This is a genomic window from Paraburkholderia sp. Ac-20342 (assembly GCF_017104985.1).
In the GTDB taxonomy this organism is placed as follows: Bacteria; Pseudomonadota; Gammaproteobacteria; order Burkholderiales; family Burkholderiaceae; genus Paraburkholderia.
In genome coordinates, this window is sequence record NZ_JAAGPQ010000056.1 from 1 (window position 1) to 57625 (window position 57625).

28 protein-coding genes and 1 pseudogene are annotated in these 57625 nt (G+C 63.8%); 16 read left to right on the forward strand and 13 right to left on the reverse strand.

The genetic code is table 11. The features are described from left to right. From G3N58_RS21810 to G3N58_RS21825, 4 genes are all read left to right on the forward strand, one after another. Positions 1 to 201 (forward strand): hypothetical protein (locus G3N58_RS21810; RefSeq protein WP_206000182.1); only part of this gene is annotated, 201 nt, incomplete at its 5' end. A 540-nt stretch (positions 202 to 741) separates the two neighbouring features. Then, on the forward strand, positions 742 to 1011 hold the full coding sequence (locus tag G3N58_RS21815) for a hypothetical protein (protein ID WP_206000183.1): 270 nt from the start codon (positions 742 to 744) through the stop codon (positions 1009 to 1011). After that, positions 1008 to 1418, forward strand: a complete 411-nt coding sequence (locus G3N58_RS21820; protein ID WP_206000184.1) for a type II toxin-antitoxin system VapC family toxin — start codon at positions 1008 to 1010, stop codon at positions 1416 to 1418. Before G3N58_RS21815 ends, G3N58_RS21820 begins: the two co-directional genes overlap by 4 nt. 65 nt (positions 1419 to 1483) lie before the next feature. After that, on the forward strand, positions 1484 to 1906 hold the full coding sequence (locus G3N58_RS21825) for a DUF3742 family protein (RefSeq protein WP_206000185.1): 423 nt from the start codon (positions 1484 to 1486) through the stop codon (positions 1904 to 1906). An 8-nt stretch (positions 1907 to 1914) separates the two neighbouring features. Here the strand turns inward: G3N58_RS21825 and G3N58_RS21830 are convergent, their stop codons facing one another. From G3N58_RS21830 to G3N58_RS21860, 7 genes are all read right to left on the reverse strand, one after another. Next, positions 1915 to 3501, reverse strand: coding sequence for a conjugal transfer protein TraG N-terminal domain-containing protein (locus G3N58_RS21830; RefSeq protein WP_206000186.1), 1587 nt, complete (start codon positions 3499 to 3501; stop codon positions 1915 to 1917). Between the two features lie 12 nt (positions 3502 to 3513). Next, positions 3514 to 3858: a hypothetical protein gene (locus tag G3N58_RS21835; protein ID WP_206000187.1), complete on the reverse strand. Its 345-nt coding sequence runs from the start codon at positions 3856 to 3858 to the stop codon at positions 3514 to 3516. A gap of 226 nt (positions 3859 to 4084) precedes the next feature. Beyond that, positions 4085 to 5437, reverse strand: a complete 1353-nt coding sequence (locus G3N58_RS21840) for an integrating conjugative element protein (RefSeq protein WP_241017199.1) — start codon at positions 5435 to 5437, stop codon at positions 4085 to 4087. A 59-nt stretch (positions 5438 to 5496) separates the two neighbouring features. Further along, the gene (locus G3N58_RS21845; protein WP_206000189.1) at positions 5497 to 6432 is read right to left on the reverse strand and encodes a TIGR03756 family integrating conjugative element protein; all 936 of its coding nucleotides are present in this window, start codon (positions 6430 to 6432) and stop codon (positions 5497 to 5499) included. After that, entirely contained in the window at positions 6429 to 6839 is a 411-nt protein-coding gene (locus tag G3N58_RS21850) for a TIGR03757 family integrating conjugative element protein (protein WP_206000190.1), read from the reverse strand. Before G3N58_RS21850 ends, G3N58_RS21845 begins: the two co-directional genes overlap by 4 nt. 338 nt (positions 6840 to 7177) lie before the next feature. Beyond that, positions 7178 to 7912: a thioredoxin domain-containing protein gene (locus tag G3N58_RS21855; RefSeq protein WP_206000191.1), complete on the reverse strand. Its 735-nt coding sequence runs from the start codon at positions 7910 to 7912 to the stop codon at positions 7178 to 7180. A gap of 15 nt (positions 7913 to 7927) precedes the next feature. Next, the gene (locus tag G3N58_RS21860; protein WP_206000192.1) at positions 7928 to 10798 is read right to left on the reverse strand and encodes a conjugative transfer ATPase; all 2871 of its coding nucleotides are present in this window, start codon (positions 10796 to 10798) and stop codon (positions 7928 to 7930) included. Between the two features lie 357 nt (positions 10799 to 11155). Here G3N58_RS21860 and G3N58_RS21865 point away from each other — a divergent pair, with 357 nt between their 5' ends. After that, positions 11156 to 11467, forward strand: a complete 312-nt coding sequence (locus G3N58_RS21865) for a helix-turn-helix transcriptional regulator (protein ID WP_346778287.1) — start codon at positions 11156 to 11158, stop codon at positions 11465 to 11467. Then, the gene (locus G3N58_RS21870; protein WP_206000194.1) at positions 11464 to 12723 is read left to right on the forward strand and encodes a type II toxin-antitoxin system HipA family toxin; all 1260 of its coding nucleotides are present in this window, start codon (positions 11464 to 11466) and stop codon (positions 12721 to 12723) included. The genes G3N58_RS21865 and G3N58_RS21870 overlap by 4 nt, the downstream gene beginning before the upstream one ends. A gap of 257 nt (positions 12724 to 12980) precedes the next feature. Here the strand turns inward: G3N58_RS21870 and G3N58_RS21875 are convergent, their stop codons facing one another. From G3N58_RS21875 to G3N58_RS21885, 3 genes are all read right to left on the reverse strand, one after another. Next, positions 12981 to 14831, reverse strand: coding sequence for a 7TM diverse intracellular signaling domain-containing protein (locus tag G3N58_RS21875; RefSeq protein WP_346778286.1), 1851 nt, complete (start codon positions 14829 to 14831; stop codon positions 12981 to 12983). A 5-nt stretch (positions 14832 to 14836) separates the two neighbouring features. After that, positions 14837 to 15532 (reverse strand): response regulator transcription factor, encoded by a 696-nt coding sequence (locus G3N58_RS21880; RefSeq protein ID WP_277396979.1) that lies wholly within the window; start codon positions 15530 to 15532, stop codon positions 14837 to 14839. Between the two features lie 499 nt (positions 15533 to 16031). Then, positions 16032 to 16442, reverse strand: a complete 411-nt coding sequence (locus G3N58_RS21885; RefSeq protein ID WP_206000197.1) for a hypothetical protein — start codon at positions 16440 to 16442, stop codon at positions 16032 to 16034. On the opposite strand from G3N58_RS21885, the gene G3N58_RS21890 reads away from it, so the two are divergent. After that, positions 16425 to 16667 (forward strand): DUF1778 domain-containing protein, encoded by a 243-nt coding sequence (locus G3N58_RS21890; protein ID WP_206000207.1) that lies wholly within the window; start codon positions 16425 to 16427, stop codon positions 16665 to 16667. The genes G3N58_RS21885 and G3N58_RS21890 overlap by 18 nt on opposite strands. 247 nt (positions 16668 to 16914) lie before the next feature. Here the strand turns inward: G3N58_RS21890 and G3N58_RS21895 are convergent, their stop codons facing one another. The 3 genes from G3N58_RS21895 to G3N58_RS21905 form a co-directional block, all read right to left on the reverse strand. Next, on the reverse strand, positions 16915 to 18564 hold the full coding sequence (locus G3N58_RS21895; RefSeq protein WP_206000198.1) for a ShlB/FhaC/HecB family hemolysin secretion/activation protein: 1650 nt from the start codon (positions 18562 to 18564) through the stop codon (positions 16915 to 16917). A 59-nt stretch (positions 18565 to 18623) separates the two neighbouring features. Continuing rightward, positions 18624 to 43181: a leukotoxin LktA family filamentous adhesin gene (locus G3N58_RS21900; RefSeq protein WP_206000199.1), complete on the reverse strand. Its 24558-nt coding sequence runs from the start codon at positions 43179 to 43181 to the stop codon at positions 18624 to 18626. A gap of 243 nt (positions 43182 to 43424) precedes the next feature. Then, complete coding sequence (locus tag G3N58_RS21905) at positions 43425 to 44147, reverse strand: SapC family protein (protein ID WP_206000200.1); 723 nt, start codon at positions 44145 to 44147, stop codon at positions 43425 to 43427. Positions 44148 to 45479: 1332 nt separating this feature from the next. Between G3N58_RS21905 and G3N58_RS21910 the strand changes: the two genes are divergently transcribed. The 9 genes and pseudogenes from G3N58_RS21910 to G3N58_RS21950 form a co-directional block, all read left to right on the forward strand. Beyond that, positions 45480 to 46502: an EAL domain-containing protein gene (locus G3N58_RS21910; RefSeq protein ID WP_206000201.1), complete on the forward strand. Its 1023-nt coding sequence runs from the start codon at positions 45480 to 45482 to the stop codon at positions 46500 to 46502. A 171-nt stretch (positions 46503 to 46673) separates the two neighbouring features. Further along, on the forward strand, positions 46674 to 47936 hold the full coding sequence (locus G3N58_RS21915) for a nucleotide sugar dehydrogenase (protein WP_346778288.1): 1263 nt from the start codon (positions 46674 to 46676) through the stop codon (positions 47934 to 47936). A gap of 32 nt (positions 47937 to 47968) precedes the next feature. Continuing rightward, positions 47969 to 50452: a tetratricopeptide repeat protein gene (locus tag G3N58_RS21920; protein WP_206000203.1), complete on the forward strand. Its 2484-nt coding sequence runs from the start codon at positions 47969 to 47971 to the stop codon at positions 50450 to 50452. Positions 50453 to 50567: 115 nt separating this feature from the next. Next, the gene (locus G3N58_RS21925; RefSeq protein ID WP_241017197.1) at positions 50568 to 52766 is read left to right on the forward strand and encodes a glycosyltransferase; all 2199 of its coding nucleotides are present in this window, start codon (positions 50568 to 50570) and stop codon (positions 52764 to 52766) included. A 155-nt stretch (positions 52767 to 52921) separates the two neighbouring features. Further along, positions 52922 to 53884, forward strand: coding sequence for a polysaccharide biosynthesis/export family protein (locus G3N58_RS21930; protein WP_206000204.1), 963 nt, complete (start codon positions 52922 to 52924; stop codon positions 53882 to 53884). A gap of 9 nt (positions 53885 to 53893) precedes the next feature. After that, positions 53894 to 55255 (forward strand): ABC transporter permease, encoded by a 1362-nt coding sequence (locus G3N58_RS21935; protein WP_206000205.1) that lies wholly within the window; start codon positions 53894 to 53896, stop codon positions 55253 to 55255. A gap of 7 nt (positions 55256 to 55262) precedes the next feature. After that, the gene (locus G3N58_RS21940) at positions 55263 to 55982 is read left to right on the forward strand and encodes an ATPase (RefSeq protein WP_206000206.1); all 720 of its coding nucleotides are present in this window, start codon (positions 55263 to 55265) and stop codon (positions 55980 to 55982) included. Between the two features lie 103 nt (positions 55983 to 56085). Further along, positions 56086 to 57135, forward strand: coding sequence for a sugar ABC transporter (locus G3N58_RS21945; RefSeq protein ID WP_206000209.1), 1050 nt, complete (start codon positions 56086 to 56088; stop codon positions 57133 to 57135). Further along, positions 57128 to 57625: pseudogene (locus tag G3N58_RS21950) on the forward strand (hypothetical protein); the annotation flags it as partial. The gene G3N58_RS21945 and the pseudogene G3N58_RS21950, both read left to right, overlap by 8 nt.

Below are 57625 nucleotides of genomic sequence, written 5' to 3' on the forward strand. Positions count from 1 at the left end.
CATGATCCTCAGGAAGCTGCGGCTTCTTTGCGCCCTTGTTCTGTTCGCTTTGCTCAACCGCTCGACCACTGTCGTCTTCACGGCATGAGGGCTAACGCCGCGCAAAACGAATTATTCAGGCCGGACTTGGTAGGAGCATTCCAGAGCATTGCTCACGTGTTCATCTGCCCGCGTTCGCATCGCGGGAAGTGCGACAAGTAATCGTCGCCCATTTTGCCGGGCCGAAGGTACTCCGCAGTGCAGGATTGTTCTGAAATTTATCGCGAAACATCTGCCAACTGAAGCGACAGATACACGTGGGATAAGCGAGCAGTCCCACCCGCTCTATTGGCCGACAAGGGGGCCCAGGCCTGCCGGACTTTCTGCGTGAGATAGTGGTGCAACGCAGCTATATTTTGTGTATTGGATGAGGTGCGCGCTATCGAGATTTTAGGAGTGAAGCATACGGTCCAAAAGATGCCGTGATTGTGCACCCCGAACCTTGATGCTCCATGCCTTGAGCTTGCGTTGGAGCGCGGAAGATTTGAGTGACATGGCCTAGCATTGCTCGATACCTCAATGGTAGCAACCGCCCCACTTGACGGCAGCTAGTCTCTGAATCTAGGGCATGAACGGCCTCATCCTGAACGACAGCCCTCCTCTTGATAGAGCCGTTTGCGTGGCACAAGGTGCTGCCCCTTGATTTTCAGTACCGTTTTAAGTACTATTTTTATATATTTTGTACTTGAACCGAGGGCGGCTATGAACAATGTGTTGACTGTTGCTGAGCTCAAGCGGCGCGGCATGGCCGCCATTGAGGAAGGCCTACAGCATGGGCCAATCCATATTATGAAACGTAACCGGGCGGCCGCCGTTGTGCTGTCGGAAGAGGAGTATCAACGCCTCATCCATGGGCGCACACAACCAGCGCCGAGTATGACTGCGATGCAATGGCTGTTGCAGCAACCGAGCGCAGGCACACGCGAGAAAGCCGAGATTGACTCAAGCCTGGCAGAGGAGCGCAACTGGTGATCGTTTTTTTTGATGCCAATGCGCTGATCTATTTGCTGGAAGGTAAAGAGCCTTTCGCCAGCCGCGTCCGGGCAGAGCTGGAGGCGGTCTATCGAGCACATCCAGGTGTCGGCTCTGCTGTCAGTCGACTCTCATGGTTCGAGTGTCGTGTAGGCCCGATGAAGACCAACGACGTAACCACGCTGGCGTCGTTCGATGCGTTCTTTGCTCGACCGGATCTGATCTGGCAAGAACTGAATCGAGAAGTGGTGGAGCTGGCTGCCGCAATTCGCGTACGCCATGGATTGCGTACTTCTGATGCACTTCAGGCGGCCTGCTGCTTGCAGTTGGGTTCAGATCACATGTTTTTGACGGGTGACTCCGCATTCCAGAGAGTCCATGCTCTGAACGTGGCTCTACTGACCTGATTTACGGCCTTTGGCACCGAGGACGTGAGGAAAAGATCAGCGCCTGAGCGCGGGAGATGCTGGAGATGAACAATGTGAAAGGGATGACTCTTGCCGAGCGCGCAGGCCGCACGTTTAGTCGGTGGCTGAAGTCGGTCGTTCGTCTGGAAGCCGCTGTGCTGCGAAGCCTTGCGACTGCGGGTATCCCGCGAGCGCTCGTTCTAGCACTCAAGTGGGGCGTGCGCGTCGCGCTCGGGGTCGGGTTGTTGTACTTTGCGCTCGTACCGGCGCTCATCATCCTGTTTCTCGGCTTTTTCCTCGTACCTGGCGGCAATTCAGCACCCTTGGACGACGAAGAGTTTCGTGAGATGGCTGAATTCCATACATTTATAGAAAAGGAGCGCGAGGCGCGAAAGCCGCAACAGCGTGACGGACACTCTGGGTGGGGATGGTATTCCCACGATGATCACGCACTCGATATTGAACATCCCGATGACTTTCTACGTTAGATTCGGGATTAGCTCTTCTTATCTTTTCCTATCTCTTTGAGCTTTGCGTCGACTCGACGGCTAAACTGTTGTGTCCCAATGCTACTGGCTAACTGCCCCGCCATGCCGCCAGCGGACTTGGCTTCGTTTGTCGCGCTCGCTAATCCACCTACAAAACTCCCCGCGCGGATCCCCGCCCAGGAAAGTGCCATCACCCAGAAGCTCGGCAGTACCAGGAACATCGAGGCGCTCACAAAGTTCACCAGCATGTCGCCAAACGCGTTATCCAGCCCCAGGAGCGGATTGAAGTTGGTGTGGGGCCGATCGGCGCCAAATCCCCATCCGTAAAGCGCATTCAGAATTGTGCTGTCTACCCAGCGCGCCAGTTGGTACCAGAAGTCGACGAAGTAGAGCGAAAACTGGACCACACTCATTGTGACGACGGCTTTCAAGTCAAAAGCGCTGAACATCAGTACCAGCGGAATGCAGATCACGAGTGCGGCTTTCAAGAACGACAGTGCCATCGGCAAGGCCTGACGCATCACATCCATGGCAGGAAAGAACCCGAGCGAGCCTATCGCCAAACCTACATCGCCTGCCGCACGGCCCGCCCAGTTCGGCGCCGTCTTGCCGATCTGACCGCCGTAATCCGTGTAGACGCTGCCACTGTTGACGTTCTGCTTGTGAGGCGCCGCGATGGCGCGAATCACCGCATCGTCGGCTTCCTCCCTGGAAATGAAGCTTGCCCACTGGCTGACACGGGTCAGCAAATCTGGGCTGACCTGTTCCAGCAGGCGCGCCCGCAGCCCGTTGCCACCATCGCTCCACCATTGCTGGCAGGTCGGGTAGCCACCGCCGCTCGGAACCTGCGCCAACCCCGCATCCCGTGTGGAATTGTATGGCCAGGCCGTGCGCGGCGTGCGTGAGTGGTAGGTATCGTAGTATCCGGACGTGTTCAGGAATTGACGCGAACCGATCCAGGTGACGTCGTACATTTGCGCCCCATTGAGTGTGGGACGACTCATGAACAATTTGGCTCTTGCCGGACCGTAGCAGTCGTTTGAAAAATCTGCGACCTCTTGAGACAAGATCGGGTCGGCAATACGTGTGCTATCGATGTCCATGCGCATTTGCCGAAGGTCGGTACCACAGGGGATTGCCGCGACGGCGGCGCCGGTGACAGCCTTTGATACAGCGTGAACAAAGAACCACCAGACGGGGATCCGGGCGCTTTGGTGGTTCATGGTCGTAAAGGACTGGCTCCAACCTGTGTCCACGGGTTTCGCGACCATCACCTGGCACTGCTCGGAACGCGTTGTGTCGAACTTGATCGTATCCAGGTTGACTTCGATCATCGGAACGCCGGCGAAGAACATCACCAGAACAGCCACCCACGTCCGGTTCTCGATACGCGCCGCCGAGAGCATCCCTTTATTGCCTTCGTCAGCCCCCTCACCTCGAGCGCGCAACCATTCCTGAACCACGATGGTAACGAAGGGGATCGCGATAAGACTGGTGGCGACCAGGGTGTTCCATATTCCGTTGTGTACCAGCCAGCCAACGAGCGTCAGGTAGTACTCAAGGTAGTCATTGGTGTAAAGGGTGTAGTTCGCCATGGCGGGGACTCGTTACGCTTGACTCAGCCACTGGCTGATTTCCATCAACAACACCCACGGCAGCGCAATCCGCTCCATGAAGCGTACGAGCTCGCGACTCTCCGGATTGCGCTGCAGCAACCGACGGCGAGCCCATATCCAACCACCTGCAGTGACGGCATACACGCACAGACGCCACACGAGAAGATGCAGCCTGTGCTCTTCCAGCCATTGAAGCCAGGCGTCAGCGCTTCCGGCCAGATAGACGCCGATCACGTTGAACGTGAATGCCAGAATAAAGAGCAGCAATGCCCACAGGACGAGGCCGCCCAGCAAGCGTCGATACGGTATTACGGGACGGCGGGGGAGAATGGACATGGTGAACTCCGGGCCTTGTTTGATAGCCGGCCAGTCCGGCCGAGCAGACAACGACTGAGGGAGTTCATCGCATAAGGATTTAGCGAGCGAGCAACAATCCGGTTCCAGGTTCAACCGGATTGTTGTGTCAGGGCGGAGGTCCACCCTAAGCCGTGCTCGAACCCCTCAGCGCGACGAGGAGGTGGCCATCGGCGGGGCCGAGGGGCTGCGGATCAGCCATTTGGTATCACCGCGTTCCGGTCGATGGCTTTTGAATTTCCTGCACACGGTCGCGTACAGTATCGCCTTCATATACGCCCCGTGAGCCTGCGGCCCGGGTGCCGTGGCGCTCAATGATCGTCATCGGTGAATTTGCGGCCAGCGTCCGGCGCAACTCCAACTCAGTCTTGAGATTGTTGATCTCCTGGGCCAGGGCGGCGCTCTCCTGATCGACGGCCTGGGTTGCCAGGTCATTCGCGGCCACGTTCGGCTCTTTCTTCCCGGCCAGGAGCGTACGCTGCAGCAGAAGCGCTTTTTCCAGCACACTGGTCAGCGCAACTTCCGAGGCCAGGCGCTGCCCCAACAGGTCCTGATCCGGCTCGTCGCGCAGGGCTTCGATGACACCTCGGGTGATCGGCAGCGATGCGCTACCGGCCTCTTCTAGGTTTGCGGGCGTCGTCGGCTTCGAACCACTGACCAGAGCCTGCAGCGCCTTGACCTTGACCTCATACTCCTCCTGAATCATTGGCGTCAGGCCAACGCCAGGTGTCGTTTGAGTCTTAGTGCACTGCTCACAGGTACGCTGCTCACGCTCGCCGAGCACGCGGGTCGCCCAGGTCGCGGCGGCTTGAGGAGAGCTCCATGTCTGGCAGGTCAGCCTGTTACCGCACGCACCGTCGCTGACGGATGACGTGTCGGTTGCGCCGCGTCCACTGAGCAGGTTGTAGCCGGCTCGGGTTACGTCACTGACCACCTTGATTGAATTCTGTCCGCTCCCACCTGCGTTGTTCCCGCCAACCCACGGGACGCCGTTGTTACCGCGGCTCTTTTCTGCGTTTTCGACTGCCGCGACCGCGTCGGTGCTCGATACGGCCTGTTTCAGGGCCATGCCCTCGGCAAGCTGACTCCACCCGGTCTGGCCACCGGCCAGGTCGGCCATCCGTTCTGCCATGGAGCGGCACGTCAGCTTGGAACGATCGAAATCGAGCCGCGCCTGGAGCACGCCATTTGTAAGCAAGTTATACAACCCTGGATCCGCGCGTTGAATAATCAGCGCAGGCAAAGAAGCCACTGCGCTGGTGGCATTCTGGATCACGCTCGACATGATGTTCTGGAAGCCGTTGGTGATACCGTTGAGCTGGTTTTGCAGGGTCGTCGACAGACTCAAATCGCCACAGATCAGGTTGCTGTTCCAGCCAAGCCCCACACCGAGGCTCTGCATGTTGCCGGCGCCGCTCATTGACACCGCGCGACCTCCGCCGATGCTATACAGCACGTCGTCACCGATGACCTGGCCAGAGCTGCTGATCGTGCCGTCGCCGATTTGTGTCTGCGCCACTGCCGAGGTGCAAAGCAACGCCAGTGCACTCACCCATACCATCGGCCTGAAGCGCGGGAAGACTCGCGACGTGAAATTGTTACGGCTCATCACTTCATCTCCTACATGAAATCCGTGCTGCCCAGGAACTTCTGCCCCATGCGCTTGCAGCAACTGTAGGGACGCCACAGCGCCCAGGCGTAGTCGCCGCGTGTGGCCTGCGTCAGGGAGTTCGAGTCCGGGAACACCGCACAACTGTTTGACAGGCGCGGTGTCAGCTCCTGCCACTTGCCGGTCGAAATGTTGCCTTCCTCCAGCGCTCCGGCGGGCCAATAGCCTTCTTTTCTTGAAGCCAGAAGCGGTTGGTAGACGTGTGGTTGACCGTTGCGCGTAACGATGTCGCCAGCTCGTTGTGCGACCACGGCGCTTGCTTTATGGTCGTCGACCTGGTGCAGGATGCCGCCGCGCGGGTAGACATTGCCCCACAGGTTTGCAGTCAGCCGTCCCCCGATTTCGCGCATGCCGGGGATCAGCGCCTCGGGATAGGCCAACTCAGGCACGTTGTACCGCCAGGCCAACGTATCGAGGGTGCTCAGCAGGTACGGCATGAGCGGTGTTCCTGCTCCCTCACACGTGTATCCCGAGGCGGCTGCGAATTCGCTGAACACAACGCCCGCGGGGTGACCGATTACGTCTGCATTGCGAAACTTCGCGAGATTGTTCTCGGTGTCCTGGTTGGTTGTGCCATCACCGCCGCCTTGCGCGGTGGAATTCGCTGTGCTCAGCAACTGCAGCTCGAGCCAGGGGTTCTCTCCCGTATTGGCGTAGCTGGAGACAACTGCATCAGGGATGTAGTGGCGCACTTTCACAGAAGTGCGTACGCTGCATCCCCCAAGGCCGCACTGTAGCCAGTAGCAGATCCCGACCACACGATAGTCCAGGCAACTCGGAGACAGCGCCGAGGCGGTAATGGAGACCGTATCAAGGGCGAATGCACCGCCTGCTATGCCAAGGAACAGTGCACCGATAGCGGTGCGCAAAGGGCGAGAGTTGATCATGGAAGCTCCTTCCGGAATCGGGCAATTTTGCTCAGAGCACGCTGCACGTCCGGTTCGCCATAGATCACATAGCGGTGATCTACAACCACGGCGGGCACCTTGGTAATGCCCAAACCCCAGGCCTCGGTCACGCCCTGATAGGCGGAAGCGAAGCGCTGTTGCAAAGCCGTACCGCCCTGTTCCAAACGGCGCCGAACGAGTAGAGCCGCTTGCTCGGCATGGGCCGGCAGTCCCCGGGTCAGTTGGTCGTCCATTTGTTGCGCGGCATCGAGTTCGACTACCTGGACGCCCGCAGGGATGCTGTGGATCGGATGCGTCCGGTCCGAGAAAACGTGAATGTCAGCGGCCAGCACTGGCGATGAGTCGAAGGCCAGTAGAGCAAAGAACAAGAAAACGAATCGGTGCATGGTGGTAAGCCTGAAATCTCATCAGGCGTACAGTCCACCGCACAATGCCTCAGCTCACCACAATCAATCCGTCTCCGGGTCCTTCCGCATTCTGGAGAGCCGATCGGGTAGGAGGCCGGGAGGTCAGGGCCCGGTGCCTCGGCGCCTTCTCCAGGAGGGAGATCAGGCGGCCCCATTGACGAATCCGATTTATCGTACCGCCGTGCGCCAGGACCTTGATTCGCTTTGGTGTGGGTATCACCTGGGACGGTGGTGACCAGGCGCTCGGCATCGATTGGCAGTGCTACCGAACCGTTCGGGCAGACTGTCGGGGAAAGATGCTCCGGCTCAGCGCAGTGCTACCTCGGTATTTCGCCAGCATCGGCGGCTGGCGTTTTCGCCGAGCCAACTTCAGTGCCCTCTACGGTATCCGGCGGGAGGGATAGCCAATCCAGTGCGGAGAGCAGCACATCCTCATCCACGGCCCCCTCGAGCTTGAGTGAGCGACCGGTCTCGCGGTCAAGCAGTCGCAGCGTGGGAGTGGCAGTGATCCCTTCGTCGGTGGCTGCATCGGCCTGCGAGCGCACGACTTCCGCCGCGCGCCCACTGGCCAGACACGCTTGCATCCCGGCGCCCGAATTAGGGGGACTTTCGGCCGGTCCCTGGCCGTTTCCCCGCGTATGCGCATAGATCCATACGACGGTATCCCAGAAGGCGGCTGAGCCAGCGACCTGGCCCCGACATTCGGCCAGGCTTGCCTCTTGCGATGCCATCGGCTCGTGAGCGGGCAACGGCAGGTGATGCCATTGCAGAGCCACGTCCGGGTTTTCTTGCACCCAGCGCAGAAGCCGTGGGATCGTTGTCTGGCAATACGGGCACTCAAAATCGGCAAATGCCACCAGCGTAAAACGAGCCGAACTCTTACCGTAGATCCAGGGTGGTCCAGATGCAGCCACGGCAAGCGTAGCGGGGGAGTCGGCTTGTTGCTGACGGCTACTCAACAGGAGGGCGCCACCAGCGCCTACGAGGACGGCCAGGCTCAACATGGCCAGCAGACCCCGCCGCCTGCGACGTATGAACAGATATCTAGGCATGTGTTTGGCTCCCTGTCAGACCCAGGCGTCCAGTGCGAGAGGTTCAATGCCGCGCGCCCGGTCGATCGCCTCGGCGACCTTGAAGGCAGCATCCAGTTCGCTGATGCCGTGCTCCTGCATCAACCGATAGCGTTCAGCCTTCTCCTCCGGCTCAGTCATCGCCATGGCGAGATACAGACTGGGGGGCACCGCGCGGAACAGCACTTCCATGGACTTGGAGAGGATCACGCCCTCGGTGTACTTGCCCGACTCCTTCCTGGCCGAGAGCATGAGGGCTTTCTGCGCGGGTGTGAGTTCGCGGAACCTGGCAATCTTCTCGACCTCATCCGGTGGCATGTTCAGGCAGATCCACCATTCGATCATGTTGAGCATCGGTTCCGCAGCCTTGGGCAAGTCGTCCAGGTTCTGCGTAGCGAGCCAGAACCAGGCGCCTAATTTTCGCCACATCTTCGTTATTTTCACGATGTAGGGGGCGAGCAGAGGGTTCTTGGTGATGATGTGGCCCTCATCCGTCACGTTGATGATCGGTCGTCCGAGGAACTGGTCACGCTCGGCGATGTTGTTCACCGTGTTGATCAGCGAAATATAGGCAATCGACAGCTGTGCGTTGTACCCCTCCCGGGCGAAAGTAGCCAGGTCAACGATCGTGATGTCTGCTTCGGGCCAGGGGGTGCCTGGCCGGTCGAACATCTCCCCGTCAACGCCCTGGGTGAACATATCCATCGCGTCGGCCATCTCCAGCAATCGGATACGGCGGGATTCAGGCAAGGAGGTATCGTGCCCGCGCTGGCGTAGCGCGTCGCGTACGTCACGGGTGAGCACGGTGCGTTTTTCTGCCACGCAGCGCCCGGCCGCTTCGAGGATGCACTGGCGGATAAGGCTACGGTCGGCGCGGGTCATGCGCGCTTCTTCCCGTTCTTCGCCGCCGGTGATCATCAGGCGCGCGGTGATCTCCAGCTCGCCCAGCACATCGCGCTGTTCATCGCCCTCAGCCGCAGCGGCCGTATCGTTTTCTTCTTCGTCCAGAGCATCGGCGTCCAGCGTTTGCACATCGCTCGGGGTATCGACCAGGCGGCGAGCATCGGCGAACGGCGCAAGGCTGACGCCGGAGCCCGGAGACAACTTGACGCGATGCACGCTGAGACCAAGGCGAGCCGCAAAATCGCCGTACAAACCGAAAGAGTTGCCGGCCTCGACGATGAACAGCCGAGGCCGATACACAGCGGTGACCTGGTTGAGCAGGTTGTTGAGTGTGGCGCTCTTACCTGAACCTGTGGGACCGAACAAAAACAGGTGGGCGTTCATCTGCCGGTCAAGACGGTTCAGGGGATCGAACGTAATGGTCCCCCCGCCGCGGTTGAACACAGTGATCCCGGGATGTCCAGTCCCCTGGCTGCGTCCCCACGTCGGGGCAAGGTTGGCCGCGTGCTGTGCGAACATCAACTGGGTGTACCAGGCGCGGGTATCCTTCGCCGGATCGAACATGCAGGGAAGCCAGCGTAGATAGCTGTTCAAGGGAGCGACTTCGTCTTCTGCCCGCACAGGCTGCAGTCCAGCGTTGAGCATCACGTTCGCCAATTGCAGCCCGCGCATGTCGAGTTGATTCATATCGCGCCCGCGCAGGTAGAACGTCAACGCGCCACGGTACAACTTGTGTGAGCTACCGATGATGCTGCGCGCTTCGTGCACATCCTGGCGGGTTTGCTCCGAAGAGAGGGTATCGCCGACAGCTTTCTTGCTGAGGTGGTTCAGATGGGCTTCGAGCACGTCCTGAGGCGTGGCGACGAGCGTCAGGCACATCACCGTGTCTTCAGGCATCTGATCAAGCAACGCATTGACCGCATCACCACCTTTGCGCGTTTCGCCCGTAAGATGCCCTATAGCAGGAGGCATACGCAGACGGTCTACTGCGATGACTCTATGCGGCATGCCGTCGAAGCTCCAGACACCGCTCTCGACATTTGAGCGCGGCTGGCTGAAGAACAGACGTTGTGCGAAGTCCGTTCCACTCGCCAGCTCGAGCTCACCGGGTTCTACTTCATCTGGATAGGCTGTCAGCGCATAGAACCGCTCACGGTCGGCCGCATTCGGGCCCAGCTGCGTGGGATTGGGGTTGAACCAGCGCAGCAGCCAGTCGTGAATATCCGCGGCAGTCAGGCGACGCGCACGTACGCCAGCGTTGGACAGACCACCGACCAACCGATCGCAAATCACGGTCAACGCACTTTCCGGCGATTGACCGCGTCGTCCACCAGCGGTTGGCGCACGACGATACACGACCATGCGTACGCGGCGCTGCTGGCCGCGCCATGGCAAGCGGGTAACCGTCGTGTCCTCGAACAGGCCGCCAGGGGCAGCGATCGCGCGAAGGTGATGGGCAAAGAACCGCTCGTAGAAGTTGCTAAACGCTGAGCCTTGCGCGCGCGGCTGAATGTAGCCATGCAACGTATCCAGATAGCGCTCCCAATCCGTCTCGTCCTGCGCATAGAGCTGGATCACCCAGGGGTTGTCGTCGAGCTCATCGAAGCTGTCCTGTAACGCGTTCTCAAGGCTATCGCGCACCTCGGAAAGCCAATGCCGTTCGCGCCCCTCGGTGCCTACCGGGGTGAGCTCAAAGAAAGCTGCAACCGACATCCCGTCGTCCAGCAGCAGGCTCTGGGACTGTGGCTGGTATTCCACCCAAGGGAGCATGTCCACGAATGACGGGGCGACATCGTAGAGCTTGCGCTCGTCGTCCTGCGTGACGCGCGGGCTCCGACGATCAGCACCAGGCTCGGAGATACCGGCAGCCGCCAGCGTCCCAGTATGCCGGATCCAGGTGTCTGTCTGCTCAGGCTCGCGAGCATGCTCTGCTGGACGCCGAAAACGTGGGCGCCAGCTCGTCATTGGAACCTCCTGGCGATAGCTGTTTGTCCCTTGTCCCGCAGGAGAGTCGGAAGGCGTAGGGTCACGATGGCAATTCCGATGAAATTAGGGGTTACCCAGTCTCGCGGAGAGGCTGGCTCGCAGCTACCAACAATCCGATACGCGGCGCAACCGGATAGTCCAGGTGGCGCAAAGATGGGGCATCACGTGTATGGAAGTTCGCCCGATCCAGGAGGGATAATTCTTTTTTGTTGTGGCTAGATTCGCAATTTTCACCATAAAACACAGCAAACAAGAATTACGCGCCTTGAACAAGCTCGCGCTTAATTCTATAATGTTGTGAGTTATCTGGATAAATACGCAGGAAGGCACACTATGTTGGATTTAACCTTCAGCAAGCCCAGTGAAGTCGTCAAGCAGCTCTGTGAGCGGCTTCGCACCGAGCGGCTCGCGATGCAGATGACACAAGCCGAGGTGGCCGCGCGTGCCGGGGTTGGTGTCAATACCGTGTCCAACCTGGAGGCTGGGCGCAATGTGAGCCTCGAGACGGTGGTCCGCGTGGCCATGGTTCTTGGACGAAGCAAGGAACTCGAAGGTCTTTTCCAGCCGAAGCTGGACAGCCTCGAGGACATCCTCCGATACGATGCAAGCGCCAAACGTCAACGTTCGAAGAAAGGGAAACTGAAATGATTGAGCGGGTAGACGTCTACTACGAGGGTTGGGGCGAGCATTGGCTATGGGGATCGATGGTCTCCACGACCGCCATCACAGGCCGTCCGATGATCGTGTTCGAGTACAGCGATGAGGCAAGGAAGAGAGGTCTGGAGCTCTCGTCCTATACGCTCCCATTGGATGGGCCCAAACTACGCAGGGAATTCCCCTTGCATCAATTGGGACTACCCGGGCCGGTCTATGATTCGCTGCCCGACGGCTGGGGCATGTTGCTGATGGATCGCCTGTTCAAACGCCGGGGCTTCAACGCAGCACGCATCGGACCGCTGGAGCGCCTGGCTTATATTGGCAACAATGCGATGGGTGCCATGTCATTCGAGCCGGTGGCACCTGAGCTTCAGAAAGGGCAGATCGACATCCCCCTTGATCGGCTCGCGGCCGAGGTGCAGGAAGTCCTCCATGGCGAAGGCGAGGCTTTCATTCAGCAGTTGCTCCAGGTTGGTGGCTCTCCTCACGGCGCCCGGCCCAAAGCCCTCGTTTATCGCGATCCTCATTCCGGAGCCTTTACTACTGCCTCAGCACCCGGCCTCGAAGCCTGGCTCATCAAGTTCCCGGCGCGCCAGGAACATCCTGAGGTATGCGCCATTGAAATGGTATATGCGGAGTGCCTACGCATGTGCGGTATCCAGACTCCGGATACGATGCATTTCAACCTACCCAATGAGATGGCGGCGTTCGCCTCCAGGCGGTTTGATCGACAGGACGGTCAGCGCGTGCCAATGCAGAGCCTTGCCGCATTCACCGGGGCTGACTATAAAACACCGGGCGTCCTGGACTATATGAACTTCCTGCGCGCCACGCACATGTGCACCAACGATGTACGGGAAAAGCGGCTAGCGTTTGAACGAGCCGTCTTCAACGTCGTGTTCAACAATCGAGACGACCACCCCAAGAATTTCGCCTACATCATGCAGCCTTCCGGCGAGTGGAAGCTGGCGCCAGCCTATGACGTAACGTTTTGCGAGGGGCCGGGTGGCTACCACCAGATGGACGTAATGGGAGAGGCACTGGAGATCGACAGGACCGCATTGCTCGGTCTTGCGAAGGAGGCTGAGGTTAGTACTGCCGTAGCCGGCGACCTCATAGACCAGTTTTCCGGTGTGGCTGGGCAGTTTTCGGCCTGGGTTGAGAATATGTTCCCGCATCAGGTTACCCGTGAAACCTTGCGCACCATTCAAAAACGGATCGACGAAAACATCGCCCTGCTTCGTTAGTGTCACGGTTCCAGAAGATACTGGTGACTCTCGCCTGCGCCATACAGTCTTCCCCGGCTCTCTGTAAACGGGGAATGGGGCTGAGCGAGCACAATCAGCGGCCAGGTCCGACCGGTACGCACGGGCTCCGGCCTTGATACAAAATGTCGCCACGCCGGAAACCGCAGATGCCCAATCCTCGCATTCTGCGCTGCCCTCACCTTGCCAACACGGGTTCTGGTGATGGAGGGCGATCCATCAGTCTACTGGCACACGCCTCAAGGCGGGCTGAGCTTCATGCGAACCGTCAGGACAGTGCGCCTCGGCTCCGACTGCACGTCGAGCGTGCCGCCCACGGAGGCGATGCGCACCGACATGCTGCGTATGCCGGTGCTGATGTCGGCCTGGCGAACCGCCGCGACATCGAAGCCGACGCCGTCGTCCTCGATCTCGAGCGCCAGCGCATGCGGCTCGGATTGAGCGAGATGCAGCCGGACCCGGCGCGCGCGGCTGTGCTTGATCACATTGGTCAGCGCTTCCTCCACCAGGCGGGTGAGCGCCAGGTACTGGAGCGCGTTCGGCGGCGTGCGCCACGACGGCGGGACGTGCCATTCGGATGCGATACCCGGTTCGTCGAACAGGGTCGTGTAGCGGTGGCGCAGCGGGGCGATCCATTCCTGCGGTATAGCCGGCACCGAGACGTGCGCCGACGAATTGCTGTCAATGGTGTGGCGCAGGTCATCGCGGATGAATTTCAGCATCGACAGCACCTGCGGCCTCGGCAGCGGACCAGCGCCCTGTTCGACCGACGCCATCATGTGGAAGACCGCGCCGCCCAGGCCGTCGTGCAGATCATGGGCAATCTGCAGCCGGTCCTGCAGGCGCGTGTTGGCAAGGGTCAGCGCGTGGTCGCGCTCGAGACTCCTGGCGACCTCGCTGCGCGCCTGCTCAATGCCCTCGGCCAGTTCCTGGTTGAAGCGTTCGATGCGTCGCAGGTTGCGTGCATGGCGCAAGCCCAGGATCGCCGAAAGCGCGAGGGTGTTTACGATGTTCGCATAGGGGAACACCGGGCTTGCATGGACAAAGCCCGTAAGTACCAGCAGGTCGTGTAGGGCCGCGACGGGAAGCACGAGCAGGCACACAGCCAGCCAGCCATGCTCGCGGCGGCGGGTGCGCCAGGCGTGGAAGAGAAACTGCACGCAGTTGAGCAGAAAGATGGCCGATGCGGCGCTGAAGCCGATCCTCTGCGCGCAGCCTGTGTAGGCGTCGGGAACGCCTGCCAGCACGACCAGCAGCGCGGCCGTCACGGTCCACAGGGCGCGTTCGAGTCGCGGCAGGACCTGTTTCGCGAAACGCCAGGTGAACAGGCAAAAGCAGGTGGCCGACAGCAGCAGCGCCATGGTGTTGACCCGGGCGACCATCAGGGAACTCGATAGGGGCCACGGGCTGGTCGCGAGCACGTTGGCGATGAATACGACCCAGAACAGCGACGAGGCGGCGTACCAGCCGTAGAAGCGCTGGTCGCGGCGCACGATCCAGAGGCAGAAGAACAGGACGCCGATGACGGCAGAAACGATCGCACTGATAGCGAAGAGGGTCCGATAGCGCCACTGGTGGCGGTCGTGCTGGCGCTGGATGTCGCGCGGATCGCCCAGGATGACCGGGCCCAGCCCGAGGTCCTGTCCTGGCACGCTGACGGCGCGCACCCAGAGCGTGTTCATCCCGTCATGCAGCCATGCATCAGGCAGGACCCAGTTGCGGGGCATGTTCCAGCTACGCGACAGCGGCTCACTCAGGTGCTCGTCGCTGAAGAGATAGTGGTCGTTGACGTAGACCTCACCTGCCAGGACCACTGATGACAGCAGCAGGGCGACCGGCGGCGCGCCGGATCCGGAGCAGGCGCGCCGCCACTCGACCCGGTACCAGACGCTGCTGGCCGGGGCGTCCGGGTAACGCCGGTTCCATTCGTCGGGAAGGGTGACGGGACGCCAATCCGCAGCGGCGGGCCTGCCGCCATCGGCTGTCGCTTCGGCGGCATGGGCGGCGATGACCTCGACGGGGCAGCGCGCCGGGGCGGGCGCCTGAGCCCAGGCGGACAGGCCGCATGCCCACAGCAGCCAAAGGAGCAACCACCTCAATCCAGAAGACCCCATTGCCGTGCCGCGTGAGCCGCCTGTGTGCGCGAGGAAACGGCGAGCTTTCGATAGATCTGCTTGATGTGGGACTCGACGGTGAGGCGCGACAGGAACAGGCGCTCGGCGATGTCACGATTGCTCAGCCCCTCGGCCACCAGGCGAAGGATCTCGCTCTCGCGCCGGCTCAGGCCGGCGTCTCCCGGCTGTTCCGCGGACTGGGCGGGAATCTCCTCGATGATCTGCCGGGCCACGAACGGATCGATCGGCGCGCCGCCGCGCAGTACGCTGCGCAACGCCAGCACGACCTCCAGGTCGTCTCGCTCCTTGAGGACATAGCCGTCGGCACCGGCGCGCAGGGAGGCCAGGATTTCCTCGCGTGTGCTCCAGGCGGACACGACCATGATGCTCAGGCCCGGATCGCGTGCCCGCAGTTCGGCGATGAGGTCGATGCCGCTGCCGTCCGGCAGCCGCAGGTCGACCAGCGCGAGCGCGACCGGCTCTGCCATACGCGAGCGCGCCTGCGCCAGCGAATCGGCGGTCAGGAGGTCGGCGGCCACGTAGCCTAGCTGAAGTAGTAGCCCTTTGATGCGCCGCCGCATTAGCGGGTCGTCCTCAATCAGCAACACGGGGACCGGCAGTGTCGCTTCTACATCTCGCGCGGGACCGGACACGGGCGTGCTTCCTTTCTGATTCAAGAGATTCCTTCGCATTCGGAGGCGCAGGGCCGCTCCCGGTAGGGCTGCTCCCTTTCCTGCCAGCAGATCCAGCGTGATGGCCGCGGCTCGGGTCCAGAGAGTCCTCAGGGCCACGCGTCATAAGGGCCTGCAGATAAGACCAGAGTCCCTGGCCGACCGGTTTGCGTCGAACAGACCGGGATAGCCGTATGCCGCACGGATTTCGGTCGGCGGGTCCATGGTGCAGTCAATGCCGATCAGGTAGGCCTGGTGTCGACGGGCATAGGGGCGTTCTGGCGGTAAAAACAGCCGCAAGTTCTATCTGGATCACGAGGTTGCACTCATCAAGGAAGACCGTAAATATGGCATGTCGGTAAAGCTGGGGAAAACGGCTACACCCATTAAGTAAACATGCCAGGAACGCCCTGTAAATCAGATACATCTGTTTTTCTAAAGGAAGAATCGTAAGAGGTTGGTGTCGCCCGAAATTCACAAGGGCCGGCTAGATATTTGTAAGCGGTCATTTCTCCCGCGCCTGGCGCGGCGAGGTTAAGAAGGTCAAGCTGCTGTGGCAGACAACCACATTGCGGACGCAACCTATCATGCGCCGGTCATGTCCGCGGCCCCCGCCGGCGATTAACGAGATACGGGTAAAGCCCATGCGGTGCGCGCTCATCGCGTAGAGTGCAAACGTGACAGTGCCAAGACCTTCGAGCGCCTGATGGCGCTGATAGAAGTGATCCACATGCATGGCACGTGGCAGGCCGACTTCCGCCGACCGGTAGAGTGGCAGCAACGGATTCACTTTCGCAACGCTGGCAGTTAAATTTTGTTCTACGCTTGCCCCGGCTATTTTCCGTACAGTGTGGACAGGAGGTGACCTACCAAGACCACGACCCGATTTGAGGCCCGCATCGAGACCGACGTGCATGCCGCCATCCGACGCGCTGCGGAACTCCAGGGGCGCACGATGACCGATTTCATCGTTTCGGCTGCCCGCGAGGCGGCCCAGCGCGCCATCGCCGACGCCGAGGTGATCCGCCTGTCGCTGGCCGATTCGCAGCGCTTTGTCGACGCGATCCTGGCGCCGCCGCCGCCCGTCGAGGCGCTGCAGCGCGCGATGTCCCGTCACGACCGCCTGCTGCGTAACGAATGACGGCCAGCCCGCGGAGTGTGACCGCGCTGGGGTCCCATCATGACCGCTCCCCCTTCGAGTGCGGCTCGCAGGCGCTCGACCGCTACCTGCACTGGAGCCCTGCAATGCGCAACTCAAGACGTCGTCTACCTTGTCAAATCAGTGGGTGACGCGACGGCATTTGATGGAGGCAATGGCAAAGGTGCGCTCATAGGAAGTGAAACGGCGCGGAAACGGCTGAGTTCCAGGTTCGAACGAATTGAAACCCTCAAAATACTTGCCACGATAGCCGCGCCGTTACTTGCCAACGGTCCTGGTCCGCGGTGACTGTCTTCAGTGTGCGGGCTGCGACGACGTTCAGTTGGACATCCTTCAGCAGTGACACATCCAGGCCGAGTCCAACGGATGCCACCTGCTGGCTGGGAATATCCGGGGTGTGCACGCCGCCGGCATCGGCGAAAGCATAGCCGGTGACGCGGTTGAACAGGCGGTGGTGCCATTCGAGATTGGCCCAATAGCCGTCGTCGCCCGCAATCGCGCCGAGCGTATAGCCGCGCACGGTGGCAGCGCCGCCAATTTGCATGGCGAGGCTTGAGTTAAGCTGGCCGCTGTTGGTTTTCTGGGCGCCGACGCGCACCACGCTGTAATCCGAGTTCGTGATTTTCTGGGTCCAACTGCCGTTGAGGTTCCAGGTTTGGGCGTGCCGCGAGCTTTCGGTGTCGGAGCAGATCGAATGGTAGCTGTGGGTGAGCGCGAGGCTGAAGCTACGTGTGTCGTACAGGCCGAGGGCGGTCAGGCCGACGCTGGCGGTGCGCACCGTATTATTGCCCAGGTCGATGCCAAGGATGTCGTTGCTGGATCGGGTAATGCCGCCGCTTGCCATGCCGTCAAGCCACCACGCCCCCAGTCGCGCGACGGGTTGGCTGAACTGCAACCGGGCGCTGCGCGAACGTCCGTTCACGTCGAAATCCTGATAAGGACCGGAGGTGACATGGCTGGAAAGGCTGCCGAGCGACAAGCCCAGGCGGCCACCCGAGCGGTTGACGGGCAGGCTGTAGTTGAGCGCGCCGGAGTCGGACCCATGCGAATGCACATAGTACAGGCCGAGCAGGTCGCCGATGCCAAGAGGGTTGTCGATGGCGCCGCTCATGCCGACTTCGTTGCCGCCGACGCTGGGCGCGCCCATGTTGTCGGCAAAGAGTTGCAACTGGTAGCGCTGCGGCTCGGTCGCCTGGATGGCGAGGTCGGTGACGCCGAAGGATTGGCCGGGACGTAGACGGGCGTCGAGCTGCACGGTGTTGACGTGGTTGAACAACTCGATGCGGCGTTCGAGTTCGCCGGTGTCCAGCGGCTGTCCTGGAGGCATCTCCAGCCAGCCGTTGATCCATGAAGCTCGGGTGGCCTCGTTGCCCTGGATACTCGATTCGCCGAGGTTGCCTTCAACCAGCTCTATATGCACGATGCCGTTTGCGACGCGTTGTGGCGGCAGAATAGCGCGCGCGGTGAAGATTCTGTGCTGGCGGTACAGCGCATTGACCTCACTGAGTATCTCCTGAAGATCGTCATACGTGACTTGCTGCCTGACGTATTTCCGGGCGATAGCTTGCAGGTCGGCATCGCTTAGATAGTGGCTGGGCGTGAAGATGAGGTTTTCCAGGGTGAAGCGCACCGTCGATGCGGGGCTCAGGCCGTTGTCCTGCGGCGCCTGTTCATCGCTGATGACGGGTCGTACAGGTTGCGGCGGTTGCACAGGGGTGGTCAGGAATTCTTGCTGCTGCTGTTGGCTGCGTTGCAGGGCACCGGAGTCCGGAAGGGGCGGCAGGGCCTGGCCATGGGCCGTCGCACAGGCGCCGCCCAGCAGCGACGCAATCAACAGGCGGCGCATCGCGGCGCTCCCGGTTTCAGAAGAGGCTTGCACGTTCAGGAGGAGTCCTTGTGTTCGTGTCGTTGCTGGGGCGCGGGGTTCGATGAGTCTTGTCATAGCCGGGGCGCGAAACCGGGCAGATCCGCTACGCTGGCTGTCACATTCACGATACCGGCCGCATCGTCGGGTTCATTGCCGTTTTCATCGTGAATAACCTGAGCGGCGGGGCGGGGCGTCAGGTCTGCCGCAGGCGGCGCGGCACGGCCTTCCGCAGTGTCCCTGAGCAGGCCGGCCAGTCCGTCGGAGGCCTGCAGGGCTACCTGGATGGCTTGCGGACGTCCGGTATTTCCTGCGCCGCCTGTGTTGCCCGTATTTCCACCTGATCCGCTATTGCCGCCGTTGCCGCTATTGCCACTATCGCCGCCAGCGGGCTGTATCACCCGCGCGCTGGTATTCCAGCCTCCGGGCGACCAGTTGAAGGCGAAGGATGTGCCTGGCGCGTACAGCTGCAGGGGCACGCCGGGCCGTACGGCCGGGCTGCCGTTGTCCATGAGGGCAAGGCCATACGGCGTCGCCAGGTTCAGTGTGGATTGCACACGACCATCGACGATGCGCAAGTCCGGCGCATTGGTCTTGATGGCGGCGAGGTCTGCCCATAGGCGATTGAAGACGGCGCCCTTGGGCGCGTTCAGGTCCAGGTCGATACTGGCGGCATAGGTGCCCGGGCGGCCGGTGACGTCCAGCACCAGGGGCTGCGTGCCGGTATGGGTAATCTGTCCGGTCAGCGCGCCCACCTGGGCGGTGAAGGGGCCGGCCAGCGTGGCCAGGCCCAGGTCCACCGTGCCATCGACGCTCAGGTCAGCCGTGGACGCGGCGAGTTGATGCGTCGTCAGGCTGGTGCCCGAAGCAGTGAGCGTGCGGCCGGTTTGCAGCGTGTCGACCGAAATCTTGCCGAGCGCATTCAGTCCCGTGTCCCGGCCCGCGGAGACCGTCCTTCCCGAGATACCCTCGCCAGCCGCCAGCCGGGCGTCGCTCCCGGCGCTCAGTTGTTCGACGCCAATGGTGCCGGAGGCGTCGACGGTGACGTCGCCCTTAGCCGACAGCACGCCATCCGGGTTGGACAGCAGATCGCCCGCCACGGTGGCGCGGAGGTTGCCGTCGGACTGCAATCCGCCGTAGACCAGATTGCCCTGGCTTGTGGCGAGGATCATGTCGCCGGCGGAGGTCAGCTTGCCGGTAGTCAGCGTGCCGGCGGCGGCCAGGGTCACACTACCCCTGGCACTGAGGTCACCCAGCGTCAGATCGGCCTGGGTATCCAGCGCCAGGTTGCGGCCGACTTTGAGGTTGCTCAGCGACAGCGCTCCCCTGGAGGCCATCGTCAGGTCCAGGCCCGCCGTGATGGCGCTCGTACCGCTGATGTTGCCTGCCGCCGCCTTGACCGCGATGCTGCCAGTCCTGGACGTCAGGGTGCCGTAGCTGATGTTGCCGCTGTTCGCCTGCAGCGTCAGTCCGCCACCGCCGAGCACGAGGTTGAAGTCCTTGTCCAGCCCATAGCCGGCGGCCTGGATGTCGCTGGCGCGCGTATCGATATCGCCGCTACGGGACACCAACGACACGTTCTGATTCGCGGTGATGCCCTGTCCGCCGGTTTGCGCGGTAATGTCTCCCTGCGCGTTGGCGCTCAGGCTGCCCCAGGACGAGAGTGTGCCGTAGCGGATGCCGCCGCTTCCTGCGCTCAGCGCCAGGTCGCCTCCGTAGGTTTCGAGTCGATCCGCCGTCAGCGCGCCATCGGTCGTCAGTGCCATGCCGCCATAGGCCAGCAGGTCACCCACGGCCAAGTCGGCGTGGCTGTTGATCGTCAGATTGTTTCTGGCCAGGACGCTGCCCAGCGGGCCTACGCTGTTGGCGCTTAACGCCAGGTTGCCCGAGGCGTCGATACTTTGGCCGCTGATGCTGCCGGCGGCTGCGGTGACGGTGACATCTCCGGCGGTGGTGCTCAGCGAGCCATAGCCGATGTCGCCGCCTGTCGCGCTCAGCGTCACGTTGCCGCCCGCCAGGTCGTAGCCTGCTGCTTGCGCCACCGACGTGGCGAAGAGGGAGCCGGCCGTGCTTTGGGAAACCGTGCCCAGCGTCATGGAGGCCCCCGTGATGCTGATGGGGCCGCCGGCGCGGACCGCGCTGGCACGGATGTCGCCGTCGGCCGTCAGGGTCACGCTGCGGGTGGGAAGGAGCAGCGTTCCATTGTCCAGCGCCAGGCCGTCGAAACCGATGGCTTGCCCGCGGATGTCTCCGCCTGCGTGGGCCACGATATTTCCGTCACGCGACATCAGCGAACCATAGTCGATGTCGCCGGCCGCGTTCAGCGTAATGTCGCCTGTGGAGGACTCGAGGTTGCCGAGCGTCAGCGCGCCAGCAGCCGCGAGTGCCAGGTCTCCATTGAATCGCGTGTCGCCCAGCGCCAGGTCGCCGCCCGAAGCCAGTGTCGCCTGCCTGCCGCCCCAGTTCAGGTTGCCTGTCACCGTCAGCGCACCATCGGCGGCAGCTTCGATCGTATTGCCGGCGTGGATGGCGTTGTTGCTGGACCGGCCCGCGTAGGCGCTGGTGTCGACCGCGGCAACGTCGATACGGCCGCCAGCCCGCAGCGAGACGTTGCGCAGGGCGTTGATGGCGTTGGTGTCGAGGCCGCTGCTGGTATTGGTCGTGGCAACGAGGATATTGCTGCCGGCGGTGAGCGAGACATCTCCGGCCGCCGAGAGGGAACTGAGCGTGTTGCCGATCGCGCCATCGACCGGCCACAGGGGAGGATTTCCCAGCGCGAAGCGCGGGTTGGGCCCGGCATAGCTCGACGAGTCGGTTGTGTTGACGTTGATGCTGCCCGTGGCGCTGGCGGTGATGTTTCCGTGGTTCGAGTACAGCGAGCCGCCTGCGCCACGAGGCGCCGCCACGCCGGTGCCGATATCGATGTCGCCGGCGGTCGCGCTCAGCGTGATGTCGTCGTTGGCGATGGTGTCACCCAAGGCCAACGTGCCGCCCTGCGCGTTGAGCGCGCCACCGGCTATGACGAAACTGGCGCGGGTGTCGATGACGCCACCGCTGGCCAGCGCGACGTCGCCCGCCGCGTTGATGCCCTGGCCGCCCGTCAGCTTGAGGAGATTGTCGGCGGCGAAGTCGGTGACCTGCGGATCGGCTGAGGCCAGCGCGGTGATGTCGCCCGTGGCCCTGGCAATGACGCCGCCGTGGGTCGTGCCCAGCGCGCGGTAGCCGATGCCTCCGGCCGTGGCGCTCAGGGTGATGTCGTTGGCGGCGGCAATGCGGCCGGTGACCAGCGCGGCGCCCGTCAGGTCGACCGCGCCGCCCGCCGTGAGGGCGGGCGGCTCCGCTTGTCCCAGCGCGGCGCTTCCCGCCCCTGCAAGGGTGATGGTGCCGCCTGTCGACGTCAGCGAGACATTGCCGGCCGCAGCGATGCCGTTGCCGTAGGCGGCGCCAGTGATGTCGCCGGCGGCGCTGGCAATGATGCTGCCTTGCGTGGAGGTCAGTGCGTCATAGTCGATGCGGCCGTTACGGGCGCTTAGCGTCAGGTCGCCATCGGACTGAATGCTGGTGGCCGTCAGTGAGCCGCCGGCGCTCAGGCTCAGGGCTTCGTTGGCATGGCCCTGCAATACCCCCAGCGTCAGATCGCCAGCGGCGTCCAGCGCCAGCGAGCGGCCCCACTGCAGATCGGCCAGGCTCAGGTCGTTGCCCGTCATGGCGAGGGCGTCGCCGGCCGAGACCAGGCTGGCCTGGGTGTCGATGTGGCCGCCGCGGGACGTCAACGAGACATCTCCGGCCGAGGCGATGCCCTTGCCGCCCCAGAGCGCATCAATGTCGCCCGCCGCTTCGGCGGTCACATTGCCGCCCGTCGAGGTCAGGGAACGGTAGGCGATATCGCCGGTTTGCGCGGTCAATGTCAGGTCGCCGCCCGACTGGAGATCGCCCGCTGTCAGCGAGCCGCCGGCGCTCAGGTTCAGGGCGCTGTTCCCCTGGCCCGTCAGGTTGCCCACCGTCATGTCGCCGGCCGTCGTCAGCGCCAGCGCACCACCCCATTGCAGGCTGCCCAGCGCCAGATTAGCGCCGCTCAGGGTCACGGAGCTGGCGGCATTGATGGTGCTGGCCGTGGGCGTGGCCGTGGCGATGTCGCCGGCCGCGATGGCCAGGAGGTCACCGCCGCGCGACGTCAACGTGCCGTAGCGGATGTCGCCGTGGGTCGCCGTCAGCGCGATATCGCCGCCGGCATCGACGCTGGCGGACAGCGTACCGTTCGTCGTGGTGGCCGTCAGATTGCCCTGGGTGCTGGCGTTGACCGACAGGCCGGAGACGGCGTCAAGCTGGATATCACCCGCGCCCGTCGAGACATCCTGCAGCGCCATCGCGCCGCCCGCGCGAGCCGTCAGCGCACCGGCGCTCAGGCTTGCCACGGTGGTGTCGCCTCCCGAGGTCAGCCGGACATCGTTCGTGGCGCTGAGGGTATTGACGGAGAGATCGCCATCCGCGCTCAGGGTGAGCGTGCCGTTGACCGGACGCAGTTCCCCTTGCGGGGTGGACAGCGAGCGCACGTAAGCGCTGCCTGTCCTGCCGCTGATGTCGATGTTACCGCCCGCCATGGTGGCCAGCGCGATGTTGCCGCCCGCGAAGACGTCGCCCGCAGTGATGTCGCCCGCCGCGATGACGCTCAGGTCGCCGCCCGCGATCGGCGCGATCGTGCTTTGCAGGCCGTTGCTGATGGCGGCGTTGGCCGGAATGTGGATGCCGCCCGCCGTGGCGGTCAACGCCATGTCGCCGCCGGCGGTCACGGCGTTGAGGCCCAGCGTGCCGGCGTGTGCGGCGAGGTTGCTGCCGAAACGGGTATTGGCCAGCGCCATGGCGCCGTTCGCGCGCAGATCGCCGCTGCCGCGTACCGAGCTGTTCATGCCGGACAGTACCTGGTCTCCATCGGCGGACAGCGTCAGATCACCGTCGGCCTGCGCGGTCAGGTTTCCTCCGACCGAGATGTCGTACAGGTCGATATTGCCGCCCTGCGTGGTCACCAGCGTCACGTCGCCACCGGCCTGGATGCGTGGCGTGTTGACGGTCTGCGCCAGGCCTTGTTGCAGTCCGGACGCGATGTCGCCCGCCGCCTGGAGAACGATCGCGCCGTTGGACGACAGGGTGGTGTAGCGGATGCCGTCGACCAGCGCAGTCAGTCTGATATCGCCGAAGGCGACCAGATCGCCGCCGAGGTTCAGGCGCTGGCCGCTCAGGTCGATCGTGCCGGTATTGGGCGAGGGGGCAGCGCTCATCGTCAGCGTGCCGCCCGACGCCGCCGTCAGGTTGCCGCTGCTGACGAAATTCGCCAGGGTCATGTCGCCGCCGGATTGCAGGCGGCTGTCCCTGGCGGAACTGGTGCTGGAGTAGCCGGTCTGGGGGTTGATGATGTTGCTGCCCAGGGTCATGCCGCCTGCGGCCCTGGCGTCGAGCGTGCCCACGCTGAAGGTGCCGAAGGTGATGTCGCCCTGGGTGGCGTGCAGCGTCACGTCGTTCGGCCCGGAGAGTTCCCGGATGGCGATGCTGGGCGCGCTCAGGTCCAGCTTGCCGCCGGCATGTGTCAGCAGCCGGCCGTTGAAATTGAATTCCCCGGAATTCGACACCAGCGTGATATCGCCGCCGGCTTCCAGCGTGACGTCCTGATCGGGATTGCTGCTGTCGATCTCGCGCAGCGCCAGCGTGTCGCCCGTCAGGCTCAGGTTGCCGCCCACGTGTGCGCCCGTGCCGCTGGTGGTCAAGGTGCCGTCGGTGAGAGCGGTCAGATCGCCGCTGCTGTCGTAATCCGTCAGCGTGAGGAAACCCTTACCGGTGTCGCCCGCGCGGCTGGCCTGCAAATGGCTGCTGCCGGTCACGTTGGCGGTACGGATGGTCAGCGTGCCGGCATCGGCGTTCAGGTCACCGCCTGCCGCGACTTGCGTCAAGGTGGCGGTAGTGGCCGCGCCGTTGGACAGCACGTTGATGTTGCCTGTTGCGTGGATGTTGTTGGCCACAATCACTGGCGCGGCGCTGTAGGCGCCGTTGAACGGGGCGACGAAGCCTCCGGCGGTCGTTCCCGTGGCGCTCAGATTGATGTCGCGGCCGGCATCAAGGGTCGGGCCGCTTTGGCCGGTGCCGGTCGAAATGGTGCCGGCGGCACTCAGCGAAATGTTCTGGGCGGCGGTGATAGTACCGGGCTGGGCGCTGTCGTCGGCCAGGATATTGCCGCCCGCGCGAACGGTGACGCTGCCGCGAGCCGAACTCAGGCGGGTGTAGCGCAGGTCGTTGAAACCGCCGACATTCAGCATCATGTCGCCGCCGGAGGCGAGCGCGCCGTCGAAGACGATGCCCTGGCTGCCCGCGATGCCGCCCGTCGACTTGAGGCCGTTGCTGCTCAGGCTGAGCGCGCCGCCGACGTTCACGCCGCCCAGGATGACCAGGCTGCCGCCCGAGGCGTTGTTCTGCATCGCCGTCAGGTCGCCGTCGCTCTGGAAATTCGCCAGCTTCAGGGAAAACAGGGCGGGCGTTCCGGCGCCGACGGCGTAATACGACGGCGTGCCGAACACGTCGCCGTTGGCTTGCAGCACGCTGTCGCCATGCACCACGACGTTGCTGAGCGCCAGGGTATGTCCCGCCGTGGCGACCAGGCCGCCGGCATCAATGCTGGGCGTGGTGAGGCTCGGGGCAAGGTATGCGCCATTGACGATGATGTCTCCGGCGGTGATGTCCTTGCCTGCGGCCAGCGTCACCGTTGCGGCCGCATCGAGGCGATGGCCGTTGACCATGGCGATGCTGCCCTGCGAGGCCGTCAGCGCGATGCCGCCGTCGGTGGATGCCAGCAGGCCCTGGACGTTGTTGAGGCCGATGTCGCCCGCCGTTGCCGTCAGCGACATGTCGCCGCGCGTTTGCAGGGTAGCGGCATTGATGTTGACGACATCCGCGCTGCCTGTCAGCGTGCCGCCCAGGCTGGAGTTTCCGCCGAACGTCAGGATGCCGTAGTCATAGCCCGTCGCCTTCTTTTGCGCGCCGAACGGGGTGAAGAAGGTCGCGGGCGTATCCACCGTTGCCGTCAGGCTGCCGCCCGCGCTGTTCATGTCGGCCAGCGTCATGTTGCTGGCCGACACATGGCTGTCGCCCTGCCGCAGGCTGGCGCCGGCAATCACCAGCTGGCCGCCGATGTAGGCGCCCTCGGAGGTAATGGGCACGAAGGTATGGTTGACGGCGTCCTCGACGAAGACCGTCTGGCTGGCAGCCTGGCCGGTGGCCCTGGCGTCCAGCGCATTCGCGTTGACCGAACCGTTGATATGGATGCCGGGGCCGGTAAGCGTGGCCGTCTGCGCGGCGGTAATGATGTTGCCGGTGATGTTGGCGGTGGTCGCAACAGGCGCATTGATGGGGGCGCCCAGCAGGCCCCAGTTGATGTCGACGCGGTTGGCGTTGGCATTCGCGGTGACGGTGACGTTGCCGTTGCGCGATTCCAGCGTGTCGAAGTTGACCGCGTTGCCCGCAGTGACCTGCATGTCGCCATCGGACAGGATGTTGCCCAGCACGAGGTCGCTCGCGCCGAGCGCCATGCGCCCGCCAGACTGCGCTTTGTCCAGATGGACAGATCCGCTGCCCGGATTGCCCGCGCTCAGATCGAGCGCGCCGTCCACGGTGAAGCTGCTGGACGAGAACGTATTGCTGACGGCCAGTCTGAAATCGTCGCTGTGGACGACGGCGTTGTCGACGGTGACCGCGCCACCGTGATCGGCAATCTTCAGGTCGGCGGATTCCAGCCGCGCCACGTTGATTGCGCCGCCGGCGGACTGGATATCCACCGTGCCGCCGCTGCTCACGGCCCCGGCGCTGATGCCGCCGGTGCGCGCGGTCTGCGTGCCGGGGTCTGTGTAGACGGCGGCTTGCAGGTTGACGTCTCCGCCTGCGCGGATGCCGCTGGCGGTGGTGTCCAGCGCGACGCCGCGCAGTGTGGCGTTGCGTCCGGCAATGATGCCGTCGGTCGCGCCGTTGGCCAGGGCGATGATGTCGCCCCTGGCGGCCGTGATGCCGACGTCGCCCTGCGTGGCACTCAGCGCGCCGTAACGCGTATCGCCGCCGGAGGCCAGCGTGAGGGTCCGGGCCGCCGTGGCGTTCTCGATACTGATTGCGCCGCCAGCAGTCAGCGTCGCGTCCCGGGCGGCCGCGATACCGCCGGCCTGGCCGGCCGACCCGGCGATATCGCCTTGCGCATCCAGTGTTACGTCGCTGGCCAATGCCGTCAGCGCGCCATAGCCTATATCGCCGCCGGCGTGCAGTGCAATGGCATTCGCGCTGGCGTTGCCCAGCTGGATGCCGGTGAGCGTCATGGCGATGTCGCGGCCCGCGTGGATCGACGCCTGCGCGGCGTCGATGGCGCCCGCGCCGGTGGTATTGATGTCACGCCCGGCGTTGAATGCGCCGGACAGGGAGATCGTGCTGGCATCGCCCGCCGTCAGGTTCAGATCGCGCGCGATCCGGATATCTGCGTCGGAGGTGGCCGCGAAGCGGCCGTTGCCGTTCGATGCGTCCAGGTTCAGGTCCTGGCCGGCCACCACGCCGCGCAAGGTGACCTGGGCTGACTGGCTGGCGGCGATGGCGATGTCCGAATCCGATTGCAGGCGCTGGACGACGATGTCGGCCGGCGCGGCGATGTCGATCGCGCCGGACGGCGTGATGGCGGAAACGGACATGGCGGGGGCGACCGAGGGCGCGCGCGCGCCCAGATAGATCGAGCCGCTCGCGGTGGCCGCGTCGAGCCCGGCCGCGGCCACGCTCAGCCGCCCGCCGTTAGCGTTGCCGATGCCGCCGCCATCGATAAATCCGCCGGCCGCGCCGCCATTGAGCGTGACCGTGCCGCGCGCGTCCAGGTTCGCGCCCGTGCCGGCGGACGAGGCGATACCCAGCAGCTTGCCGCCGCCCGCCGCCGACAGATTGAGGTTATCGCCGCCCAGCCAGGCCAGCGTTATGTCGCCGGCATTCGCGCGCCAGTTGGCGTCGCCCGTCACCTTGACCTGGCTGGCGTCGCCCATCGTGATCGACGCCGCGTTCAGCGTCATGTCGCCGCCCACCACGGTCGAATTGCCCGCAGCAAAGCCGGCGGCCAGCGCGGCATTGCCGATGACGAGATTGCCGCCGACCGTCGTCTGCGTGGCCGCGCCGCCGCCCGCGAAAGTGATCGCGCCGTCGGCATCGAGTATCAGGTCGCCGGGCTGGGCGCCGACGCCGTTGCCCAGGCCCACGGCCAGGATTTCCGCGGGGTAGAGGGCATTGCCTTGCGCGTCGGCGACGGCTGCGCGGCCCAGCACCAGCGCGTGGCTGTTGTGCAGGTTCAGGCCGCCCGTCACGCTGCCGCTCAAGACCCCGGCTTGCGCGGCGGTGCCCAGGTTGGTGTAAAGCGCGGCATTCGGGTTCAGGCCCAGCAGCGAGCCTTTCAGATGCAGCGACAGATAATTCGCCGCCAGCGACGCCGCGCCCTGGTTCTGGTCGTTCAGCTTGATGCCGTAGATGTTGCCGTGGCCCGCCGAAGTATCGAGCGAGCTCAGCCAGACCATGTTGCCGACCAGATTGTCGAAATACAGATTGCCCTGGGGCACGGACAGGTACAGGTCGCCGCCGCTACGCGCGGATTCGACGATACCGCCGATATCGAGGCTCAGCAGCGCAGTGTTGCTGCCGACCTTGCCCGAGCCGTTTTCCAGCACCAGGTTGCCGCAGGCGTCGCTGCCGGTTCCCCGCTGCGCGCATTGCACCGTATCCGGCCTGCTGCCGGTGGTGATGTTCACGCCGCCCGTGGCCGCGTTGACGATGCCGTTCTCGCTGTAGATCGTCGCATCGTGTCCGGCATCGATATGGACGATGGGCAGGGTGTCCTTTGCCGACAGCCAGATGTCCTGTCCCGCCGTCGCGCTCAGGCCCGTATCGGTTTTTTCGTCGACGGCGCCGCTACCGGTGCGGGCACCAATCACGTTGATGTACAACGGCTTGTTCTGGTTGATCTGGAACGACAGCAGACGGCCGTCGCTGTCGTAGACGGGGTTGACGATGTCGCCAGCCGAGTTCGCGCCGACCAGCGCCGCCTTTTGGGCATCGCTCAGGTTGATCGAACCGTCGGCGTGCTGGGTAAAGTCCGCCGCGTTGAAGTCGACGGGCGCGGCCTGCGACCCGATGTTGTCCGAGGCGTTCAGCGTGACGCTGCGGCCCTGCACGATGACATAAGGCACGTCCGTCACGGCGTTGCTGGGCTTGTCCAGCGCCGACAGATTGACGGAATACAGCAGATCGTTGAGCGTCCAGGTCTGACCACCGGTCATCGCCTGGACCTGTTCGGCGCTGGCGGTAAACCGGAAATCGCTGGACTGTGCCATGCGCCAACCGGAGGCTGAGCCCAGCGCGGCGTCCAGGTCGGCCGTCAGCACGTCGTAGCGTGACTGCGCGTAGGCGTGCACGTCCACGCCCGCCGCGTCGGCCTGCGCCTGCAGCAGGGCCGCGCCGGTGGTGTTCAGCGTGAAGGTCTTGCCGTCCGCCGACACCGAACCCAGACCGTTCACCAGGCTCCAGTAGTTGGCGTATTCCGCGTCGATGCCGTGCTCATAGGCCGTCACCACGTCCGCGCGGGCGGTGGTGGCGTCCAGCGTCTGGAGCTTGTCGTAGACCTCGGCCAGTTTCGCCGTGCGGTCGGTGGTGTCGATGTTGCTGCCGTCGATGATGCTGCCAAGGCCGGCGGTCAAGCCGACATCGCCACTGCGGGAAATCACGCTGCCCACGGCCAGGTCGCCCTGGGGCTGCGTCAGGTAAATGTCGCCGGAGGCCGAGGCGTTGACGACGCCGCCATAGGCCAGGCCACCGGCCTGACTGGCATTGGCCTGGATGAGCAGCGGTTTAGCGCCGGAGCCGATAGCGCCATTGGCGCTGGCCAGCGTGATGTTGTTGCCGCGTACGACCGTGACGCCGTTGGCCGCGCCGTTCAGCAGGCCGGCATCCGCCGTCAGCGCCACATTGCTGTCGGCGTCGGTCTGGATGCTGGTCAGCAGCGCATCGTTGTTGCCCTTTAATTGCAGCCCGATGTCGCCGCTGGCCGTGACCGCACTGACGGTGTTGCGGCCGGTGTTGGCGGCGCCGTCGGGGTTCACCAGGGTGACCTGCAGGGGCGTGCCGGTGCTCGCGATGCCGCTTTGGGCGGAAAGTGCCAGCGACTGGGTGGTGATGGCGCCGCCCGTGCCGGCGCTGATACTGGCGCCGTTGCCCGTAGCGGCGATACGGGTCCCGCCCGAGACGTTCTGGATATTGCCATTCACCAGCACCGAGCTTTGCGAATTGATGGTGATGGCGCCGCTGGCATTGCCCGAATTGATGCTGATGTTGAACGGGTTGTCGGCCTTGACGCTGCCGGTGGCCTTGATCTGGATGTCGGTGGGTACCTTCCAGACCCACAGCATGTCGCCGTCGGCCACGTAGTGGGACAGGATGGCGTCGTACTTCGTGACGCCGCCCGTGATGCTTTCCGTGAAACTGACGTCTTTCAGCGAGGCGTCGTTCGTCAGGCCGCTGCTGGCCAGGGTCCACCAGTTGCTGGTGGTGTTCTGGCTGTTGGGTTTGACGAATTGCCAGTCTCCCAGCTGGACTTTGGTCGAGTCGATGGCCAGGCCGCCGGTCGCGCCGCCCTTGTTGATGACGTCACCGATGTTGAGTTTTGAAAAATCCCCTGCGTTTTCCATAAGCATCGCAATGGTGCCGACGCCGCTGCCGCCCAGCCCCGTCACCAGGCAGTCCAGGAGCGCGCCGCTGGCATTGCAACCCTGGGTCTTGTCGGAAACGGTGGGCGTTACCGAGCGCGTCAGATCCGCCGCGTAGGTATAGGTATAGCGTTCTCCCGACAGCGGGTTGTAGGCCTCGCTCCCGGTGCTCGTGCTCCTGGCGGGGGCGCGGCCCAGATAGTCGTTCAGGCCGAAGACGCCGTAATCCTGATACACCGTCATGCCCTGCTGCCCGGCGTCGCTCACGTACCAGGTGGTTTGCCAGTTGCCCTGACTGTCTTTCTTGAGCGCATCGGTGATCTGCACCACCGACTTGCCGGCATTGCCGGTATTGATGCCGTTCGTCGCCAGCGTGAGGTCGGTATCGTTGTTGACCGTGACGTGCGTATAGCCGCCATTGACCTGGATGCCGCCCGCGCCCGGCAGGGTATTGATGATCTGGCCGGTGATCGAGACCGCCGCGTTGCCGCCGTTGGCCACGCTCGCCATCTCCAGATTGCCGGTGGTCGGGTTGTAGTACATCGGCAGCGTGCCGGTGTTTGCCCCGGCCTGCACCACGGATCCTGATCCCGCCAGTACCGAGCCGTTGGCCTGGACCACCGAGCCCGGCAACTGATACCAGCCCTGGTTGGTCGCAAACTGGCTCAGGTATTGCGCGCGGCAGCTCGCGTTGGCCACGCAGCTCAGGAATGTCTGGCCCGCGGGCAGGGTATAGGTCGCGGTCTTGGCGCCCTGGGTGGCCGCGTCGATGACGTAATACGTGTAAGTGGCCGGCGAGGCCGCCGCTGCCGTGTCCTTGACGGTGACCGTGTAATCGCTGGGCTTGCCGACCTTCAGCGTGCCGTTCATGTCCACGATATTGGCGTTGATGACGGCCAGTTGTCCTACCGTGGTCGACGCTGAGGCATTGGCTTGCGGCTTGAGGTTGGGCAAGCTCACCGTGGTCTGGCGCGTGCCGATCGATGGCAGGCGGTAATTGCCGTTGTAGAACGAGATGTCCGGCCCGTACGCGGCGACGTAGTCGGCGTCTGATTTGCCATAGCCGGATGCATCGCTGGCGCGCGCGAGGCCGGGCGTGAAGAACAGCCAGCCCGTGCCGCGCGTGCCGTCCGTGGCCTTGCCGGTGGGCAGGCCGGCGCCGCCCAGGCACTGCCCCAGGTTGGCCGCCGTGCCGCAACCGGTGGGGCCGTTCAACTCGACGGACACCTGGTAGGGCGTCGAGAGATAGGCCGGCCCGGAATACACGTTGTAATCCAGCGTGACGCCGCTGCCGAGCTGGTTGGTGTTGGCCAGGTAATTGACGACGTAGGTGACGGCCTCGTCGGGGTCGGTCGGCAGCGCGAACCCGCTGGTGTCGTCCTTCAACTGCTGGTCTTTGGTCAGCGAATAGGCGGTGTAGATCGGATCGCCGTTCGCATTGGTGCCCGTTTGCGCCATATACATGGTGTACGCGGGGCCGCCGTGCACGTAATAGCCGCCATTGCTGTTGTTGACCAGCAGCGCGCCATTGGGCACCTGTTCGTTCAGGGCGTTGACGATGATGTCGCCGAACTGGAACACGCTGCCGCCGGCGTTGTAGATCTTCAGCTGGCCGTTGGCGTTTTCGATGGTGTCGTACAGATAGATGTTGCGCGGCGTGGCGATATTGCTGTCGCCGATCGAGATGGTGCCGGCGACGTTGGTGTCGATGGCGGAAATCCTGATATCCGGCGCGCTGTCCTTGCTGGCGGCGCCGGTAAATACGATATTGCCGCCCAGTTCGTCCGGAATGAACAGCTTGTCCAGCATCAGCGTGGCATTGGCGTTGTTGTTGACCACGGTGATCTTCGGTCCGCCATATGCCGTCAACGAGCCATTGCCCGAGAGCCTGGCCGTATCGATGGTAATGTTGCCGCCCGCGGCAATCGTGTCGGCGACCTCGACCACCTGCAGGGTGCTGGTGTCGATGAAGCTGAGAATGCTGGTCAGCGCATTGATGCTGGCCTGCAGCGATTGCCGGGCATCCGCATCCGTGGCCTTGCTGTATTCGTCCCGCAGCACGCCGAGTTGCGCCGTGACCTGCGCGTACATGTTCTGGGTATAGGTCGAATAGCCGACATTGCCCGAGGTAACGATGCAGTTCGCGTCGCCCAGCCTGCAGTTGCCGTTCACGGTCAGCGAGACATCGTGGTACACGCCGGCGACGGCGTCGGCGTTCATTGTTGTCGCCTGGTTGCGGGTGACGCTGCTCTGGCTGTCGGTGATGCTGCCGGGAATGCCCAGCACCCGGAAATTGCCCTTGCCGGTGGCATTGGCCTGGGCCGTGCCCGCCAGCGTGCCGAGCAGAATGTCGCGCACGCTGTCGAGTTGTGCGCCGGCGGCGATGCCCAGCGCCGCGTTGTCGGTGATGGTGGCCCGGGCCTTGGGATCGGTGCCGCCGAATGCGCCGTCGAAGAACACCTGGTTGTTGGCATTGGCGATCAGGCTGTTGGCCTGCAAGCCTTGCGCGCCGCGGCCGGTGGCGATGTTCATGTCGTACCACGAGAACAGCGTGGCATTGCCGATTCCGATATTCTGGTCGGAATGGATATCGCTGGTGGCGTTGCCGCTGCCCCCGCCGGCCAGGCCCCAGGCGTTGGCATAGGCGTCGTTGGTGACGTAGACGTTGTTGTACGTGCCGATGTCCAGATAGCCGATGCTCGACAGCGAGGCGCCGTCGCCGACATTCACGGCGGCCGCCGCGCTGGCGTCGGTGGTGGACTGGCTGCGCAGGCCGGGCAGGGCCGCCCCGGAGCTGGCGCTCGTGCTGTCCTGGGCATTGATGACGTTGGCGGCAATCAGGTGCAGATTGCCGTGATTGTCATCCAGCGCACCCAGCGGGTCGCTGGCGATCAGCACGGTGTTCTTGCCGACGTTGACCGCGCTGCTGGCGACGATGGTGTTATTGCTTTCCACCGCCGCGCCGGCCGCCAGGCCATAACTGTGGCCGGTGGCGTTGTCACCAATGGTCGTCTGCGTGACACGGTTGAGCGCGTCGATGGCGATATCGGCGGCAAATATGCTGGTGTCGTCGCCCTGGGCGGCGTTGACGGCAAAATTCACCGTGCCGCCGGCGTCCGCGCCGCTGTAGCCGGCCAGCGAGGCCTGGGTCGAATCGGCCTGCGTGGAAAAGTTGCTGTCGTGGCTGGCGGACAGGGTGTAGGCGCCGGCCGACAGCAGATTGTGGCCGCTGCCCAGCGTGTCGCTGGCCGGGTCGTGGAAGACAATCAGGCCGTCGGTGGCGGGGGTCCGCGCCGTGCTGACTGTCATGTAGGCGTTCTGGCTGGGCAGGCCGCCCAGGACCTGGGCGATGGACGTGCCCTGGTTGTCGGTCCGGGCCCGCGCCGCCGCGCCCGCCAGCAGCGCGCCCGCGCCCGCGATGGCACGGGCCTGGTTGGTGTCGCTGCCGGTGGCGGTGATGGAGAGATTGCCTGGGCGGGCTTGCAGGAAGAAATCCGTCTGCCCCGGTTTGCCGCCCGTCAGTACCGGGCTCATGGCGCCCGAGCCGAGTTGCGCCAGCGTGGCAGTATCGGACGTGGCCGTGGCGAAGTCCAGGCCGATGCCCAGGGCGCCGCCCACCGAGATGCCCGAGGCGTTGGCGGTCTGCACCGAGTTTTCATCGGCGGTGATGGACACGTCGCCCAGCGGCAGCACCAGGTCGTTGCCGGCCTGGGCGGTGACGCGGCTGGTGTTGCGGGCTTCGGCGTCCGCGCCGTTGATGCCGACCAGCGTGCCGCCGCCGGAGGCCTGGGCCTGGGCACGGGCGCTGTAGCCCGCGGCGGAAACCCGGTTCTGCGCCAGGATGCTCAACGTGGCGTGGTCGGAGATGACGGGCATGCCGTTGGCGCCGAGGGCGCTGGCGATGCCGCCGAAGACGACATGGTCGCCCACCGTGGCGGAGGTGTCGCCCGACACGGTCGCGGAGGCTAGGGACACGCCGGCCTGCAACTGGCCCGCCACACCGATGCCGAACCCCTGGGCCTGGACCTGGGGCGTGCGCGTGGCCTGCACAGAGACGTTGCCCACGCTGGTGATGCGGCTGTTGTCGCCGATGCGGGCGCTGACGTTCTGGCTGTCCTGGCTGCGGGCGTAGTTGCCGCCGATGGCGGCGAGCAGGCCGCCTTGCACGGCGTAGGTCGAGGTCGAGACCTGGCCGCTTTCGGCGGCCTGGACGGTGATGTTGCGCGCGGCGATGGTCCTGGCGGCATCGTTGCCGCTGTTCAGCGAGGCGCTTACGTTGCCGGTCTTGGCGGCTTGCAGCACGACCGCGCCCGCGCCGATGGTGCCTGCGCCGACGCCGACGTTCGTGGCGTTGATGGAGGCGCTGTCCTCGGCCGAGACCAGGAGGTCGCCGCCCGTGTTGACGATGCCGTCCACCCGCGCGTTCACGGTATCGGAAATGCGCTCGTCGCCGACGTTGACGTTGACGCCGACCAGGCCGCCGATGGCGCCGGCGACGATGACGTCGTCGATCGCACGGCCTTTGGCGCCATCCTGGGCCGCTGCGGCAGCCCGCAGCGCGCCCGCCGCGGTGATTCGGGATTCCGCGCCGGCCACGGCCTGCACGTCGTTGTACAGGCGGGTCACGCCCACGGCGATGCCGATGCCGATGCCGGCCGCGCCCAGCGCGCCCACGTGGTTGGCGGTGGCAGTATCGGTCCAGGCGTCGAGTGTGACGTCCTTGCTGGTGGCGGTGACCGCCGCGTTGCCGATCAGGGCATGGGCGCTGTTGGCGGGGCCGGCCGTCAGGGCGCCGCTGCCGCCCATGTTCGATTGGGTGCCTTGGGCGATACGGTCTTTCTCGGCACCGGTCAGCGCAGTGCCGGTGTCGGCCAGCTTGTTGCCGGACGTGAACGTGCCGATGTCGTTCAGCAGGGCTTGCGTGCTCTTCGTATTGCTGTCGGCGTTGCCGTCGGCCTTGTCGCTGAGCAGGCTGCTGTCGCCGGTGCCGAGCAAGATTACCGAAGCCACGCCGCCGAGGCCGGCGCTCTGGCCGATGCCGGCGGCATAGACATTGTGCTCGATATGCTGGTCGTTGCTCGCGAGAAGGGCGACGTTGCTGCCCGTGACGCTGGCGTTGTCGATCTGCGCCAGGACGCCGCTGCGGGTGATGGAGACGCCCGCCGTAGCGCCGACGCCCGCGCCGCCAAAACTTGCGCCCAGCGATCCGGCGTTGAGCAGCAGCGATCCGTGGTCGCTGGCGCCGACCTCGACCGCGCCGCTGGCGTTCACCGTGGCGCCGCCGCCGATGCTGGCGGTAGTGGTGTTTTCGGTCAGCGCCACGCCGGCGGCAATGCCGGCGGCGATGCCGGCGCCGATCGCGCCCGAAGCGGCCGATACCGTGCTGTCGGTGCTCGAGTCCGCGCGCACGGTCACCTCGCCCCGCGAGGCCGAGATCGTTCCGCCTGCGATATGTGCCTCGGTATCCTGCGTGGAATCGACCACGGCGTATGAGCCGGCAACGCCGACCACCCCGCCGGCTACCCCGCCCGCGACCAGATTCACCGAGTTGGCGCTGACGGCGTTCACGCCCAGGCTGGCCGCGGTGACGTTCGTCTGATCCAGCGTGGCGTGCGTCGTGCCATCGAACAGCACCATTTCGCCTGTGCCGATCGCCCCGATGCCGCCGGCGGAAAAACCGGCGGCCACGGCGTTGACGCGGAAGCTGGAGCCCGCGCCAACATTCACCGCGCCCAGGGCATTGACCTGGCTGGCGGCGATCTGCGCGGTGGTAGCCAGCGTAAAAGTTTCGGTGTCAAGCGCCGCGCCCACGCCGCCATAGAGCGCCGCGGACAGCGCGCCGACGATGCTTTGCGATTTGGCGTGGCTGTCGGCCAGCACATTGACAGCCTGCCGCGTGCCGGCGCCTGGGGCCTGATTGATACTGGCGTCCTGGATGCGCGCGGTGGTTTCGCCGCCGATCTGGTTGACCGTGACTGTGGCGGCCGCCGCGAAGGACGGATCGAAAGGATCGGGGTTGATATTGACCGATCCGGTAGCGGCGATGCTGGCCAGGCTACGGTCAGCGTGGGCATCGACCACCACACCGTACAGGGTCTGCGTGGCGCCCGGGTCGGCTGGCTTGAGGTAGCTGCCCATCGTGTTGCTGGCGGCGTCCAGCTTCACGGTGTCATTGGCGGCATTGGGCGCGGTGTATTGCGCGCTGGCCAGTGTCTGGCCGCCGTTGGCACGCTGCAGATCGGCGTCGCCCTGGCCGGTATCGGCAACCGCCTGCTGCACGATGACGCCGGCGGCGTTGTTGCCGAGCGCACTGACGCTCGCATCCTGGATGCGTGCCGTGGTCGCGCCGTCGATCTGGTTGACGGCAACGCTAGCGCCCGCGGCCAGATTGCCCGCACCCACAGCCACGCTGACCGCGCCAGCGATGCTGCGCAAGGTGTCGTCATTGCTGGCCAGCACGGCGGCATTGCCCCAGGCCGCAACGTTGGCTTTTGAGCCGATACTGGCGGTGACATCGGTATCGATCAGGTTCACCGCGACCGAGCCTGAACCCGACCCCTGGCCGCCCGCCGTGACGGCGGCGCCGACGGCCAGGCTGTTGATCTCGTCTTCGGCATCGGCGGCCACGCGCAGATTGGCCACATTGGCGCTGCCGCCTTCGATGCTGGCGCTCACGGTGTTGCCGATGCGGTTCACCGCGCTGGCCACGCCCAGCGCCACGCCTTCGCCCAGGGACACGGCCACGCCGCCCGAGAGGGCCGAGATTTTCGCGGCGCTATGGGCCGAGACGGTTTCGTTGCCGCTGGTGGCACCTGGTGCACGGTCCGCATTCACCGTGACATTCGTGGTGTTCGCGGTGACGGTGGTATCGATCTGGTTGACCGTGATCGAGGCGCCCGCCGCCGTATCCTTGCCCACCGCCCCGCCCAGGGCGGCCGTGTAGATCGAGGCATCGTCCTGCGCGTTGACGGTCAAACTATTGTCCAGCATGAGCGCGGCGTCTTCGATCTGCGCCAGATAGGTCGAGCCGATGGTGTTGACCGCCACGCCCGCGCCGACGGCGGTCCCCGAGGACAGGGCCACGCCGCCGCCCAGTGACCAGATGGCCGTGCCCGTGTCGCGGGCGTCAACGGTCAGCGAATCGGCGTCGATGCGCGTGCCGTTGCGGATCAGCGCCCGCGCGCTGTCGCTTATCTGGTTGATGGAGAAGGAGCCCGCCAGCGCGGCGCTGCCGGTTTCGGCGGTGGCGCTCAGGGCGGCGGCGGCCGAATAGATGTCTTGCGCATTGCGCGCCTGCACCGTCACATCGCCCAGAATGGTCGAGGTGCTGATGTCGGCGCCGTCGATCAGCGCCGTGGTGTGGCTGGTGTTTTCGCTGTAAGTGACGGCGGCGCCGGCCGCCAGGCTGGAGCTCAGCGCCGCCGAGATGCTGCCGGCCACCGTGTGAATGGAGGCGGTGTCGCTGGCTTGCACGTCCACCGCGCCATACGCCTTGACGTTCAGGTTGCCGGACGCGTCGCCCAGTTGCGCCGTGACGGTGTTGTCGATGAGGTTGGCCGAGACGGAGCCCGCGCCGGCGAAGCCGCCCGATTCGGCGGACAGTGCCACGCCGGCCGAGATGCCGAGGATGCTCGAGGCATCGGCGGCCTGCACATTCAGGCTGCGCGCGGTGACCGCGCTGTCGCCGCTGATGAGGGCGGCGTGGACGTTATGGATGTCGTTGTAGGTGAGAGCGATGCCGACGGCTTTGGAGCTCAAGGCGCCCACCGAGCCGGCCACGCCGTAGATGGCCGCGCCGGAGGGCGCGTCCTGGCCGGTCAGCAAGCTCTGGTCGAAGTCGAAGGCGTCGTGGCCGTTGGCGTCCTTCACGCTGTTGCGGGCCAGCGTGGCCGGGGTAAGTCCCAGATCGGAAGCATTGGTGGCCAGCACGTCGAGCGAGGCGCTCGAACTCGTGGAAATGTCGGAATGCTCAACCTTTGTCGTGGCGTTATTGCCGAGCCGGTTAATAACGAAGCTACCGCCCAGCGCCAGGCCGCTGCCGGTCGAATCACCCTGGTTGACCGCGCCCGCGAGCGCGCCCGCCATCAGTAGCGTGGGGTCCAGTGCGTAGAGCCTGACGTCTTCGACCGCATGGAGGGTTGAGTCCTTGATGAGCGCGTCGACCTGGTTCGCCGCGTCGACGAACGTCAGCGCCATGCCAATGCCCGTGCTGCCCCCCAGCGCCAGCGAACCGCCGCCGACGCCGGTTTGCGTGCTGTCGAACGCCCAGATGTCGGCCGAGCGGGTGTCGAGCGTCGACCCTTCCACCGTGGACGAGACATCGTTGCGCAGTACCGCCAGCGACACTGAACCCGCGACATTGGTGCCGCCGCTGCCGCCCGTGGCAACGCCCATGCCCAGGCCGATGCTCAGATGTTCACCCGCAGCCAGCGCATTGACGTCGATATCGCCCGCCGTGATGTGGCTGTTTATGACGCGGGCCTGGGTCGTATTGTTTTCGTATTCGACGGCGACGGCGCCAGCCAGCGTGGTGGAACTACCGCCTGACGCCGGTTGGGTGCCCGCCAGCGAGAGCGCGGCCGCGCCACCGACCGATACGAGGTTGGAATCGTTGGTGGCGAGCACCTGCGCCGTGTTGCCGCTGGTCTGGCCCAGGTCGATGCGGGCATCCTCCACGGTAGCCGACGCGTTCAGCATGGACACATTGACGCTGACGCTGCCGGATGCGGAGAGTTCGGACGACGAGGTCGGGCTGCTGCCGCCCGAAGCTGGCACGTCGGTCTTGTCGCCCAGCACACCGCTGACCTTGGAATACAGCGTATTCACCACGCCCAGGGCTTTCACCGCCGTCTGCATGGTCGAGCCGCCCAGGCTGTCCACGCCCGTCAGGTTGGCCACCAGTTTGGTCAACATGGCGGGCGGCTTGGGCGGCGTGCCACCGCTTGCGCCACCGCCACCACCGGGATTCTCCGCCGCGCCGCCGCTCTTGGTGCCCGCCACCGATATGGCGTAGGCGGAGCCGTCAGACAGAGCGTTGACCCGGACATCCTGGGCGGTGACGCTACCCGGCTCGACGGCACTCGCGGAGGAGGTCATCCCGTCCGGGCGCCAGGCCGGATCGATGTTGCCGATGGCCGCCGAGGTGTCGCCGGACAGATAATTGACCGCGACGCCCACGCCCACGGCGCTTTCCTTGCTGGCTGTCAGCGCGCCGCCGACGGAAAAGACGGAGACATGCTCGCCGGCCTCGACGGCCAGGTCGCCGGTGGCGATGGTGGCCTTGTTGCTGACGATGGCTCGCGCGTGGTTGTCGTACAGCGTGATGGCCGCCGTGCCGTCCACGCCCACGGGGGCGCCGGCGCCCGATGTCGGGCTGAGGGCGATGCTGAAATCGCTGCTGTCCGCAGTGACGCGTACGCCCGCGTTGGCGGCGGTCCGGATGACGACGCCGTCGTCGACTCCGGCCAGCGTGCTGTTGCCGAAGCTGACGACGTTGGCCGAACCGCCCACGGCCACGTCGCCCGCTGTGTTGCCGCCCGGCAGAACCGGAAACAGGCCCGCCAGCGAGCCCATGCTGCCGGCGTCGGTCAGAACCTGGGTCGTGCCCGTGGCCTCGATGGACACCGCCCTGTCGAAATCGAACGTGGCCGCCTTGTTCGGCGTTTCGCCCGGCAGCGCCGGGTCGGCCAGCACGATCCTGAACGTATCGCCGCCGGTGGTGGTGATGGCGGTGTTCTGTCCCACCCAGGCGGTGCTGTGGTTGCCCAGGCCGAAATAGCTGACGGCGCCGGTCAGTCCCAGGTCGGTACGGCTGCTGCCGCCGCTTGCGTTGGCGTAGCTGTTGAGAAAGCCCGTCGAACCGGTGACCGCGCCGAGGATGGTCTTCATCTCCGCGCCGATGTCGGACAGGCTGTCCCACTTGTCCCAGGTCATGCCCAGCGCATTGAAAGGCACTTCCACATTGCCCTCGACGGCCACATGGGCGGCGCGGATGTCGCTGTCCGGCCCGATGGTGGCTTGCGCATCGTGGTTGATGAAGCTCAGCGCCACGCTGGCGTTCAGCGCGGCGTCGCTGCCCGCGCCCGACCCGGCGCCCGTGCCCGCCGAGGCGACGGCGCCGTTGGCGACGGTGTTGATACCGACGTCGCGGGTTTGCGCGATGACGGCCACGTCGCCGCCAGTGGAGACGTGCGTGCCGGCGCCTATCGTGGCGTGGGCGGAAAAATCGCTCATCGACAGCGCCAGCGTGCCACCCAACTGGAAGGGCGGATCGTCGGCGGCGCTCGCCACGTTGACGCGCCTGGCGGCTTGCGCCGAAGCGTCGCCCAGCAGGTTCGACACCAGGCCGAACAGCGAGGTATTTTCGATGCCGGCCAACGGTGCCTGGTAGGCGTTCGGATCGATGCTGCTGGTGTCAAGGCTGGTCGACGCGCCGACCGCGTTCTGCGTGACGTTGTTGATCGCCGACACCTGCACATTGCCGGCGTCAGGGTTGATGATCGAAGCGTCCAGCGCGGCGCTGGCGCTGGCATTAAACTGCGATACCGCCACCGCGATGCCCGCGGCGGCATTGGCGCCTTGGGACTGGTTGCTCGAGGCGGTGAGCGAATAGGCGCCGCTACTCTGCGCAGCCACGTCCACGTTGCTGCCCACGCCGGTATGGACCACCGCGCCGGACGCGATGGATGCGTCGGCGCTGACGTCGGACAGGCCGACCAGGACGGTGATGGCCCCCTTGCTGTTCTCGCCCTGCGTGGTCAGCGATGCGCTCAGTTTGGCGTTGTTCTGGGCCAGCACGTCCAGCTTGCCCTGGTCGCCGACCGAGACCGTGGCGCCCTGGTCGACCACGGATCTGGCGCCGCCGCCCAGGCTGGTGACCAACACCGCGGTGGGCACCGGGCTGTCTTCATTCTTGTCGGCATCCTTGCCGCCCAGGGTGTACGAGAGGGTGGCCGTCTGGCTCGCGGTGGACGCAAGGGTCAGGTCCCTGGCAGCGGTCACCTGCGCGCCGTCATGAACGTCCACCTGCGCCGTGGCATTGGCGATCATCACCCCGCCGCCCGCGCCGCGGAACAACGTCGCCACGGACAGATCGGGCAGCTTGCCGCCCGCATCGGTGCTGTTGCTGTTGTCTTGCGTGGCCAGGGCTTCCGCGCTCGTCTCGGCATTTCTGGTCGTCGCGCTGGCCGTGGCGGTCAGCGCGACGTTCCTGCCGTTGAGCATGCCCCACACATCCACCATGGAGTGGGCGTTGCTGATCGTGGCGACATTGCCGGTGTTAGCCACGCTCGCATTGGCGGCCAGGGTTATATCTCCGCTGCCGGCGTCGATCAGGGCGTTCCTGGCGACCAGGATAGAGGCGTTGTCCTTGCCCGCCGCCAGCAAGTTGACGTTGCCGCCCCCCGTGGTGATCTGCGATCCCTCATTGACGACGATATGGCTGGCTTCCAGCGTCAGGGAGTTATTGATCAGCTCTCCCAGGTTCACATGCGCGGCATAGCCGGTGGCTCCTGGGGCGGCGGTGCTGTCGCCCACGGTCAGGGTGTTGTCCGCCTGCAAACGGATGTTGGTGTCGCCCTGGCTTTGCAGCCAGGCCACTTGTACCTGGTTGGGCGGCTGCGCACCGGCGGTTCGCGTGGTTTGGCCGGCAGGGAGCGCGTCCTCGCCCGCAGACGTGTCGGGCACACCGGGCGGCAGGGCATCACCGTCGACGATGTCCAGGTTTTCCGGATCGATCAGCAACGTACCCGTTCTGCCTTTGGCCGCCCGGGTATCGACCTGGGCGCGGATGTCCAGGCCGTTCCTCGCCGACACCTCCACCAGGCCACCATTGCCGCCTTGTGCCCCGCCCCTGGCGGAGAGGGTGCCTGCCGTCCTGTTGGCATCGCGGCCCCAGATCGTGATAGTGCCGCCGTCGCCTCGTTGCGTGGCATCGGCACGTACCTGCACGTTTTTATCGATAGCCGTGGTCGATGCCAGACGGTCGCCGGCGATGCCGATATCGATCCGGCCGCCGCCCGTCGTGCCGCTGGCGTCAAGCCGGGCCGATCCGCCCAGCGCCACGTCGTCGGCGACCACGCTGATCTTGCCGCCATGTCCCGCACTGTTCGTCACCGTCAGCGCGCCGGTGATCGCCGCGCTTTTACCGCCGACGATGTCGATTTCGCCGTTGTGTTCCACCATGCCGCTGGCCTGTTCCAGGCCGCCGGTATTGACCGAGGCAAGAAAGGCCGTCTGGTGCATTGCGTCGGCGCCCGCGTTGAGCTTGCCGCCGACGCGGACGGCATCGGCCTGCAGGCGGATGCCGTCGGTGGCGTTGACGACCCCATCGATGCGGATCACGCCGCCCGCCGCGTTGCCGGCTTCCCCGTTCAGCAGTTGCTGTACCGCTGTGCCGTTGACCTTGCCGTCTGCGCCGATCACGCCGTCCATGAACTGCCTGCTCGGCGCCACCGCCGTCAGGCTGCCGACGTTGAGCACCCCCGAGCTGCCCACCACCATGCCGTGCGGGTCGGCGAAGATGACGTTGCCGCCAATCTTGCCGTCCTTCAGGCTGTTGACCGTGCCCTGGATATCGATGGCCTTGTCGTAGACCAGGTTCACCAGGTTGCTGGTCTTCTTCGGCAGCACCAGATTCACGGTCTGCGCCGACGACACGTCGAAGGTCTTGAAGGCATTGACACCTGTCGCCCCGACCACGGTGCGGGTGTTGATGTCGATGGTCTTGCCGTTGGCCGTCAGCGTGGTGGCGGTCTGGCCGGTCGGGACGATGCCGGCGGCTTGAGCCGCGCTGGCGCCGAATACCGCTGCCAGATTCAGGACCAGCGCGCTGCGTCGCGGCGCTTTCTGGAAACGGGCGCGCAGACGTTGGTGAAAGGCTGTCATGATGGTCTCCGGCGGAGTCGCCTCAGGGAACGGCGACTCGAAAAAGGCGGTAGGTTGGGGATGAGAAAAAGCGAATGCGCCGCCGCTTCGCGAGGGACGGTGCGGGAAACAGGGGCATGTGCCGGGCGCGCCCTGTGGGAGCGCGTGGGGACGGGGACGCACAGGTGGTTAGTCCCGTACCAGCCGTGACGCCGCCTTGCATCGCCATCCTGTCGGCGGCGATGCGGCTTTGGGCTCAAGAAGTCATTGGAGGTGCGTCTGCAGGCGCGCCAGCGGCTCGACGTTGCCTAGCGAGCCCAGATGCGCGTGGATCCACGCCAGCCAGCCGTCACGGAACAGGTCCAGCACCTGGGCGTCGTCCAGACCACGCAGCTTGTCCTCGTCAACGACGTGCAGGCCGTTCAGGACTTCCTGCTTGCCATCGCGTTCCACGCGGATGGTCTTGGGCACGAGAAGATCGAGCGCCGCCAGCCTGGCGCAGAACACGCGCGTGCGTTGCATCTCGCCATGGAACAACTTGAGGAATTCCACGGCGCCTTGCAGCAGCGGCGTGTCCTTGCCGTCATCGTCGAACAGGCACTCGCCGTCGGCCTGGTTCCAGCCGGGATAGCTTTCGTCGACGCAGACCGTAAGCTGATCGTTGTCGCCCTCGGCCAGCACAAAGGGATAGCGTCGTACGAAGGCCGGCACATAGGCGCCGCTCGTCCATTGGCCGTCGGCATCCACAAACAGGTTTTCGTGATCGCGCAGGCCCAGCAGCGCCGCCAGCGTGTACTGATTGTCGGGAGCACTGACGAATACCACCGGATAATGGCGGGCGGCTTCGTGGATCTCGGAGCCCGCCATCAACACGGAGTTGGTATCGCGGGCAAACTGGAACTGGCCCGACTGGCGCAAAAGCTTCGAATCCCGATGCCGTTCGCGATTCAGGGCTACTGGTTTGTCGTAGAAAATCATGGTGGGCATGGTTGAAATCTCCCTGGTCATGGCGGCGGTTTTAAGGAACCGGAAACGCGCGGGCCTGTTTGTTCGGTGGAACCTGCGGAAAGCGCCAAAGTCCCTGGCAACAGCGCCTGCAAGTGTGCTTTTTTATTTTCAGCAGGCACCTGGGGTTAAGGAAATACCTGAATCCAGGTATTTTTAGGCTTCCCTGGAGAAAATCGAGGCAAGAGAGATAGGAGGAGCGATGCCTGGAGATTTTTAAAAATTATCAGAACCAGGGAAAGTGACCAGCGTTGCCGTTTGCTTATCTTGTCCTTGCTGGCCACTACCTGTCTTTTGTGTTTTGACTTGGCATCTGGGCGAGCAGTCGTAGCGGCGGATATTCGTAAAACTCTCGGCCACCCCGTTGAATCTCAATATCAGATGTATCTGACAAACTTTTGGGATACATCTTCTTCGTTTCTATAGCGAACCAATTTATTGTTAGCCCGACGGGGCGCGCAACTCAGCTCCGGAATTTTCGGTCCCGTGCGTCGATGATCGATATCCACGGCGAGCACGTTCACCGAGGCCGTGCTGAACTTGGGGCGCGCGGCTGTCGATGGACGGCAAAGGGGCCTGGTGCGACGACGTGTTCGTCGAACGCGGTGGCACAGCTTCAAGTATGAAGCGGCTCGCGTGCGCGCCTACGAATCGGTTAGCCATGCCCCCGGTGCTCCATCGGCAATTACATTGCATTGAGCTGTACAAGCCGAAACGGCCTCATTCGAGCCTGGCGGATCAGACGCCGGATGAGGCAAACTTTGCGACGCTGCCCCCGATTAAATCGGGAGCGTGATTGCCCCGGAGATTCCACTAAAAAGTCATAGAAAGCCGTCCGAAGGAGTGAGGCCTCCTCTAACTTTCCGGAGAAGCTCATCCGGCAAGGATACGTAGAAATCTGAAAAGTTGAGAATTATCAGAACGGATTTTCAGTATGCCCAGAATTTCGGACTGGTCAGATGGAATTTTTGGCGATGGCCGATAGACTACATACATTAGGAATATTAATTAAATAAGATCCAAGGAGTGCGCCATTTCTACGGTTGCAAGCTGTTCACCCAATATTCTCTTTTCTGATGCCGTTGTACCTTGATAAAGGTGCCGCGGCAGGACTTCCGAAGAAGATCTGTTTTGTGAGAGATACGACCTGTGACCAATTCGTATGAGCCGGAGGCTACGCTGTGCGTTGCTGCTACGGTTACCAACCTGCGCGAGATCGAACGTGCCTGGGGGCCGCAAGGCGCGCTTGCCGTAAGGCACGTCGTTCTTGAACGCGCGCGCGAGTCGTGTCGATCAGTGCCTGGCGTCGCAGCGATGAGCGACGACCTGATCCTGTTCATCTTTGACTCGCCGCTCGGTGGTCCGCCATCGCCTGGCCAGGGTTCCGTTCAGGTCGGGTTGCTGCTTGATCGAATTCTTGGTGATCTCGCTGACCAGCCGATCGGAATCGCAGGCGACATCGTCTTCGTCACGGTTTCGCTGTCGGTTGTCGAGCAGGTGGAGAGTGCTTTTGATATCGCGACCGCTGGTTCCGGTGTGATCGTTGGGCGCCCCGGCGAGGAAGAGCGGCGCTGGCGCGAACGCTTTTTCTCGGACATGAAGGCAGCCGAACGCCTGTTCTCGGCGAAGAACCTTGATCGCCTCGTCTTCGACGCGGAGTCGGTTTGCAACCTGCAGAATGCGGAAATCGTCCGCTATTACGAGGTGGTGCCCTTCTGGACGCAGCACGGTGTGCGCAGACCAGTAGCGGAGTTGGTGGCACCACTTGAGCGGCTCGGTCTCATTTGCCGGCTGGACAGCTGGGCCGTTGAGGAAACCGTCCGCGCGCTGCAATCGAATCCAGACCTTTCGCTTGGATGCAACGTGACGGCGCAGAGCGCTTCGCTCGATGCCTCGTGGACCTCCATTCTCGCTGTGCTGGGCGAGCAACGCGAGATCGCGCAGCGGCTCGTGATCGAGCTTTCGGAAGTCACGTCGTCGATCGATCTCGGGAAGGTGGGCGCGTTCGTGCGCCGGATTCAGGTGCTCGGATGTCAGGTTGCGCTAGACAACGTGGGCGGTGGTCACAGCAGCATTGAAGCATTGGCCACGCTGGGTGTCGATGTCGTGAAGATCGATGCAGGGCGCCTGCGCGAGGCGCGCGAGAGCGAGCCCGCCAAAGACTTCTTGCGCAACCTCGTCTTGCTGGCACGGGGCACCTGTGCGGACGTCGTGATTACCGGCGTCGAGGGCGAGGATGACCTGGTGATCGCTGAGCTAGCTGGTGCGACACACATCCAGGGGCCATGCTTTCAGCATGATGTTATTTCCGGTCTGAACATAAGCAGTACTCACTGAAACGCAGATTTCTGATTGGCGGGGAATCACTACGTTCAGGTCCGGCCTTACGGCCGGTCCATGGGTTCATTTATCTGGATCAAAGCGTTTGTACCCGCGAGACTTTTATGGCTTTTCGGGACTCCGGCGCGCTGTTTATTAAAAAGGTATTGTGTGACTACGAAGATTGCAGTGTGTGGACTGGGCTATGTCGGTCTGCCCGTGGCGGTGGCACTCGCGCGCCACTTTGAAGTGACGGGGTTCGATGTTGACGCGCGGCGAGTCACGAACTTGCGCGATGGCCAGGACTGGACCGGCGAAATCGAGCCGCACGTGCTGCGCGACTCGACGATGCGCTTTACCGACAAGGTCGAGGACCTGGCGGGGGCCAACTTCTTCGTGGTTGCAGTGCCGACGCCCGTCGACGAAAAATGCAGTCCCGACTTTTCGCTACTGGAAAGCGCCTGCCGGCTGATCGGTCCGGTTCTACAATCGGGCAGCATCGTGGTGTTCGAGTCGACCGTCCATCCCGGTGCGACCGAGGACATCTGTGCTCCGGTGCTCGAAAAGAGTTCGGGCTTGCGCTGCGGCATCGACTTCAAGCTCGGCTACAGCCCCGAACGGATCAACCCGGGCGACCGCGAGCATCCACTCGAAAAGATCGTCAAGATCGTCTCGGGCCAGGACCAGCAGGCGCTCGACAAGATCGCCGCCGTCTACGAGACAATCATCGAGGCGGGCGTGTTCCGCGCCTCGTCGATCAAGGTGGCCGAAGCAGCCAAGGTGATTGAGAACACGCAGCGGGATATCAACATCGCGCTCATGAACGAAGTCTCGAAAATCTGCGATCTGGTTGGCATCCGCTCGTCCGAAGTACTTGAGGCCGCGGGCACCAAGTGGAACTTCCTGCGCTTCACGCCCGGTCTTGTCGGCGGTCATTGCATCGGCGTCGATCCTTATTACTTGACCTCGAAGGCGCAGGAACTCGGCTACCACCCCGAAGTGATCCTGGCTGGGCGCCGCATTAACGACGGCATGGCCGACTATGTCGCTGGCCGCCTCGTTCAGGTGATCGCGAGCCGCCATCGCCTCAAGCCCACTACGCGCGTAGGCATTCTTGGTATCACGTTCAAGGAAAACGTGCCTGATATCCGGAATTCCAAGGTTGTCGACCTCTACGAAGCCCTCACGCGTTACGGCATGTCTCCGCTCGTCTATGACCCGATGGCCGATGCCGGGCAGGTCCATGAGGAATACGGGATCAAACTCGTAGGCCATGAGGAACTCAAGGCGCTGGACGTACTCGTGTTCGCCGTACCGCACCGCGAGATCATGGAAACGATAGAGAGCGATTTGCCCGAAATGGTCGCGGACGGCGGGATCGTGTGCGATCTGAAGTCGTCACTCGATGGCGAACGGATCACGAAAAGCAGGCTTACCTATTGGGCGCTCTAAGCAGTAGAGCAGAGGATAGTTGAACGACCATCATGACTCATTTCACGATTGCGCCTATTGGTACCTGCCGCATTCACACGCCGCTACGCCGGGGTGCCGGACGCTTTCCTGTACGCCCGATTCTGACCCGCAACTATGGGTTCGTCCATACGAGTTCCGAAGCACTTCAGCAACTGCAGTTCATGTTCGGCAAGAAAGACATCCCAGCTGATGTACGCAGCCTCACGTTTCGTCCTGGTTCATCCGGGAGCTTCGAGAAGAAGGCGTGGCCCGGTGCCGACCTCTATCTGGTGGAGATCTCCTCGCGAAAGCTCCTGAGCGTCGACGATCACCCGATTCAGATGAACTATATGGTGCGTCATTTCGGCGATTTCTTCGCAGACAGGAAGCGAACCAAGCTGTTCTGGTCGATGGCGACGCCTGACCAAATGACTGAGCGGCGCCAATGGCTTGAGCAAGATTTCACGTTCCAGCATCTCCCGCCGGCTGACCGCGATCTGCTTGCGCGCATCCAGCGCCGCGACCTCACGGATGTGGAAGTTTCGGCAGAGATGGAGCAGATCGCCAGGATGGTCGGCAAGGACAATCTGGTCTTCGTTACACATGTGAATGCTGATACGCCGGACAACATGCCGGTCGAGCAACGTCGCATGTTGATCAACGCAGTGCGTGCGATTGCGAAGCGCATGAACGTGCCGTGCTACGACCCGACGCCACTCATGCGCAACCTGGGTCAGGCGAACGCGATGGAAAACGGCGGCCTCGATCTGACGCACTACACCGATCTGTTCTCGGACCAGCTCTGCGAGGCGTGGTATACGGAATTTGTGGTGCCCCGAATGGATTCGTCGGAAATCTACTCGCCCCAAAAGACCGGCTCCGTGCAGCACGAGGATACGGCACATAGCCTCGAGGCCGCATGGAACGCCGGGCAGGTGCTCGAAGTTTCTCGGCGGCTACACGCTATCCTGCGCCGCGGTGAAGGTGGCCGACAGCATCGATTGCTGCTGGGCCGCGTCCAGCACGATTTGGGTGATTTCGAGGGTGCAGCCACTCAGTTCGAATCGTTCGGCGCGGAGTCGGAATTCGACGAAAAAACGAATCTTCTGCTCATGCAGTGCTACTTCGAAACCGGACGCTATGAGCAGGCGGCCCGGCTTGCTGCCGCACTGATCGCGGATGAGCATGAGGCCCCGTCCGTTTTACGCATCTGTGCGGAGTCGGCCGGAAAGCTGGGCGACACGGCAACCGCGCTGGCGACATGGAAGCACTTGTTTAGGACTACGACTGATGCGGCCGATGCGTCGGCTGCGGCGACGGCGGTGATTCTTCTGCTCCAATCGGCGGACGATGGGGAAGGAACGATCCAGTGGGCGCACGAAGTGCGCGAGGCAATGCCGACTCACGCGCCAAGCTTGCTGGCGCTCTGGAACCGAGCGCTGGAGACGTCTGATCGTTCAGCGCTTCTGGAACTGTCGCGCGAACCCGTGGAGATGAGCGAGACCGAGATTCTCTCGCTCGCGCAACGCACCGCTAGGGCCGGTTTTGCTACCCCCTCAGCGCTGCTCGTCGCGACCCACGGTCTCACGCGCAGCAACTGCAGAGCAGTGGTCGACTGGATCGGGCATTTCGGCACCACGTGGCTTGAAGAGGGCAACGCGGCCCTCGTGTCAGGCGACACGCTCCAGGCAGCGGACAAGATTCAGGCGCGCGCTCAGATTAACCCGAACGGCAATGGGCTGATTCGCGCGCGGCGACAACTCGAACGCCAGATTCGCCAGGACGTGCGCGCAGCGCTTACCGCCCGCGACTACGAACGTGCGTCGGACATGCTTGCTATTGCGAGCCAGACACTCACGACCTTCCCCGAGCTGGTGAGCTTCCGCATCCGCGTGGCCGAAGCGATCGGTGACATCCACACCGCGCTGGCCTATCTGCGCGATGCGGCGCAGCACGAGGACATCACGGAGAGCACATGGATAAAGCTGGCCCGTATGGCTGTCCGTGGCGGTTACTACGGCGAGGCGATCGACGCATACGCACGAGTGCTGAATTCGCATTCGAGCGCCCCAGCTAGGCGCATCGAGGCGAAGCGTCGGATCATGGGCCTGCGTAGCCGCGTCATCCGGCTCGCCCGCGAAGCGCATCACGCCGGTGACTACGACAGCGCATGGGCACTTCTTGAACGTTTGCAGCAGCTCGATGCGGACAACAAAGAAGTGTCGCAAGAGAGAAAGCGTGTACTCGCGGGGCTCCGTGTGAAGCTGAAGACACTCGATGCCGCGAACAACGCGGATCGGTTCTTGCTTGGCCAGACGATCCTGCGCCTCGCGCCCGAAGACCCGGTCGGGTTGAAGGCTGCGGCGATCGGGGCTATGCGCACGCACCGTTTTGACCTGGCACTCAAGTATTGGCAGGTGCTGCGTACTCTCTCAGCGTCACCGGAGTTAATCGACGGAAATATCCAGAAGTGCCGGATATACATCGATTGCGCAAAACGCAGGAATGTCGCGTGACTGGCAAACAACGCGCTGGCGGTCTAGGCGACGAGAGCTGCCCCCCCCCTCATTCGAACGCACGTTCACGAACATGGTTTGAGTACTTCGACGATATGGCAGCTGAGTTTTAAAATTGGCTAAAACATTAGAAACAGGAACGGGTGGGAGCACGCTCACCGCGAGAACTGCACCCTCCTCTGCAAAGCCGCGGGCGGCACCGAAGCCCAAGGCGGCCAGCACGAAGGCATCGGTTGCCCGCGAAGTTGCGTCGCCGGTTACGCAGCAGCCCCAAACTGGTACGAAGACAACTGAAGGCTTATCTGCGCTGCACGAAGAACTGGCACGCTTGCTTGCGGCCTGCACGACCATGCAGGGCGCGCGCAATCATCTGGGCGAGGCGGAGCGACTGGCAGAACAGGCGGCAGACGACAGGACTGTGCGTATCGGGCTGCTTCAGATACGGGAGCGAACCGGACTCAGCATGGGCCTGCTCGCACAATGGGGCGATCTTCTTCTCGAGTATCCCGATGATCTCGTTGTGGCACGGCATTACGCGACCCGTCTTTTGAAGGAGCGTCGTATCGATGAGGCCATGGCGCTTGCAGACCGCCACTTTCCCGACCAACCAGACGATCCGGCCAAGGTGCTGGCTCGCGCTGAATTCCTTGCCGACATCAAGGCGAACGAAGTGTCGGATTCCCTCTTCAGGCGCGCCATAGCGAAGCATGATCGTCGTGACCTGCGAATCGCGTTCGCGAAGCGCCTGGCCAGGCGGAGCATGGTCGCCGAGGCGGTTCAGGTCATCGCGCCGGTCGCGCACGAGTTCGCGCCTGAGAGCAAAGGGGGCCAACTTGTCGCGAAGATCTTTGACGACTATGCGTTCTATCGTCGATACGAATCCGAAACCGATCTTACGGGGCAAGACATCAAGATCGTCGCGATGCGCCAGGCCATTCTGCGCTTTCGCAATCGGGTCGTGTCGCAATCGCCGCGCGGAAAGCCCATTTCGGTGGCGCTCGTGACGGGTAGCCTAGGGCCTGGCGGTGCGGAGCGACAGCTAGCGCGGCTCGCTGTGCAACTGCAACGTCTCTCCACGCAGGCGGTCAATGCAGACGAGAACACCACGAACTGCGACGTGGGTGATGTTGAAGTGCTGGTCAAGCAACACTCCAATCCCGCTCGCGTTGACCGACCGCAGTGTCTCGATTTCTTCCTTGGCATGTTGCGGGAGGCTAGTGTCAAGGTTTCCGAGATCAACTCGATGCCGGTAGTCTCGGCCACACATCAGGACATTCCCGACGCAGATCTGCTGCGCATGCTCGGCAACCTGCCGCCACAGGTGCACTACGGTGTTACGCGTCTCGCCCCGTATCTGCGCGAGCGCGCGTTCGATGTCGTAAGCCTCTGGCAGGACGGCACTGGCCTTTTTGGCGCCCTCGCCGCGCTGCTTGCCGGCGTGCCCACGATCCATCTCGTCTTCCGCGGGTTACCGCCGAATATCCGGCAGGAGCGTAATCGTCCGGAGTATGCCGCGTTCTTTCGCGCCATTGCCGAGGTGCCCGGCGTCGAATTCGTCAGCAACAGCATGACCGGCGCGCGCGAGTACGCGCAGTGGCTGGGGCTGCCGCTTGGGCGTTTTCACGTCCTCTACAACGGCGTACCTGAGATGAGCACACTCGCCTCTGAACAGGACGAGCGAAAGTGGACGGAGTTTGCTGGGCGCACGGCGGACGCGACCGAAACAATCGGTGGCGTGTTTCGCCTCGAGCCGGACAAGCGCCCACTCCTGTGGATCAGGCTTGCGCATCGGTATCTGAAGCGGCGTCCTCTTGCGCGGTTCGTCATCGTGGGCGATGGCCGTTTCTTCGAAGAGGCGCACGCGCTTGCGACAGAGCTTGGCATCGCTGGCCGCCTGTTGCTTGTGGGGCTTTCAGCGCACGTGGGGTTCTGGTACTCGAAGCTGGACGTCAAGGTACTGCTCTCGCGCCACGAGGGCTTGCCGAATGTGCTGATTGAAGCGCAGCTTCTCGGCATCCTGATGGTGTCGACGCCTGCGGGTGGGGCGGGAGAGTGCTTCATAGACGGTGAGACCGGACATCTGCTCGCGTGCGCGGAGAACCCTGACCTTGACGACGCATGCGAAAAGATTGAACAACTTGTTCAGAGTGCGCAGGCAGACGTCGCCGTGAGGAAACGGGCAACCCAGCGGGCCACCGAACTTTTTTCGGTGGAGGCGATGCTCGAAACGTTCATGAGCCTCTGCTGGCGTGAAGAGCCCGTCGAGGAACGCTCCCTGCCAGGGGAACAACCCAAAAATCGGGTGATGAATTAATGTCGTACTGCCTTGTTCGCATGCCTGACCGCCTGGTTATGGCCCTGGCTCTCTGCCTCTGCGCTGCTTTGCAAGGGTGCGTGATTCCTCGTAGCGGGCCACTCCTGAGCGAGGTGCAGGATTCTCGCGATCGCAATGATATTGAGCTAGTCAGCGTGACGCCAGCGCTCGCGCTTGCTTCGCGCGCGACAGGCAGCGCAAGCTTTCCGGTTGACTTCCTACAGACGCAACCGATTGACCCTGAAAAGCTGGCCCCCGGTGACGGCGTGGATATCTCGCTGTGGGGGCAGGACAGTGTAGGCGTCTTCGCTCATGGTGCGGGTGGCTCTGGCGGCATGACAGACATGGGAGAGATAGTCATCGACGAGGCGGGTACGATCTACGTTCCGCAGATCGGCCGCGTGCATGCGCAAGGCCTGACGCCGGCCGGGCTGCGCGACGCGCTTGAACGGCGCCTGAGTCGCGTAACGGTCGGGCTCGATGTCAACGTGAAGCGTACAGACCGACGCGGGCAAACCGTGACGATCGAGGGTGATCTCGGCAAACCTGGTGTGTACCCGATCGGGCCTGGCACACAACGACTGAGCGGACTGTTGAGCCAGGCGGCGCCGAACCAGACGAACCCCGAGCAACTCGCGATCACGGTGAGACGGCATGGCGAGAGTGCTTCGGTGCGTCTGTCCGATATCTATCGCAATAGCGCGGAGAATATTGCACTGCGCGCTGGCGACTCGATTGTTGTGCACAACATCGTGGAAGATCTGATCGTACTCGGCGCCACGGGAGCCCAGTCGAGAGTCAGGCTCAGTAAGCGTAACTACACGGTGCTCGACGCACTCGGCGATTCGCGTGGGTTGGGCGACTCGCTTGCCAATCCAAAGGCGGTTTTCCTGCTGCGCATTCGCGCAGATACCCCGATGGGCGCGGACAAGCCACCCGTCGTCTATCAGTTTGATTTCACGAAGCCTGAACAGATGGTCCTTGCCGGCAAATTCTCGGTGCAGGACGGGGATGCAATCTATATATCCGACGCACCGTTTACGCAGATCCAGAAGGTTCTATCCGCTTTTAGTGCGACGCTTGGCACCGCGCGCTCTGTGTCCGGCTTGTCGCAGTGAAGGCAGAACATGAGCAACCAGGATCGGATCAGGAACTGGCGTAAGCGTCGGTCGACACGACATGTCGATGGCGAGGCCGCCGAAGCGGAAGCACTTTCCAGCGCCGCTGCCGGCCAGCTCGGTGCACGCCCCGACTGGCGAGGAGCGGGCGACGTCATTGACGTGCTGACTGGCGTGCTCGATGCGCTCGCCAGCGCTCCGCGCGAGAGCGTGGCCAGCCGGCGGCGCATATACGAGGCACTCGAGAGCGAACTCGACGCAAAGCTCGCGCGGGAAGGCGCGCAGCCCGGGCGCGCGGATTTTCAGCGGCGTCAACTGCGCATGGTCACACGCCTGCTGGAAATCGATATCCGCGCGGGCGTTGACGTGTTGATGACAGGTTACGCGCCAGCGACGCTTGACACCGACGACGCGCGTCTGACCGATGGGTTCGAACGCCGGGAGCAGCAACGCAAGCAACAGGAAGCGCGCGACGCGCGGCGGCTCGCTTCGCGGGAGGACATTGCACACGAGATCGCTCTGAGCTCGCACGAGAAGCGCGAAGTCGCACTGCTGCGCGAGCAGCTCTCCGGGATTCGCGCACGTCAGCATGGCGCGCAGCCGGGCACACTGCAGTCGCGGCTCGCGAGCATCGCGCCGTTGCTACGGTTTCAGTTGCACGTGCTCCAGAACGAGAGCCGCGTCGCGCTGTTGTGGTCCGTGGTCGGCCCCGCCGTGCTGCTGAGCCTGATTTCGTCGCTCTATTTCCTGATGGGCACACACTACGTGCTCGGCATGGACGTGCCCACGTTCTCTTTGCTGGGCGCGACAACGTGGATCATGTTCCGGCAGGTGGTGTTTCGCACGAGCACAAGCTACGTCTCGGCGCGCGGGCTCATCAATCTCGAATCCGTTACGCCGCTTGCCATAGCACTCGTGCAGGGCTGTCTCTTCATCGTGATCTATCTCGGTGTCTACGCGATTCTGATCGGCGTCGGCCATGCTCTGGGCCTCATCACGCTGCCGGTGCGTTGGTCGGGTGCGATCGTCTACGTCGTCATGATGGGATGCGCGAGCGTTGCGATGGGGCTGATTTTTGGCAGCATCGCGACCCGTTGGCGCTTCTTTCTGCGCCTCGCGCCCGTTATCGAGCGTTGCCTGGAGATGTTCTCGTCCGTCTTTTTCGTCACCGAGCAGTTGCCGGAACAGTACCGGCAGTACTTTCTGTGGTCGCCGTTTGCGCACGGCATGCAATTGCTGAGGTCGTCGTATTTCGCCAGCTACACCTCGCAGGATGCAAGCTTCGCGTATTTCATCACGGCGCTGGTCTTTCTTTGCGTGCTCGGTGTGGCCATGGAACGGCTCGCTCGACCCCACGTGCAACCGATGTGAGCGCGCCATGATCGAACTGAACGGTGTCACGGACGCACCGCATCTCTTCGGCGTACGGCAACCACTGCTCGAGGCGGTCGACCTGGGTATTCCGCACGGACGCTATGCGCTGCTCTCGCACAGGCCCGAGTTTCATCGAGCCATTGTCGACATCATCTCGGGTCTGCGTCCGCCACGCGAAGGGTTTGTCGAGCACCAGGGGCGCGTTTCGTGGCCGTTGGGGCGGCAAGGTTTCGTGCGCGGCAAGGCGACTGGGCTTCGGATGATCGAGTTCGTATGCGCGCTCTACGGCATGGAGTCCACTCCATGCGTTGCACTGGTGTCGGACCTGCTGACGAGCCCTGAGTATCTGCTGCGGCCAATGGAACACTGGCCACTCTATGTACGGCAGGAATTCTCTTTTGCGCTCGCCCTCGCGCCAGATTTCGACGTGTACGTCGTTGAAGGGGCGATCCCGTTCGAGGCGTGCCGCTTCACGAACCTGTGGCTTGCGCTATTCGAGGAGCGGCTGGTGGGACGCACGCTGCTTCTATCAACCTACCGTCATCAGCAGATGATGGACTACTGCACCAAGGGTTTGGTCTATGAGCAACAAGGCCTTCGGATCGACGACGACCTCGAAGAATGTATCCGCCGATTCCCGCACCGAAGATCTCGCAGCGAATCGGGAGCACAAGGCGAAGACAGCTTCATCGATGTTGGCGCCGGAAACCAGTTCGGTGTCTAGCGAGGAACTTCCAGTCGCGCAGCGCGCGAAGGTGCGCGAGCAGGCATTGCGGCGCCGGCGCAGCCAGCGCCTCATGACGATCGGCCTCGTGTTCGTGCCGGTCATGTTGGCGGCGATATACGCGCTCGCCTTCGCGGCACCTCGCTATGGCGCCGAATCACGCTTCTCGGTGCGCTCCAGCACGCCCCAGTCGTCCGCCCAGAGCGCCTCGGCGAGCCTGCTATCGAGTGGCAATGGAGGCAGTGCGGTAGGAGGATTCGTCGACGGCTGGGCTGTCGCCGACTTCATCCGTTCGCGTGACTGCATGCGCCAGCTCGACAGCGAGATCGGCTTGCGGACGTACCTCGCGTACACCGGCCTCGATCCGTTGAACCGGCTGTCGCCACAAGCCGGCGAGGACGAGCTTTATCGCGCTTATCTCGACGCGATAGATGTTTCGTACAACATGATCGAGCAGATCGACGTACTGCGCGTGAGTGCCTTTTCGCCCGCAGATGCACGGACGATCTCCGATGCACTGATCGGGCTCGCCCAGCAGTTCGTCAGCAACATGGACGAGAAGGGCATTGCCGACACATTGAAGGTCAGCAAGGAAGCCGTGACGCGCGCGGAGGAGGACGCCATCGTCGCGCGAGGTGCACTTGCCGACTGGCGTGTGCGCAACGGCAATATCGACCCCGAGGCGGAAGCCGGCATGTTGCTGAATCTTTCCGCTCAACTGGAGGCCGAGCTCAACACGGCGAAAATCAATCTCGACAAGGTTCGCGCGCTGAGCAACCCCGAGCATCCGATGCTGCGGCCTGCGCAGCTGCAGGTAAGCGCGCTGCGCAAGCAGCTCGACGACGTGCGTGCTCGTATGAGTGGAAAGGGAAATACAGAGGCGAGCCGACTGAAGTCCTATCAGGCGCTGCTGAATGCGCAGACCTTCGCAGACCAGAATCTCACCTCGGCCCGGCATAACTACCAGCAGGCGTTCACCGACACCCTTCGGCTGCAGCGTTACCTCAGCGTGATCGCTCGCCCGGTTCCAGAGGTGCAACCTGGGAGCCCGAACACGAGCTTGCTGCTGATCGAGGCGCTGGCGGTAGGGTTCGTCTTCGCGTTCGTTGTGCGGATGGCCCAGGCGCTGTACCGGGAGTTCAGGCATGGCTGATGAACCACTGGTGGAACGCTCGATAGTCGCCGTCGCAGTCTCCCCGCTCGACGCCGCGAAACGTGCGATCCGGGCCGAAGCCTGGGAGGCCGGCCTCGCGCAACTCGACGAAATCGAGCGCGGCGGCGGACAGCTCGACGCCCATGCGGGCCTTCTGAAGGCGATTGCGCTGATCCGCTCGCGCGGCTTCGCGCCCGGAATCGGCTGCCTCGACGCGCCGCGGATTCGCGAAGCGCAGGGCCGCGCCGACGTGCGCCGCCTCGTGGTCGCGCCACTCGTCAAGTCCGGGGCGCTGGCCGAGGCGGCCCAGGTGTTCGACCTGCTGGTGCGTGCCTATCCCGAGAGCGGCGACGACCGGCGCAGCTACGCGAGCGTGCTCGCGCGGCTCAAGCGCTGGAGCGAGGCGATCGCGCATGTCGACGAGGCGGCCCGTCTCGCGCCCGACGACGTCGCGCTGCTGGCCACGCGCATCCAGTTGCGCACCCAGGCC

Bases quoted from the DNA above. Each gene is read 5' to 3' on its own strand.
- G3N58_RS21825 (WP_206000185.1), top strand. From the start codon at position 1,484: ATGAACAATGTGAAAGGGATGACTCTTGCCGAGCGCGCAGGCCGCACG.
- G3N58_RS21855 (WP_206000191.1), bottom strand. From the start codon at position 7,912: ATGCCTAGATATCTGTTCATACGTCGCAGGCGGCGGGGTCTGCTGGCC.
- G3N58_RS21920 (WP_206000203.1), top strand. From the start codon at position 47,969: ATGACTCATTTCACGATTGCGCCTATTGGTACCTGCCGCATTCACACG.
- G3N58_RS21830 (WP_206000186.1), bottom strand. From the start codon at position 3,501: ATGGCGAACTACACCCTTTACACCAATGACTACCTTGAGTACTACCTG.
- G3N58_RS21860 (WP_206000192.1), bottom strand. From the start codon at position 10,798: ATGACGAGCTGGCGCCCACGTTTTCGGCGTCCAGCAGAGCATGCTCGC.
- G3N58_RS21910 (WP_206000201.1), top strand. From the start codon at position 45,480: ATGAGCGACGACCTGATCCTGTTCATCTTTGACTCGCCGCTCGGTGGT.
- G3N58_RS21845 (WP_206000189.1), bottom strand. From the start codon at position 6,432: ATGATCAACTCTCGCCCTTTGCGCACCGCTATCGGTGCACTGTTCCTT.
- G3N58_RS21940 (WP_206000206.1), top strand. From the start codon at position 55,263: ATGATCGAACTGAACGGTGTCACGGACGCACCGCATCTCTTCGGCGTA.
- G3N58_RS21850 (WP_206000190.1), bottom strand. From the start codon at position 6,839: ATGCACCGATTCGTTTTCTTGTTCTTTGCTCTACTGGCCTTCGACTCA.
- G3N58_RS21885 (WP_206000197.1), bottom strand. From the start codon at position 16,442: ATGCACGTCGGTCTCGATGCGGGCCTCAAATCGGGTCGTGGTCTTGGT.
- G3N58_RS21870 (WP_206000194.1), top strand. From the start codon at position 11,464: ATGATTGAGCGGGTAGACGTCTACTACGAGGGTTGGGGCGAGCATTGG.
- G3N58_RS21945 (WP_206000209.1), top strand. From the start codon at position 56,086: ATGTTGGCGGCGATATACGCGCTCGCCTTCGCGGCACCTCGCTATGGC.
- G3N58_RS21900 (WP_206000199.1), bottom strand. From the start codon at position 43,181: ATGACAGCCTTTCACCAACGTCTGCGCGCCCGTTTCCAGAAAGCGCCG.
- G3N58_RS21840 (WP_241017199.1), bottom strand. From the start codon at position 5,437: ATGGTATGGGTGAGTGCACTGGCGTTGCTTTGCACCTCGGCAGTGGCG.
- G3N58_RS21815 (WP_206000183.1), top strand. From the start codon at position 742: ATGAACAATGTGTTGACTGTTGCTGAGCTCAAGCGGCGCGGCATGGCC.
- G3N58_RS21905 (WP_206000200.1), bottom strand. From the start codon at position 44,147: ATGCCCACCATGATTTTCTACGACAAACCAGTAGCCCTGAATCGCGAA.
- G3N58_RS21935 (WP_206000205.1), top strand. From the start codon at position 53,894: ATGAGCAACCAGGATCGGATCAGGAACTGGCGTAAGCGTCGGTCGACA.
- G3N58_RS21835 (WP_206000187.1), bottom strand. From the start codon at position 3,858: ATGTCCATTCTCCCCCGCCGTCCCGTAATACCGTATCGACGCTTGCTG.